Origin of the sequence: Massilia sp. UYP32, from assembly GCF_050434365.1 — a bacterium.
In the GTDB taxonomy this organism is placed as follows: domain Bacteria; phylum Pseudomonadota; class Gammaproteobacteria; order Burkholderiales; family Burkholderiaceae_D; genus Telluria; species Telluria timonae.
The window spans coordinates 1-57,196 of sequence record NZ_JBNDIK010000010.1; the positions used below are offsets into that span (position 1 = coordinate 1).

Genomic DNA, 57,196 nt, shown 5'->3' on the forward strand with positions numbered 1-57,196 from the left:
GTTCTGCTGAATACTGCTTCACACGATCTCTCTTGCCCGTCCCCGGTTGGTATTTACTTCATCAGGTGACGCGACAACTATTCTGACACCGGGGGGTCTGGCAAGTGTTCTGGTCGGGGGGGGGGGGCTCGCCTGCACTGGTGACGGTGCCTCACCGCGACTATCGCTTCCTGGCTGCCTGCGGCATAGCCGTCCTAGGTGCCCCGACCATAGGTTCTAAAGTATCCTATTAGGACAGTTTGACAGCCAAGTCGTTGTTGCTGCATGGAAAAAGTTTTTAGTAGGAGAGTTTTCAGGAGCGTCCTAGGTGGACAGCTATTGCTGTGAAGAAAATAGTGTCCTAGTAGGACAGTTTTGAGAGCGTACCTTAGTAAGGGGGTTGGTGCTGCATGGGAAACTCTTCTTGTAAGACAGTTATTGGTATAAAAAAAGTGACCTAGTCGCCGGAGTTGGCGGACATGGTGTCGATGCCTATGGTGCCGCCGCCTTTGACTTTGAGCCGGGACTTAAGCACCTCGTCAACCTCCAGCCATACATCGTCCTTCGCCGGAGCCCCTGTAGTGCTGCGAGTAGGCACGAACCAGGATTCTTCCCGCTCCCCAAAGCCTTTCACCTTCAGCTCCAGACGGTCGTCCTGCACTCGACTGCGCCTTCAGAATGCGCACGCCTGCCGGCACTTCAGCTCCGACACCCAAGCCTCGGACCAAGCCGACAAGACGGCAGCGGCTCTGGACGTTAGCGTGCCAGCGGTGAGCTTACCCGTGGGCATCGGTGTCCTCCTCGGTTAACGGCTTGTCGAGCGGGTCCGCGCTCAGCTCGTCGCAGACCGGCGCACTATCGCCGTGATAGGTTCATGACCAATCGACCGATTTGTCAGCCCAGCCACAATGGGCGCTAGGCAGTCGGACATGGCCAAGAGCATGTCGCGAACCGCGCGCGCCGTGGCGAAAGCAGCTCGACGGGCTTCTTCAGCTTGGATGAGCTGCCCCGACTCCAGCTGGTAGTCGTGCTTTGAGGACAGGGTCAGGTGCGTCTCCGTCATGGCGCGCGCCTTGGCGAGCGTAGCGGCCTCTGCCGGCTCTGGCTTCTCTTGCTTGGTGTTCATGATGCCTAGGCCATCCAGCTCGATGGGTGCCAGTGACTCGTTGTTGGCGGGGTGACTTGCGTGGGGCTGACTCCACGGGCGTGACTGCTGACTCGTCGGCACGCTGCATCATACCGTTCGTGTTTGCGACCACTCGGCATCCGCAATCTTCGGGTCGAGCAGCAGCGTGTCACCCTCACCGTGCTAGATGGCGCGCACAAGGCGACCGGATTTGATGGCTTTCGCTACCGCGGCGCGTGTGGCGCCCGGCAGGCCGAGCTGCTTTCGGTTGTTGGTGTACACAAGTTGCGAGAGAAATTTCGAGTTATGAGTCATGTCGTCCGGGTATCAGTCGAGCGGCGCGTTGAAACCACCAGGTATGGTGGGCAGCCAGGCATGGGCACTAGCATGTAGGAGGGGAAGGGCCATGATTACGTTTTCTGTTCAGCTCAAAACCGGCTGAAGCGGCTGGGTATATTTACGATAGTGCTCGTACCAACGGGACAATGTCACTTCGCTGGGTAATTGGAAGCTCCAGGGCAGGCGGTCTGCCTCCAGCTCAAGGGTGCAGAATCGACATAGGGTCCCAACGTAGTCCTCGTAGTCAGCAAAGAGTGGGGCGCCTTCCTCGCGTACCAGCCACGCGTGGAAGTCCTTGCGAATAGAGATGAAATTGATTTTCTTGCAGGGTTCCAAGGATACGATTGTGATGAGAATATGGGGTGTTTCGCTTGGTTCGGCGTATCGCTTCTCGATAGCCAGAGTCCGAATCTGCTTGTCGTCCCTCCAGATTCCGGCGGCGGAGACGGCGTCCAGAGCCGCCTTGGCATAGTTGTCTACGAGGCCGGTAGGCGTATCAGCGATGAGCGTCTGCGGACGCTTGCAGACTACGTCGATGAGCACCTTGCAGAGCCCAAGGACCGGAGCAGCCGGCGGTGGTAGGTAGGCCACCGCGGCAGCGCGCCAGGAAGCATAAGTCTTCGGGCAGTAAGGCCTGCCACGGAGAGGAACCCGGCGGCCGGATGCTGGCACAGGGGCCAAGGGGATAGTGTAAGTCAGCGTGGTCATACTAGGTATAGAGAAACCACCCAAGCATGACAGGGCACTTCGGACAGCATATTTGTGCAGAGGTACGCAGCTTGGGTAGAGGCGGGGAACCGCTGACCTGAAGCCCGTTCTAGGCCACTTCCAGGGGGCATCGAAGCCCCTTAGAAGCATATAAATATAGAGATATAAGGATGAATCCCTTGAGGTGTGTTGAGCATCTGTGTCCGTCTGCTTCCTCACTGTTGAGCGTGATGCGTGCACCTGAAGCCGGCAGGCCGGCGGGCAGCCAGGGAGCGATGTTTGCAGATTGCGCCGTCACCATGCCTGCGCGCGGCGATGCTCCATGCCATCCCAAAGGTATGGTATGGCTGCGGCTTGCGTAGCGGGCCTGCAGGCGCTCTGCCGGCCTGGATTCGTAGGCTCGTTCTTCTCGGGGGCGTTCGCCTCGCCTACCGCATTAATACATCTCGGGTCGGAGGGCGGGAGCGCTTGGGTATCGGGCCTGTCTAAGCGGCGCCAGCAAGCGTTTGTGGTCGGCTGGAAGGTCGGTCATTTTTGGAGCGCGTTCGCCTCGCCTGTGCGTTTCTAATTCGTCTGGCGTGTGTTCTGGTCGGGGGCTCGCCTGCACTGGTCACTGCGCCTCACCGCGACCATCGCTTCCTGGCTGCCGCGAGAAAGTGTCCTACTAGGACAGTTTTCTAGGAAAGGGTCCTAAAGGACAGTTATTGCTGTGAGGGAAAAAGTGTCCTAGTAGGACAGTTTTCATGACAGTGTCCTGCTGTAAGCGGAAAAGTGTCCTAGTAGGACAGCTATTGCTTTGAGGAAAATAATGTCCTAGTAGGACAGTTTTGACAGCGCACCTTAGTAGGATAGTTATTGCTTTATGGAAAATTTTCCTAGTCGCTGAAATCGACCAACGTGGTGTCGATGCCCATGGTGCCGCTGCCCTGGACTTTGAACCGAGACTTGAGCACCTCGTCAACCTCCAGCTATACATTGTTCTACGCCAGGTACCCGTAGTGCTGCGAGTACGCCACGAGCCAGGATTCTTTCGCCCCCTATAGCCTTTCACCTTCAGCTCCAGACGGTCGTCCTGCACGTCGACCGCGGCCGTCAGGAAGCGCACTCCTGCCGGCACTTCTAGCTTCGGCGCCCAACCCTCGGACCAGGCGGCCAGGACGGCAGCGGCTCCGGAGGTTAGCGTGCCGACGGCGAGCTTACTCGTGGGCATCGGCGTCCTCCTCGCTCAACGGCTTGTCGAGCGCAGCCGCGCTCAGCTCGTCGCAGACCGGCGCACTTCCGCCGTGATAGCCTCATGACAATCGAACCGATTTGTCAGCCCAGCCACGATGGGCGCTAGGCGGTCGGACATGGTCAAGAGCATGTCGCGAGCCTTGCGCGCCGTGGCGAACGCAGCTCGACGGGCGTCTTTAGCTTGGATGAGCTGCCCCGACTCCAGCTCGTAGTCGAGCTTTGCGGACAGGGCCAGGTGCTTCTTCATGGCGCACGCCTCAGCGAGCGTGGCGGTGTCTGCCGGCTCTGGCTTCTCACGCTTGGTCTTCATGATGTTCAGGCCATCCAGCTCGATAGGCGCCAGTGACTCTTGGTTGGCGGGGTGACTTGCGTGGGGCTAACTCTGCGGGCGTGACTGCTGCCTCGTCGCCACGCTGCATCACGCCGTTCGTATTTGCAGAGACTCGGCATCCGCAGTCTTCGGGGCGAGCAGCAGCTTGCCGCCCTCATCGCGCGCACAAGGCGACCGGATTTGATGGCTTTCGCTACCGCGGCGTGTGTGGCGCCCGGCAGGTCGAGCTGCTTTCGGTGGTTGGCGTACGCAAGTTGCGAGAGAAATTTCGAGGTATCAGTCATGTCGTCCGGGTATCAGTCGAGCAGCGTGTTGAAACCACCCGGGTGTGGTGGGCAACCAGGCAACGGAGCTAGCTTTTGGCAGGCGCTGTTTTTCAGATAGCGTCGGGAACGTGCATAGATTCCGGTTCGGCCGAAGCGAACTGAGCGGCTCCGGCTGCTACCTGCTGATTAAGACTGATACCCAATTGAAACTGCTGCCTCTAGTGATGGAGCGGGCTCGCCTTGCGCCCCTGGGGAGAAGACCCTGGAAGGACCCGCGATGGCGAAGGGGATTATGGCGCCATGTCCTGCTCGGCGTAGGGAAATGATTTGTTGCCATAAGGCAACCAATGTGCTGCTGTGGGGTGCTATGCTTCCGGTCCCGCCGGAACAGCAAGCTACGTATATGTTGAAGTATTACCATCACACCGCCGTATCGCAAATCAATCTCGACGATGACGCAGGGCTAAGCTACTTCCAGCTCCGCCAAGTGCTGCACGCTCTCAATGAGCTGTCACTGCATGCAGCTGTCATCCGTGCGAGTAACACCAGTATTGGGCGCTATGTACGCGTTGCCAAAGAAGCGACTCCCGGCCTCTTCGACGTGCAAATATGGATAGTCGACCCCTCTCTGGATGTGCTTGCACCGTTCTATTACGGTAATACCGGACCGGATGAAGTGAGACGTGCGCGGAGCTGCCTGGCTGCGCTGAAGGCCTCAGGCTTAAGCGAAATGCTCGTAGCATCAATAGATGAATACCTCGCGACGACGGACCCAAAGCTGCACGGAAAAATATTCAACAGCGCGCCTGCGTCATCTCGGAGGCCAAAGAATGTGGACACTGTAACTGCGCCATCGCCGAAACCCAGAAAGGTGGGCCATCTAACTGTCGTGAAGTAGTCGCTGAACGCGGAACATTGCCAGGTCAGCGGCGTTATCCCGCATTATCCTGCGGCGGTATACTGCCCAATAAACAGGCAATTCCCTTCCCCAATAGTCAGCATCTAGCTGCTCTGTTGTAGCATAATGGAAACTTTCCGGCGAGCTGCGTACAGCTATCAGAAAGGGGGAGCATGAGTGCACAAATGGCAGACCCAAATGTGGGTATGGTTTCATTCCAGCAGGCGCTGCGCCAAGGAATACTGCAGCTCGCGCCGGTAAAAGGGCACAGCGACCTGTACTCGCACTTCGATGTGCCGGCCCCTGGCGTTGGACGCCTGACCTATGTCCGGCTGGACAAGGCCCGGAACGTGAAGGCATTCGTGGCGTGCATCATGAACGGCACCGTGGACGGCTACCCGTGCGTCTCGCTGGGCTACGCAGTCCCGGAAGATATGCGGGCTCAGGGCCTGGCAAAGCAAATCGTCGAGGACGTTATCCACGACACGCTACTGCAAGTAGGTAAGACAGGCGCCAGGGTGGTGTACATCGAAGCGATAACCGACGTAGAGAACGTGGCGTCGCAGCGAGTAGCCGAAGCGACGCTGGAGGCAGAGCGGGAGAGCATTACCGATGGTGAATCCGGGCGGCCGGCTTACCGGTACACACAGAGGTACGATATTCCTGGCAGGTGCTAAGCACTCAGCCCGTACCATCAATCTTCATAACCGGCTTGGCGAGGCGTCATCTCAGCGACGCGGCCCTGATGTATCAGTTTGAGAGTGTCCTCCGGGGTTTGCGGTGGAGTGGGGTTCAGCTGGGATACCGAGAGCACACGTCTTTCAAGAGCAGTGCATGGTGGCTCATGTGTTTCGTGGCTTCGGGTTGGTACGGGGGCATCGTCTTGAGGTTTCATCCGGGCTCCTTTTGCAGTGCCTTCAGTTTCGGCTCTTCGTGCCGGCACGTCAACGTCCACCTCCTAGCGCGCGTAGGGCAGCTAGGGTCGATGCCTTACGCTGCTTCAGCCCAGTCACCCCACCGTTGATGGGTTGAGTCAGCGCCGTCATGTTGCCCTTGTCGGCGAGCTTATTGCAGCCATTCGACGACCAGAATCATCCGGCGGAATCGGTGGCGTGCTGCGGCTGCAGGAGAAGGTTTGGGTCGCTCAGGCAGTCGACTTCTGAAGCCATAGGTACGCTGCATAGTTCGTCTTATCCGTGAGTTGCTTGAGCGACGACCCCTGTAGAGCCATCCATCGCCAGGCTGCGTGTTGCCCATGCGGCCGGCATATACGTTGTTCGCCAAAGCTTGAGGGTTGCGCGCGTATCGCTGTGCTGCCGCGAGCGTTGGAAAACCGGGATGACCACACCACCATGAGGCGCTCAGCGCTGTAGCTGAGGCCTTCCTCGAGCCGCGTAAGGCCACCACTCTCGACCGCAATCTGAACCAGGAAGTAAGTCGCGCGGACAGGCGTGTCGATGCTCCATCGACCTATTACGGTATTGAGGTGAGGAGCCCAGGTCGAAGCGCAGGAAAGGGTGCAACCGATGGCGGCTATAGCGTTTGGCATAATATTCATGCCTCCGTATAGCGTTTGAGCTAAAAGAAAAACCTCCAGGCGAGAGTGCCAAGGAGGATGAGGGGGGCAGAGAGTCTGCTTTACGATATTACCTCTGCGTTTTTGGCGCAGCTTGTACGACACACACCGGAAAACCTCTACAACCGCTAGGCGAAAGTCAACTTACGGACGCACAAGTTGCAGGACATTGCACTCACAAAGCGAAACTAGAACTGCGCCCCTGCGCGCAGAGGCTTTTACCACTCTGCCAAATCTTCGGGCGCTGCAATGTAGCGCTCTTCTAGCCTCAGCTGCAGTTCGAGCACGGAACACCAGCTGAGCAGTTGCTTGAAGCTGATTTCCTCGGGGTGCCTCTCCAGGTGAGAGAGGCGGTTTTGGCTTAACCCGACTCGGCTGGCCACTGCAGCCTGAGTGAGCTTATGCCTCTTGCGGATTGCAGTTAGCAGCTGGCCTAGATGTGGGGCGGTGATGATGACTAGGCTGGGAGGTGAAGTAGCCATAACAATATCCGGTATTCAGATAAATCATTTTAGCCGAATATCGGATAATTGGCTTATATTAGTAGCACTTTTCCTCTTGAGCTTCAACGGGCACAGGCCAGTCAAGAATGCTGGCTACCCGGCGGATAATCCAGCGAGCTTCCTCTTCTGACGCCCACCGAATGGTGGCAACTATGCGCGGTAGGTACTGGGCCAGAATCTCGGTTTCGGACATGTGAGCCCGCTTTCCCGCTTTCGACTCAGTGGACTTGTCGGCGAGCTGAGTAGCGAGGTGCTCGCATGCGTCCCACCGCGTGAATATTTCCGGGGGTGTTTCTCCCGCAGGGTATAGCTGGCCGTTGTAGGTTTTCATCAGCAGCTTGTCGTGCGCACCTGCCACGGCACCGCGGTGCGAGGGTCTGGGAAAGTCTGCGGGGACGTTGCTGTAGCTCTCTTCGTTCATAGCTCTTCTCCTTGCCTGACCTGTTAGGGTGCTTTCGTTTCGGCGGCACCCCAAAAGCCGACAGTGGCCTTGTTGAGGCTGTGGTCTAACGCATCCCAGGCGAAACTGGCACCGCGGATTAGCATGCCAATTATTTCGACCAAGCGCTGCATCGATTGGATGGTAGAGCCCACATCCCGCCACTTAATACCCAAGGCACCAATGTCAATGAGCTGGTACTTATCCACCACGTGACGTACTTCCGTATGTGCCGATACTTTGTCTCGGATTGTATGGAAAGCTTTCGTCGAAGCAGCAACGGAGAGCGTAGCCCAAGTATCAACCAACTCTTGGTGGAGTGCCAGAAACTGGGTTCGCAACTCAGCCTGCTCCTTGCGCTCCCATACACGTAGCGCCTCCACAATCTCGGGGTCAGTTTCATCTTCGGTTGATGGCGAAACGAACGCCGCGTACCGGTCTTCGAGAGTCTTTCGGAGAGGCGTATCCTCAAGCGCCTCGACGATTTTATGGATGCTGGGAGTCCGCTCGTCCCTGTCGTAGCAGAGCTTTGCTATATCTTGTGCGCATGACAGAAACAGGGAGTGACGCAGGATGAGGAAGCCGCGGTGCTGCGCTCCGGAACCTTTCGCACGTACTACGGTCTCGTCGAACAGCATCGGCCCGAGCATGGCGAACTTCTCTCGCAGCCCGATGAAAATGTCGAGCAGGTGGCTCGAATGTGCTTCAAGTTTTTCAATTCTTGTTGGCATTATTGCAACGTCAGGTAAGCTTGTGGGGATTACTCTACACGGCAGCCTGCCGTAGTTCCAGAACCGCACGCTATAGCGGACAGGGAAGGTCGGCGAGCGTCAGCAGGCTGCATGACTCTACTCTAACGTCGGAGAGGTTTCCTACCCTACACATTTTCCCACCCCGCAGTGCCCTCCAAAGCGAGCAGCTTACCCGAGCGTTCCGACCTTACGCGGCGTTGCGTTGCGAAACCGGACAGGCCGGGCCAATCGCTGGCGGACGTTTGCTCAAACATCTTTGGCAAGTATCATTGTTCACATTCCGTAGGGCCATCCCGGCTGGGAATATAGGAACCGAAATGCGCAAAGGACCTTCCGCCCACATCTACCGCCACGCTATGGAGTTTTACAACTTGGCAGCTCCTGCCTTTGAAAACAATGCGGCGCTCGCAGCGAGTCCAATGGCGGTTACTTGCAACCTGGCGCTGTGCGTTGAACTGCTGCTGAAGTGTGCCGACGCCGGCGTGGATGTGCCTCCGCATAAGGAGGGCGAATTGCTCGCAAACGCCAACGTTTATTCAAATCTGAAGGGTGGAGGCCACGACCTGAAGAAGATGTTCGAGCGCATGGACGCCGACATTGCTGACAAGCTGACCGCTCTGTACCTGGACGTGACTGGAGAAGACCTGCTTAGTGCGCTGACAAAGTGCAAGGACTACTTCATTCACGCACGATATGCCTACGAACGCGAGAGCGCACACAGGTACAGTCCATCTGAAATCAAAAACCTTGCCGACGGTCTCAGCGCAGCGCTTCTGAAAGGCTGGGGCCCTGCTACTTAGGAAGCACCTCCCTGGAGGCGTGCCAGGCATCCCGCATGGCACCTGGGCATTCTCCGGCCGAGCATCTCGCCTGGTCCTTGCGCGCACACATTAACCGCTTGCCGCCTGCGCAGCGCCGGACTCCCTCGCGATGGAGTCCGGCTTGCTCGACTCGGCGCTTGGAAGGGGAGGGATGGCGTCCCGCGGATTCGGCCCGACCGGAATAGCGTGGGTTCGCTTAAGGGAAGTGACATGGTTTACGTCTGTGTAGCCAGCTCCTTTCGTTCGGAGATGCCCAAGCAGCACAGGCTGGCCCGGCTCAAGAGATGCTCACGGGGAGGCGCGGTGGCGTCGTGCTCGGTGCACGACTACACGACTGCGCGTCGAGATGGCGAAGCGAAAGCAGCCTGCGGGTTAGCGCCCCGTCATCGTTCCTGGCTGCCCGCCGCCCCGCGGCTCTAGGTGCATGGTCGAGAAGTGATGTTTAACTGCTGAGTTGAAATCCGACTAAGAAAACTGTCCTAGTAGGACACTTATTGCCATAATGAAATTATGGTGACTTATTTTTGATTTTATAACTTATAAAATGAAAAATAGGTTGTTTTAGGCGAAGGCTCCCGCAGGGCACATGGCTCCCGGCTGCGATGGCTCCTGCTCGGGCGCGAAGATGCTTATGCAGCACAGGCTGGCTAGGCTAGGGAGGCGCCCAAGGGTATTGAGATGGCGTACCCCGAACTGTTCACACCAAAAGTGTCCTACTAGGACACTTTTGGACGGGAGTGTGAGTCGCCAGTCGTATGGCCCGTTGACACTTCAGGGACAACATTTAACGATGACATTGGGACTGTACGCTTGCCGGTGATGTAGCTGTTGCTCCAATGCTTCTGCAATTAGATACTCCGCTTCCTCCTGAACAAGTGACCAGTCTTCCAGGAGAAAGCGCCAAGCCTGCTCGACTTCTTCGGAATTCAGTTCGAAGTCGGCAATATTTGTGATTCCCATGGATTTTAGGTCGGAAGCTGATACCTCGCCGCAAGCAATTTTGATGTCAAGAGCCCCAGCTACGAAATCAGGGTCTGTCTCGCCGCGCAGAATTTCTTCTGCCACTAGGCCAGCCATCCCATACAGTGTCCGCCAGTTGTCTGGGAGGTCTGCAGCGGGCATCCCGTGTCTTGTAGCGGTGTTATGCATTACCTGTGGACAAGTGCGAGGACGAAACTGTCCACGCCAAGCTATCTCATCTGGACTGCGGTTCAGGTTTTCCCAGACTACAGCGTCGCCGGCGCCGCCGAAGCGGTGATACATGGCTTTGTGTCCGGCTTCATGGTATGCGGCTAAACGCAGGTCACGCATTGCTAATTGGTCTTCTGTCAGTTCGAACATGTTTCTGAATCTCGTTATGGGACAGAAGTATAGTGTCGGCCACAAGGCATAAATCAGCGTCGCTGCTCTTGATTGCGTTATTTCCCTAGCTGTTCGCGAACTATTTTTACGCGGTGTCGTTTTTTACAGTAGCCATCGCGGAACGAAGATTGATGTCTTGTAGCTTTCTGCTCAAAACGGCGTCTTGAGCGAGCTCGTCGATGTCCTGGTCTAACCCCGGCACTCGCAGCGTCCGCAAGTACCTACTGAGGCTGGACAGTGGCTTCTTCAAATGCGAACTGCACCTGATAGGTCACCAGCTTCAGACCAGGAATCGCTTTCGCCGCCCAACGCTGCGGTTCTCCGAACCCGCTGGCAACGAGAATAGCCCGCGGCGGCTTTCCTTCTTTCTCTGCGTACCAGCCGATGTACCGAGCAATCTGGCCAATCGAAGAGTCTTTTGCCTCACCGGCCTTCAACTCAATGATGACGGTCCGTCCCTCTCTGTCCCGCGCGAGCAGGTCCAGGCGGCCAATGTCGCTGGATTCCTGACGTGACACCAGAGTTAGGCCAGGCTCTAGCACATCGAGGTGGCTCACTATTTGGTCTTCAAGGTCGCGCTCAAGGCTCAGACTGCTTTCTACGTATTCAGTTAGGTCCTGAGGCGTTGACTCACCGACCACGGCAGCGGCCAGCTCGCTGGTGTCGACTGACGAATCGAGTGTGAATACCGCCTTTTTGCCCTTGAAGTCCGGAGCAGCTCGCCGACCCGCATCCAGCCAGAACTTTGCGTGAGACTGACTGGATGCGTTATTTGCCCACCAGGCGTGATACTGCTTCGCGGAATTGGGCAGGCCTCCGACTACGACCCTGTCTAATTCGTCGAACGACAGGACGATTCGTGGCTCTTGGCTGGCAAGCAGCAGGGGCGTCAACTGGGCGTATCGGGACATTCGGGCCTCAGCGGGTACATGAATTGCACCAGCTTACAGGTGTCGTTCACTTGCTGGCAATCACTGAGTAGCATCTGGGTGCGGCCGGCTTCGCGGTCCAACTACCACAGGAGACGTCCATAGCATTCATCGTGGATTGGGCGTCCAAGTCTTTAGCCGCACGCCGGCGCTCTTTCAACAGCACACCGAGCAATACCATCAGTGCATCATGAAAGGTCACAAAAATTGTGAAAAGCGCAGCCGACGAAAGGTCACCTTCAATTGTGCAAAAGTCGGCGCCTTTACTTACCCAGCGCTCTCGTCTCGGTTCTAACCGATTCATTTATTGAGAAGTTTCGTCGATATGCGCTTGGCAGCGGCTCGTTTTTGCACAAACTAGGTGACTTTGCCTCTCATCAGGAATGGTTTGCACAATTTCTGTGACCTTGCACGCTGTAGTAGCACCCATAAGCTGAGATTTCCATCCCCTAGAAGTCATTGATTTACCGAGCCGTGGGAAGCAGCCTTTGAGATTTTGTCTCCGCAGTAGCAGCGGCTCTTCTGTACTGCGCCGCTGCCAATGGCATCCACCGGGCGTCGTCGGCCCCTGGATGCTGACTTCTACCCTTAAGCGCCGAACAAGCCTAGCAAACCAATACTTGCATTAATAGCGAACTTGAGCTAGTATTAGCGTACTTTCTAGTGCAAAAGGACGAACTAAAGATGATGGCCAAGCAACTACCCAAGGTTACAGACCCAAACTTCCGCGCGGCGCTGAAGGAAGCGCGCCTGGCCGCCAAGCTGAGCTTCCGCGAGTTGGCAAAGCGCGCCGAAATTCACGAAGTGATGCCGTCGCGTTACGAAAACGCGGAGCACAGCAACGCAACGCTGCCCAGTTTAAAAACATGGGAAAAGCTCAACGAAGTTCTGTTTGCAGACAGCATCAGTACCGCTGGTATCGAGGCGCTAACCACTTCCCCGAGCGCGGCACTGCCCGATGCACGGTTGCTTCGGGATGCCCCTATCGACGAAATCGTCGCCGAATTGAAGCGGCGCGGCGCCGCGTCAGTTTCGATTAACTGGTAACTCCCTCAGAACAATCCGGAGGACATAGACATGGCGCAATCGACCGCACTGAGCTTCGAAGATGCGAATCGCATTACTCGACTGAAAACCCGTGTGGAGTGCATCCAGTTTGTAAAAAACGTTGAGGTGACTCGGCCGGACCTCGCCACAGCCGCGCGCCGCCATTGCATTGAGGCGCTACTCAATGAGCAAGGTTTAACCGACGCGTTGCTTCGCGACATCTGGGGCGGAGTCTGCGCCTATGAAGAAGTGCTGTACCTAAAGCACAAAAAGTATTTGAAAGCGGGTAACACCCGTGCAGCAATTCGGCATAACGGCGCAATTGGGGGCGTAGAGGTCATGGTCCTCAAGCCTAGGACAGAGGGGTTCGCGCGCATGCAAAGCGCTGGCTTGCTTGATAGGACTTTCGAGTTTGTTGTACTTCGACACGCCGAGGATTTCAGGCCATTGGTCGTGGCTACTGCAAGACGGAAGCTCAAGCTGTGGGTCGACGAAGAAGGCGGCTTTGCCACCCCCGACTTGAGGTGCATCCATCAATAAATGTCTCAATGGATGCGTTTCAAAATCTCAAGTTGTGGGTCTTGTTACACACGCTATTCATAGAGGTACCTTGGCAGACCTACTACCCCACTCTAGGATAACGCGGGATAAGGTAGTGATGCTGGCAACTGTCGGAGCACGAGCTGCCCGTGTATTTCGCTCCAGGCGTAATTCGAGGAATAGGCAACGGTCGTGCTCACGCTAGTTCGCAGGCCTAGTTCCTCCATCCATCGATTTGTTTCGCAGAGCTTCATACAGCTGCGCTGGCCCAAGCAGGATGTCGCGCAGGCCTTCTCGGACCCGTTCAGACCCCAACGCCTGCGTGCTCATGGTCTGGTGAGCGTCGAGCGCGTCCATAATCGCATGCATGACCGCATCCTTCAGGTCGGGCGAGTTGGCGAATTGTTCCTTGCTGTTGCTGGCGGCCTGGCGTATCAAAGTCTCATTCTCCAGCAACTTGCCTTTAAGGACGCCGTTGACGTAGACGAGCTGGTCGTCGTCGGTGAGTTCTCCTTCGAACAAACCGTTCACCTTCTCGATGATTTCGTTTAGGTAAGCCTGCTGTTTCTCCTGCACGCTGCCGCTGCCGACCGCGTCAATTGGTGGCAGCCTGTAGCTACCGTCTGCGTTCAGCCCCATCGACTGCTTACCCTGGCTTTTCAGCGTGTGGTGGGTCAGGACCACTTTGCTGAGGTCCACCGTATCGCGCTCGCGGCCGAAGTCCAGCAGGGGAATAAGGCGCTTGTAGAACAGGAAGCGCTTCTCGATGTCAGTATTGCCGTAGTCGAAAATCTGGCTAAGGAAGGCATAGAGCCGTACGTACGCTCCCATGTCGTTCTTAAACAGAAGCAGAGCTTCCAACTGGTCCTTGGCGGCGCGCGCGGCCTTGTCGTCACCCTTCTCATCGGCTACCAGCTTCTCCTGCTGCGCGGCCTTGTAGCGCTTGAGCAGGCGGTCAGCCACGGGGGCAATGGCGGCGTCGAGCTGCTTCTGTGTGCCGTTCGGGTCCAGGTCCACTTTGGCGACTCGGTCTACCTCGTAGTCGTCATAGAAACCGGTGGCGTCGAGTTTTGCGCGCAGGTCGTAGACCAAGTGCGGGTCAGTTACCGCTTCCATCTCTGCGGTTTCGTAATACGTCTTAAAAGCTTTGAGAATTTCCGCCGGCTCGTTGACGAAATCGAGCACATAGGTGGCGTCTTTTCCTGGGTGAGCACGGTTCAAACGAGAAAGCGTTTGCACGGCTTGAATACCACCGAGCATCTTGTCCACATACATCCCGCACAGCAGCGGCTGGTCGAAGCCCGTCTGGAACTTGTTAGCGACCAGCAGCAGGTGGAAGTCTGGCCCTTTAAACACCTCGCGAATTTCCCTGCCACGAAGGCCGGGGTTCAAGGCATCGCTGGTCTCGGTAACTGGCTCAGGAAAGCTTTCGGTGTCGTCCACCTCGCCAGAGAAGGCCACAAGTACGCCCAGTGGATAGTTCTGCTTGGCGATATAGGCCCGAATGGCCTTCTGCCAGCGTACGGCTTCCTTGCGGCTACCGACCACCACCATTGCCTTGGCCTTGCCCTCCAGTAGGGGCTGCACATTCTCGCGGTAATGCTCGACAACGATTTGCACTTTGCTCGCGATGTTGTACGGGTGGAGTCGTACCCATTGCATGAGGCCTTTCATCGCCGTGCTGCGCTCGACCGCCTTATCGTCCCACTCCTGCCCGTCGTGAGCCAGCTTGAAGGCGAGCTTGTAACTGGTATAGTTTTTCAGCACGTCGAGGATGAAGCCTTCTTCGATGGCCTGGCGCATCGAGTAGACGTGAAAGGGTTGCGGCAGTCCGTCAGGGCCTTTGCGGCCGAACAGTTCCAGCGTCTTCGTTTTTGGGGTCGCGGTGAAGGCCACGTAGGTCAGACCCTTCACACCCGAGCGGGCCTCCATCTGCGCAGCGAGCAGCGCTTCGGTGTCCACTTCGCCCCCGTCCTGCAAATCTGCCCATTCCTGAGCCGACAGGAGTTGCTTGAGCTTGGCTGCCGCCTCGCCCGTCTGCGAGCTATGCGCCTCGTCGGCAATCACGGCGAAGCGCTTCCCCTCCGTGGCAGCCAGTTCCTGTACGGCCTGCAGTGCATGAGGAAAGGTCTGGATGGTGCACACGATGATTTTCTTGCCGCCCTTCAGCGCTTGGCCGAGTTGGGCGCTCTTGCTGCCGTGCTCGTTGGTGATGGTGGCCACCACGCCGGTCGTGCGTTCGAAGTCGAAGATTGCCTCTTGCAGCTGGGCGTCCAGTACAGTGCGGTCGCTGACCACGAGCACGCTGTCGAACAGCTTGTTGTGCTGGGCATCATGCAGGTCCGCCAGGAAGTGCGCGGCCCAGGCAATCGAGTTAGTCTTGCCCGAACCGGCCGAATGCTGAATCATGTAGCGCTCGCCGGGACCCTGGTCCAGCACATCGGCCACCAGCTTGCGCGTGGCGTCTAGCTGGTGGTAGCGTGGGAAGATGACGGCTTGCGGCTGCTTCTTGTCGTTGCGCTTGCAGATGAGGTAGCGGTGCAGGATGTCCAGCCAGCTGTTACGTGCCCATACTTCCTCCCACAAGTATGCTGTCGCAAAGCCGTCCGGGTTTGGGGCATTTCCGGCACCACCGGCGTTGCCTCGGTTGAAAGGCAGGAAGGTCGTCGCCGGGCCTGCCAGCTTGGTTGCCATCATCACCTCGGTCTGACTCACCGCGAAGTGCACCAGTGCGCCACCTGGGAAGCCTAGTATCGGCTCCAGCATGCCGCCCTTGGGCTGCGGGAGACGGTCGAACCGATACTGGTCCACGGCATCCTGTACGTTCTGGGTGAAGTTGCTCTTCAACTCCACCGTGGCCACCGCAACGCCATTGAGGAACAGCACCAGGTCAAGTTCGTCTTTCGGGTTGTTTGGCGAGTGGCAGACTTGCCGCACCACGCGCAACCGGTTGGCCGCGTACTTTTCCTGAATGGCCGGGTTGATGGCCAACGCCGGCTTGAACTGCGCCAGGTCCAGGGGCTCCTTCAGACCCAGCATCTCCACACCTCTACGCAGTACGTCCAGCGTGCCGCGCTCGTTCAAATTCTTGCGCACGCGCTCGGCTAGTACCTGTGGCAACGCTGCACCGTGAGTCTTGTTCAAACGCAGCCAGCTTTCAGGCTGCGTGGCATCTACCCATGCCAAAAGGTCCGGAAGGAAGAGCCCGCTGGGGCGGTCGAAATGCGCGGCGTCGCCTTCTGCGTACAGCCAGCCGCTGACGGCAAGATGGGTGCAGATTTCGGTTTCGAAGTGGTGCTCCTGGTGCAAGTTATTGCTCATGCTTCTCCCCAATTCATTCTTTCGTACGCATGCTGGGTCAGTTTTCGGCGTAGTTGCGCTCCAGGAGTGCCTGAGCCTGCGTCAAGTCGGCAGGGGCGTGCACGCACAGCCCTTCGTCACCGGTGCCCAATGGCTCAGCTGTGGCCTCCTCCAACGCGTCACGGACGTCGATTTGGCCGGTGACAGCCGCGGAGATGAGGGCACAGCGCCGCTCTTGAAGCAGCGCGATACCCTGCTCAGCAGTAGTCGCCAGCGTCTCAATCTTTGCTAGTTCAGCATTAAGAAATTCGTATATTTTTTTCTGCTCTGGGATTGGTGGGCATACAGCATAAAGCGAAGTGATTTGGTCCACGTTTAAATTCATCTGCGTGCTGACCGTGGCCGTCTGCAACATTGGCGGCTTCATCGCGATTAGCATGTAGTATAAGAATTGAAGCTCGATGTCGGATTTCGGCACCATGCCCACGATGCTGTCAGGAAAATAGGCCGGGAAGTCCAATATTGCAACGTCACCGATGTTTGCGGCGATGGCCATTACGAGTGTGCCTGCAGGAAATTCCTTGCTTACGGCTGCCCCGCGCTCATTGAGGGTCTGCTTGAAATTTTGGATATAACGGCCGGCGCTAGTAATGTCGCCGGTCTGCACGAAGGGAAAGTCACCGTCATAGAATGCGGGGTCATTCCGCGGCCGGTGGCTGAATCTGCCGCGTAGGACGTCCGCAAGGTGTCGAAGCTGCATTATTTTCCAATGCGCCGGCACTTCGCCCAGCCAGGTCACGCCGGCATTGTTCATCGGGGTATTAGGGTTCAGACCTCTTGTCACGACGTGCGAGATTGTAGTCAGACGTTTTTCATCCAGCAGGACAATGAGCTTTTTTTGCTCGGCAATCAGCGTGTCGATTTTGGCGGTTTCGCGGTCAAGGAACGCGGCAATGGCGGTTTGTTCAATCTTCGAAGGCAGCACTACCGGCATGCGCTTCAAGTCGGCATATTTCATTGATTGTCGAAGGCCGCCGCCCATAGAATAGAAGACCTTCGTCAGGTCATAGGCTCGCAGTAGATACGCGAGAAATCTAGGCTCGATTCCTCGTGGCTGTAGCGCCAAGTAGGCGGAAGTGATAATGCCTTGCTCTTGAACGATGGCGCTCCGAAGGCTGCGCTTGTCGTTTTGGAGGTCGGTCAGCCGCAGAACAATATCGCCGGGCCGGACGATTTGATAGGTCTCGAAAGATTCGGGAAGCAAGCCATTGTTGGAGTCGATGTCTTTTCGGACGATTCGCCCATAGCTTAGCGAAAGAAGATTGTTTTCTAGCATCCCAATATTGGACTCGGTGCGCTCGTTTGCGACGCTCAGCAATGGGGAAACATTCCACTGCTCAGGTACACGTGGGAGCCAGGGACTGCCGCTTTCTTTATACTTTTGATACTTCCGTACGGTCATTCGGCCAACTCCTCTAACATCTTCATGATGTTGGCTGTGACGGTTTTCAGCTCATCGTCGATGACATGCAAACTGCGGGGCTGTTCGAATACGTAGAAGTGGCGATTGAATGGAATCTCGTAACCGACTTTGTTCTTCTCCTTGTCAATCCAGGCATCGGCCGCATGAGGCAGCACCTCACGCTCAAAATAGGCCTGTATGTTTTCGGTTAGTGGCACGTTCTCGGTGTCACGCAGTGCTGCGTCGGGCTGGGGCTTGCCCTTTTGCTTGCCCTTAACCCCCACGACCGTATTCCCTGCCTCGTCTTTCATCGGGCGCTCGACCGTTATGGTGGTATAGCCAAACTCCTCGTTGCGGAAAATTCGCGAAATAGGTAAACGGTTAAGCCTGCCGCCTTCTGGTGCGACCGGCATGTTGTCAGTGCCGGTAACGAGCTGCGGCTCTAGAAGTGCGGTGCCTTCGGCATCAAAAACGGTGACGAGTTCAGCTTCAATGAAATCACCGAAGAGACGCGTGACCGTGACGATGTGCGCATCGCTCATCTGCTTGCGCTTGCTGCCTAAGCTCTTACGCATCTTCTGCCAGTAACCACTCGCGTCGATGAGCTGCACTTGGCCCTTGCGGTCGTTCGGCTTCTTGTTGGATAAAATCCAGACATATGTTGCGATGCCTGTGTTGTAGAACATATCAGTGGGCAGACCGACAATGGCTTCCACTAAGTCATTTTCGAGCACATATCGGCGGATTTCGCTCTCGCCGCTGCCGGCGCCACCCGTAAACAGCGGTGAACCATTTAGCACGATGCCGAAGCGGCTTCCCCCCTCGCCGTTCACGACAGGCGCCATCTTCGAAAGCAGGTGCATCAGAAACAGCATGGAACCGTCGGTGACGCGCGGCAGGCCTGGACCGAACCGGCCGTCGAAGCCCTTGCTCTCATGCTCTTGGCGCACCACCTTTTCGACCTTCTTCCATTCCACGCCGAAGGGCGGGTTGGACAGCATGTAGTCGAACTTTCGTCCGGCGTGACCGTCGTCACTAAGTGTGTTGCCGGCGATGATGTTCTCTACTGGCTGACCCTTGATGAGCATGTCAGCCTTGCAGATGGCATAGGATTCGTCGTTAAGCTCCTGGCCAAACATAGTCAGACGCGCCTGCGGGTTGTGCTCCAGCAGGTATTCGCCAGCAATCGACAGCATGCCGCCAGTGCCAGCCGTGGGGTCGTAAATAGTGCGCACTACAGCGCTGCCTGGGGTGAGCACGTCGTCATCTTCAATGAAGAGCAGGTTCACCATCAGGCGGATGACTTCACGCGGAGTGAAGTGCTCACCGGCTGTTTCGTTGGAGATTTCGGCGAACTTACGAATCAGCTCCTCGAACACGAGGCCCATACTGTTGTTGTCCACAACCTCGGGATGGAGGTCGATGTTGGCGAACTTCTCAGTAACGAGGTACAGCAGGTTGGCCTTGGCCAGGCGCTCTACCTGCGTGTAAAAGTCGAAGCGCTCGAAAATGTCGCGCGCCGCCGGAGAGAACCCCTGGACGTACGCGTAGAGGTTTTGACGGATGTGGTCCTGGTCACCTAGCAGCGTTACTAAATCTAGGGGGGAGGTGTTATAGAAGCTCAGTCCTGCCTTCCGCAACAGGAATGGTTCTGGATTCAGCCCAGCCTTGGTTTTGGTATCGAACTCTGCTAGTACAGCTGTCTTGGTCGCCTCCAGCACGCAGTCAAGGCGACGCAGCACGGTGAAGGGTAGGATGACGCGGCCGTATTCGGACTGCTTGTAATCGCCGCGAAGAAGGTCAGCGACAGACCAGATGAAGGACGAAAGGGCCTGATGGTTCATTTGCTACCTGTTCAATGTTGTGCAGCGAAAACAATCATCGTAACACTTGAGAAAGGCCCACGGTGGGCCTAGAAGCAATTCCGACGAAGGGCAATGTATTCGGAGTTGCTACGCCATTCCCGGGTCTCGCCGTGACGTCCACCTGTCTGCCACCCAAGAGACCGCAGAGGCTGTGGGCGGTCCCAGAGGCGCTCCGGTCATCATAACCATCGAGACCCGTCCTCTGGTCCGCGACGGGTTTGAGTTTCACCAGGTAGGGAACGGGGTTTGGCTATCGCGCACGTGCCGGCCAAGTATTTACGTTTCGCAATGTGAACAGTCACATAAGTGCCGATTGAAGCCAAACGTGCAACGGCAGGTCAACCCGATGCAAAAGTGTCCTAATAGGACACTTTTGCGGTTGGCGAGCCTTTCGGCTCCTTAACCCTGGTGAAAAGTGTCCTACTAGGACACTTTCAACCAGTGAGTCACCACAACCAGGGTTGGCCCCATTAGTACGCTTCCGCTGTAAACGACGAGCGGCATGCTGGAAGCTGCAGTCCGAAGCGGCTCGCACAACGCTACTGCGGGGTGCTTCCTCCGGCAAGTAGACTTTATTAAAAGGCTAACCAAACCGTGTCCCTAGTACCCAGCGGTGGTTCCGGGCCGGGGTAAGTAACGTCATCGTCGCGGGAAAAATTTTGGGAAAAATCGTCGGAATTTCTTCCCAATCCTTCCCCGACTTGCCCGATACTGCCCAGATGGAATATGATGTGATTCAAGGAGTTACGGTAAACCAAGCCACTTTTTCCAAATGCACCCAAGGCCTCCGAAGCCAAGGGTCGCTGGTTCGATCCCAGCCAGCCGCGCCATTCCGGCATCATTGCCATCGTTTTCCTTTCTCCTTCCGAACGTCCCGCATGCGCCAGCATGTCGCGGTCTCGCGTCCGTGCTCGCCGCTCATACCGCGCATTCGACACTTTTGTGTAATGACGCACGCGCACAATTGACATTGATCAGTGTTGACTTTAAGGTAAGTGGGAGTTGGCAGGCCCTTCATTGCCGGCAGGCTCGATTCGGCAGTTTCTCGTGCCATGCGCGACGACTTTCCCGCGCATGTTCCGCACTCTTGAAAAGGACCTTCCATGACCCTCGACCATGGCCTTCGCGACCGTATCGCACTTCTGCGGTTCGTCATGATCTTCGGCGTCATCATGCTGCATACACCGCAGTACGTGCCCATGGCCGAGATCGGCAATGGCTGGTTCGATGCCACCAAGGCCTTTTTCCAGCTCGCCGTGTTCCGCGCCACCGTCCCGGTGCTGACCGTCATTTCGGGATTCCTGCTGTTCGGCGCCGCCCTCGATCGTGCGCCGGCCCGCCTGTTCAGCAAGAAGGCGCGCACCATCCTGCTGCCCTTCCTGTGCTTCAACCTGCCGCTGCTGCCCCTGGCGCTCGGAGCGCAACTGTTTGCCGGTGTCGAGATGTCCGCGCAACTGTGGCCTTTTGAACCGATGGCCTGGCTCAACGCCGCCTTCGGCCTGACGGCGTCGCCCGTGAATTACCCATTGAACTTCCTGCGCGACCTGCTGGTGCTCATCCTGCTCGCGCCGGCATTCGGCTGGTTACTGCGCAATTACGCCTGGCCGGGCCTGGTGCTGGTGTCGGTGGTGTTCTTCAAAAACTACGATGGCGTGCTGGTGCTGCGCGACGTGATGGCGGTGCTGTTCTATGTGGGCGGCATGGCCGCCGTGCGCGGCTGGAACCTGCGCCTGCTCGACCGATACGCAGTGCCGTGCTTCCTGTTGTTTTTGCTCGCCTGCGCCGCCATCGTGCATTTCCGTGTCGCGAACACGACCTATCTGCGCCTGGTCGCTCCGTTCCTGATCTGGCCGGCTACCGCCTGGCTGGCGGCGAGCCGGCTCGGGCCCTGGCTGGTCGGCATGAGCAAGTACAGCTTCTTCATGTTCCTGGCGCACGCCCCGGTGCTGTTGCTGACCTGGCTCCTGTACAGCCGCTATGGCAGCGCCTTGCCCTATCCCTTGTACTGGGTCATGGCGCCGGTGCTGGTGACGGCCATCCTGGTCGCCGTCTACCGTATCGCCAACGTCCTGATGCCGCGGCTGTTCCCTCTGCTCATAGGCGCAGGACGACGCGCGCGGCAGCCGGCACCGGCGGCCGGCGCCATGCCGGTGGTGGATGCGCCCCAGGCCGCCGGGGCGAAACTCTGAGGCGCACACTTGCTATAAATCAATATTAGCTTTAAAACAATAGCGCACGATATCCATCGTTGCGCTGCATACTGTTGAGTCAATGCTAAAATTTCTTTCCCTAAGCGCAGGTGAGCTTTGCAACAGTCTGTCTTACCCGTGTTGCATTGACCTGACGCGGCAGTGAACCATCGTTGAGTCTGCTTGTGTTTCCATGCTATATTTACTGTTAAAAATATAGCAAAAAACTACCATGCTTGTGATATATAAAATGCATGGTTAAGCAATGGTTGTCTGGATTTGCTTGTACAGGCGACAAGTCATCGACATTACACAGCGCTGACCTACTATGGCGAGCACATGATCAGCGACAAGCGGCGTGGGGAAACATGATGACAGGGCTGTTGCCCTGTGGGAAATTTTTTCTACCCCGCGCACGGCAGATCTAGCGATAAAGAAACAAATCTCAATCTTTGCTATATTGATAATGTCGCGTAGGAAAATTTATTAACCAGGAGGCGGACGAGGTCGGCGATTGTCGTCAATACAACACGTCCTGGCGAGCGCGACACGTTATAGCTATTGTATGAGACCATGCGCGCGCTGCTGTCGATGCAGCCGATGCCTTGTGGTCGTTTTGCCAACTCAGCAAGCAGTGAAGCAATAATAAATTCTGGGGAATAAAATGTTTCGGATCTCTAATCACTATGTGTCGAAGATCGTATTCGTCCTGCTGTTCGTAGAGATATTGATCCTGCTTGGGGCCGCCTATGCGGGCGCCGCCATGCGTTTTCTTGATGTCGGCGCGCCGGCGACGGCCTTGCAGCTCGATCACTTCATGGCCTCGGCAATCGCCTTCGCGGTGGCAGTGAGCTTCAGCATGAGCGCCATGGGGATGTACCAGCTCGATTTCGACGAAGGCCTGCGCCATCCCTTCCTGATGAAGCTGATGCCCGCCTTCCTGATGGGCTTCCTGATCCTGACCCTGGTGTTCTATATCGCCCCCGACCTGTATTTCGGCCGCGGCATCCTGCTGCTGGTGTTCGGCCTGGCGGCGGTCGGCATCTTTACGGCGCGCATCATCTTCTTCAAGACGTCCGAGCTGCGCCTGATGCAGTCGCGCATCATGTTCCTGGGCAGCGGTCCGCTGGCCAAGGAGTGCAGCGAACTGGCGCAGAAGAAGACCAGCTACCACCGCTACAATATCGCCGGCTTCATTCCGGTCGCCAGCGAAGAGGTCTGCGTGCCTGCCGGCGACCTGCTCAAGGTGCGCGACGGCGATTCGCTGGTCAAGGTCGCCAAGCAGTACGGCGTGCAGGAAATCGTGGTCTCGGTACAGAACCGGCGCGGCAGCTTCCCCATCAAGGAACTGCTGGACTGCAAACTGCAGGGCCTCAAGGTCACCGACGCCGCCACCTTCTTCGAACGCGAAACCTGCCAGATCCGGGTCGATTCGCTTCAGCCGAGCTGGCTGGTGTTCGGCGGCGGCTTCGACCAGAGCTTCATCCGCACTTTCATGAAGCGCGGTTTCGATCTGGTGTGCAGCACCCTGATCATGGTCATGACCCTGCCGATCATGCTGGCCGCGGCGATCGCCGTGTGGCTGGAAGACCGCGGCCCCGTGTTCTATTCGCAGGAACGGGTCGGCAAGGACGGCAAGATCTTCCGGGTGCACAAATTCCGCAGCATGCGCACCGATGCCGAAAAAGGCGGCAAGCCGCAGTGGGCGGCCCAGAACGATCCGCGCGTCACCCGCGTCGGCAATTTCATGCGCAAGACCCGCATCGACGAACTGCCCCAGGTGTTCAATGTGCTCAAGGGCGAGATGTCCTTCGTCGGTCCGCGGCCCGAGCGTGCTTATTTCGTGGAGCAGCTGATCGAGGTGGTGCCGTATTACAATGTACGTCATAGCATCAAGCCGGGCATCACCGGCTGGGCCCAGGTGCGTTACGGCTACGGTTCCTCGGCCGAGGATGCGCTGCAAAAGCTGCAGTACGACCTGTATTACGTCAAGAACAACAGCCTGTTCCTCGACGTGCTGGTCCTGATCAATACGCTCAAGGTCGTGCTGTTCCGCAGCGGGCGCTGACGGCCGTGCCCCGGGTGGTCCCGGGGCCAGGCATCGGTGTGGCCTCCTTACCCGGATTTTTTCAATGCACGTTCTCATGGATGGCGCACGTTGACCAGCATTGCCGTCTACAGCTATAGCGTCGCCGCCGTCGGTTTCTTCCTGCTGATCGGTCTCCTGCTGACGATCTGGCGCGGCCGCAGCCACGTCGCGCCGGTCGCGATCGCCTGCGCGCTCACCGCGCTCTGGTCCGGCGCCCTGGCCCTGGAAGCCGCGTCCGGCCTCGGGCTGTGGTCGGTCTGGACCGACAAGCTCGAGATCCTGCGCAGCGGCGCCTGGTGCGTCGTGCTGCTCCTCTTGCTGGGCAACTACCGCGATCCGGGCAGCCGCTGGCCGTTCGGCCTGCGCACCCCGGTATTCGTGGGCGGCATGGTCTACCTGGGCCTGCTGCTGGCGACGGCGTTGCTGCGCACCGACCTGATGCTCAACTTCGACGGCCTGCTGCCGAACGTGACGGCGCGCGTGTGCCAGGCGGTGCTGGGCATGCTGCTGGTCGAGCAGGTGTACCGCAACAAGACGGTGCAGGAGCGCTGGGCCATCAAGTTCGCCTGCCTCGGCATCGGCGCCATGTTCGCCTACGACTTCTACATGTACAGCCAGGCGATGCTGTTCCACGAGATGCACCAGGACACCTGGGCCGCGCGCGGCATCGTCAACGCCCTGGCCATGCCGCTGATCGGCACCGCGATCAAGCGCGGCGCCTCACGCGCCAATGCGCTGGCGCTGTCGCGGCGCGTGATGTTCCATTCGACCGCGCTGTTCGGCTCCGCGCTGTACCTGATGGCGATGGGCTTCGCCGGCTATTACCTGCGCTACTTCGGCGGCAGCTGGGGCGGCGTGATGCAGGTGGTGTTCCTGTGCGGCGCGCTGCTGGTGCTGGCCGGGACCCTGTTCTCGGGCACCTTCCGCGCCTGGCTCAAGGTTTTCATCAGCAAGCATTTCTACAGCTACGGCTACGACTACCGCGAGGAATGGATGCGCTTCACGCGCACCCTGTCCGAGCACAGCGCCAATATCGGCGAACGCGCGATCGAGGCGGTCGGCGCCCTGGTCGAAAGCCCGGGCGGGGTGCTGTGGCAGCGCCGCGACGGGGAACCCGACAGCGGCGGCGCCGGCGCCTATCGCCCGGCGGCCGGCTGGCAGGCTTCCAGCAGCGCCGTCGAGCCGGCCGATTCGAAGTTCTGCCGCTTCCTGGAAACCACCCAGTGGGTGATCGACCTGCACGAATACAAGGCCCTGCCCGAGAAGTACGGCGACCTCGAACTGCCGGAATGGCTCAAGGCATTCCCGCGCGGCTGGCTGGTGGTGCCCCTGATCATGCACTCGAAACTGTTCGGCTTCGTGGTGCTGCAGGACGCGCGCAGCACGGTGGCCCTGAACTGGGAAGTGTTCGACCTGCTCGAGATCGCGGGCAGCCAGGCCGCCAGCTACCTGGCGCAGCAGGACGCCGCCAACGAGTTGATGGTGGCGCGCCAGTTCGATTCGTTCAACCGCATGTCGACCTTCGTGGTGCACGACCTCAAGAACCTGGTGTCCCAGCTGTCCCTGATGAACGCCAACGCCGAAAAGCACCGCGACAATCCGGAGTTCCAGCGCGACATGCTCGATACGGTCGACCATTCGATCCAGAAGATGACGTCGATGCTGCAGAAACTGAGCCGCAACGACGCCCCGGCGCGGCCGCGCGCCCTGTCGGTCGAGGCCGTGGTGCGCCAGGCGATCGCGCTCAAGAGCGCCCTCGAGCCGCATCCGTCGCTGCAGGTCGAGCAGCAGGGCCTGATGGTGCTGGCCGACCGCGAACGGCTCGAGCGCGTGCTGGGCCACCTGATCCAGAACGCGATCGAGGCCACGCCCAAGAGCGGCCAAGTGAACGTCAGCATCCGCCGCCAGGGCAACCGGGTCGCGATCACGGTGGCCGACACCGGCGCCGGCATGACCGAGAAATTCATTCGCGAGCGCCTGTTCAAGCCGTTCGAGTCGACCAAGCCGGCCGGCATGGGCATCGGCGTGTTCGAGAGCCGCGAATACATCACTGAACTGGGCGGCGCGCTGGACTTGACCAGCACGCCCTCGGTCGGAACCACTTTTACCGTCACCCTGCCGTTGTACCATGAGGCCGGCGCCGGCATTGCCGCCGGCGCCATCGATCGCGCAGCGTGAACTGAGGAATAGCCGTGACCCAAAACAAACCGAAACTGTTGATCATCGAAGACGACCCCGGCCTGCAGAAGCAGCTGCGCTGGAGCTTCGATGCGTATGACGTGGTCGTCGCCGGCGACCGCGAAAGCGCGCTGGCGCAGATCCGCCGCCACGAGCCGGCGGTGGTCACCATGGACCTCGGGCTGCCGCCCGATCCGGACGGTTCGACCGAAGGCCTGGCCACGCTGGAGCAGATCCTGGCGCTGGCGCCGGACACCCGCGTGATCGTCCTGACCGGCAACCAGGAGCGCGCCAACGCGGTCAAGGCGATCGCCATGGGCGCCTACGACTTCCACCAGAAGCCGTGCGAGCCCGAGGTGCTGAACCTGGTGATCCAGCGCGCGTTCTTTTTGCACAACCTGCAGATGGAAAACCGCCGCATGCAGTCGAACCAGGCCGATTCGCCGATGGCGGGCGTGATCAGCCGCGACGCCGGCATGCTCAAGGTGTGCCGCAACATCGAGAAGGTGGCCCCGACCTCGGCCTCGGTGATGATCCTGGGCGAATCGGGCACCGGCAAGGAAGTGCTGGCGCGCGCGCTGCACGCGCTGTCGCCGCGCGCCAAGGAGCGCTTCGTGGCGATCAACTGCGCCGCGATTCCCGAGAACCTGCTCGAGAGCGAACTGTTCGGCTACGAGAAGGGCGCCTTCACCGGCGCCGCCAAGCAGACCAAGGGCAAGGTCGAACTGGCCAACGGCGGCACGTTCTTCCTCGACGAAGTGGGCGACCTGCCGATGGCGCTGCAGGCCAAGCTGCTGCGCTTCCTGCAGGAGCGCGTGATCGAGCGCATCGGCGGCCACGAGGAAATCCCGGTCGACGTGCGCATCGTGTGCGCGACCCACCAAAAGCTCAAGGAATTGTGCAGCACCGGGCGCTTCCGCGAAGACCTGTACTACCGCCTGTCGGAGATCGTGGTCACGATCCCGCCGCTGCGCGCGCGCCAGGGCGATGCGGCCCTGCTGGCCCACCATTTCAAGAACAAGTTCTGCGCCCAGGAATCGCGCCCGACCCTGCACTTCGCGCCCGACGCGATCGCCGCCATCGAGGGCTACCAGTGGCCGGGCAATGTGCGCGAGATGGAAAACTGCGTCAAGCGCGCCGTGATCATGGCCGACGGCCCGACCATCGTGGCCGACGACCTGGGCCTGCCCGGCGATGGCGCGCAGGTCGAGCAACCGCTGAATTTGCGCCAGGTGCGCGACGAGGCCGAACACGCGGCCATCGTGCGCGCGCTAGCGCGGGTGGACGGCAATATCGTCAAGGCTTCCGAGATGCTGGGCGTGAGCCGTCCGACCCTGTATGACCTGATGAACCGGCACGGCATCAAGAGCAGCGCATGAAGTGCTTCCTATGAAGTGCTTCCCATGAAGCGTGGCGCGCGTCTGGCGCTGGCGGCGACCCTGCTGGCCGGCTGCGGCGTGGCGGCGGGGCTGTTCGCGGCCGAGCGTGCCGGCGTGATGCCGCGCACCCTGGCGCCCTACATCGAAAAGCGCAGCAGCGGCCACAACGCCGTCATCGTCGGCGCCGGCCAGTTCGCCAGCCGCAGCCTGCTGGCGCTGGACCGCGGCGCAGCGGGCGGCGCTCCCGCGCCCGACCTGGCGGCCCTGACGCTGGGCGCCCAGCCGCAGCCGGCCGGAGCCGCCGGTTCCGATGATGCCGCGGTCGGCGACGTCGGCGCCCTGCGCGCCGCCATGGCCGCGGCCACGCCGGGCACGACGATCACGCTGGCGCCAGGCAGCTATCGCATCGAACACCGTGCGCTGGAAGCCAGCCGGCCCGGCAGCGCGCAGGCGCCGGTCGTGCTGCGCGCCGCGCGGCCGGGCACGGTGACCTTGCTGTCGAACGTGCCGGTCGCGATCCGGGTCAACGCCCCGCACTGGCGCTTCGAGAACCTCGCCATCGACGGCGCCTGCGCCGCCCACGACGACTGCGAGCACGCCTTCCAGGTGACCGGCGCGGCCAGCCACTTCGCGGCCGTCAACAACACCCTGCAAGGCTTCAACGCCCACTTCAAGATCAACGGCGCCGCCGGACGCTTTCCCGACCATGGCCTGATCGAGGCGAACACCCTGTCCAATCCGGCGCCGCGCGCGACGCGCAAACCGGTGACCCCGATCGACCTGGTCGCGGCCAGCGACTGGACCGTGCGCGGCAACATCATCCGCGACTTCGTCAAGGCGGGCGGCGACCGGATCAGCTACGGCGCCTTCGCCAAGGGCGGCGGCAGCGGCAATCTGTTCGAGCGCAACCTGGTGTGGTGCGAGCAGGCGCTGGCTGGCCAGCCGGGCCAGCGCGTCGGGCTGTCGCTGGGGGGAGGCGGCACCGGCAAGCCGTATTGCCGCGACGGCCGCTGCATTACGGAACAAGAGCGCGGTGTCGTGCGCGCCAACCTGGTCGTCGGCTGTTCCGACGTCGGTATTTATCTCAATAGCGCGGCCGATTCCCGGATCGAGGACAACACCCTGGTCGACACCGCCGGCATCGACGTGCGCTTCGCCACCAGCAGCGCACGGATCGACGGCAACCTGGTCGACGGTCCGATCCGCAGCCGCGACGGCGGCCTGCTGCGCCTGGGCGATAACCGCGACGCGGCCTTGTGGCGCTCGTACGCGGGACTGCATCCGGTGCGCGCCCTGTTCGCGGCGCCGGCCAGCGGCGATTTCCTTTGGCACGACAGGGCGCCGGCACGCGCCATGCCGCGCCAGGACGGCGTCGACTTGTGCGGCGCCGCGCGTGGCCAGGCGAAGGCTTACGGCGCCTTCGAGGATTTCGGCGCCTGCCTGCGCCGCTGAGGATTTACCAGGAGCGCAGCCACTCGGCGGTCCAGCGCGCGACCTGGTCGCGCCAGGCGCGGCGCGAGAAGGTATGGTCGGCGTCGTCGATCTGGCGCCGCGTCACGCGCGGCGGGGCCAGCACGCCTTTCCAGGCGCGGTCGGCGTCGGCCAGGTCGCAGAATTCGCGCGCGGTCAGGTCGGCGCCGGCGATCACCAGCAATACCTGCCCGCGAAAATCCTGCAGGCCGGCGCGCATCCGTTCCGGCAGCGAAGCGGTGGCGGCGGCGGTGGCAGGCGCGGGCCCGCCCCTGGCCTTGCGCAGCAGCGCCACCAATGACGCCAGCGAACGGCGCCAGTCGAGGCCCCCGCGCAGCAGCTGTTTCCAGAAGGCCGGGTCGCGCAGGCGCGCCCGGTAGTAATGGCGCAGGGTGGCGCGCGCCAGGCCGTCCTCGGTGCGCACCCAGGGATTGAGCAGCACCAGTCCGGTCACGCGCGGGTCGCGCGCCGCATACATGCCGATCGCCGAAGCGGCGTCGCACAGGCCCCACAGCACCACTTCGCGCAGGCCGGGCGAGGCCGCCATGAAGGCGTCGATCGCGGCGCGCAGGTCGTCCTCGACGTCGTCGAACGGGCGGATCGTGCCCTCGCTGTCGCCCATGCCGCGGTAGTCGAAACGCAGCACCGGCACGCCGTCCTGCGCCAGGTCGCGCGCCAGCAGGGTGAACTGGCGGTGGCTGCCGGCCCGGTACTGCGGGCCGCCGACGACCACCAGCACGCCGCGCGCGCCGGATGCGGCATGACCCGGCAGGCTCAGGATGCCGTACAGCCGCTCGCCGCCGCAGTCGAAGGCGAGCGCCCGTTCTTCCGGGGGCCGGTCCGGATCGGTAGCGGCTTCCATATGCCTGATCTCCACGCCTTCAATGCCCATGCAGTCTTGCCTCCAGCGCGGCCGTGCCGGTCTCCAGCCAGGCCGCATTCTCGGTGATCTCGGTGGTGGTCCAGAACGGCGCGCTGTGGACCGGGTGCAGGCGCAGGTCGACACCGGCGTCGCACCAGGCGGCGGCGGCGCGCGCGGCGCCGGGGGACGGCTCGGCGCCGGCCTGGGTGACCGCCTCGATCCAGTCGACCGGGCAGGCCGGGCGGAAGGCGTCCAGCGGGTCGAGCGCATCGAGCGCGCGCGCCAGGTGGGGATCGAGGTCGTAGCCGGCAATCTCGAGCGCTTCGCCGGCCAGCAGCGCCGCACGCAATTGCGCCGTGCCGCCGCCGGCGTCGCCATCGGCCAGCAGCGCGCCGGCCAGGCGCAGACGCAGGAACTGGGTCAGGTAGGTGGAGCCCTTGAGCACCGGCTGCCACAGCAGCATGCCGGCCACCGGGTGCGCCGCCGTGCGCGCGTAGTCGAGCGCCAGCAGGGCGCCCAGGCGCAGGCCCCACAGCCGCAGCGGCGCGTCGGTTCGCTCGCGCAGCCAGGCCGCGGCCTGGGCCAGGTCGGCCTTCCACAGTTCCCAGCGCGCGTCGCCGAAGTCGCCGCTGCTGTCGCCGCAGCCGGCCAGGTCGATCTGCAGCACGGCGTGGCCGGCCGCGGCGAAGGCGCGCGCCTGCAGCGCCGCCATGCGGCGCGCGCGGTTCAGCTCTTCGGCGAAGGGATGCACGTACAGCAGCGCCCCGCGCGCCGGGCCGGCCGGCGGGTGATATAGGCAGAAGCGCTGCCCGCCGTCCGCCTTCAGGAAGAAGGGTTCGGCCGGCGCGCCGGCGGCGGCCTTCATGCGCCGCGCTTGTCGTCCACGAAAGCGGCCAGGCTGCCCAGGGTGGAGAAGGTGCTGGCGCTGATGTCGTCGTCGTCGATCGCGATGTCGAAATGTTCCTCGAGGGCGGCGATCAGGCTGATCACCGCCATCGAGTCGAGTTCGGGCAGCGCGCCCAGCAGGGGCGAGTCGGCGCTCAGCTGGCGGCCGGCATCGCCCAGGCTGAGGACGTCGGTGAGGATGGTCTTGATTTGGTCGAGGATCATGCGAATTCCATTCACGGATTGGGGCGCAGCAGCGCCAGCCGGGTCTTGATCGGGGCCGCCAGGCGGTGCACCTCGCCCACCAGTTCATGGCGCGTCAGGCGCAGCAGCAGGTACCAGGCGACGGCGATGACCGGCGCCATGGCGAGCAGGCGCAGCAGCGGCGCCAGCGAGGACGGCAGCGCCATCGCCAGCAGCATGGCGGCGCCGCTGGTGCCCAGCGCCACCACCGCGCTCGGAAGCAGGGCGCGCAGCAGGCGGCCGATGCCGAGGTCGAAATAATGACGCTGGATGTAGGCGCGCAGCGGCATGGTCAGCACCGTTGCCAGGCACAGCGACCATGCGAAGCGCACCAGCGAACCATCGTACATCCATACCCCGAACCCGATGCGCGCGAACAGGATGGCGAGCACGAACACCGCGCTCATGTAAGGGCGCCCAATCGCGGTCAGCGCGAAGCTGACATACTGGAACGTCATTACCGAGGCGGCCGCAAGCGTCAGCGGCAGGATGGCGGGCACCGCCTCGAGCCAGGTCGGGCCGTACAGCGCCAGGACGATGTCGTGCCCGAGCACCGCCGTCAATCCCAGCGCGGTCCAGCCGACCCCGGTCAGCAGGACGGTGGCGCGGGTCAGCACCGGCGCCAGCGATTCGCCGCGGTGGAAGATCTGCGCCATGTAGGAAACGGCGCCGTAGGTCATGGTCGAGCCGGCGATGTGGATGAAAATCTGGACGGTGGAATTGGCGCGGCTGAGCAGGCCGACCTGGCTTGCCGAGCCGAGCTTGCCGAGCAGGATGTCGGGAATCGCATTATTGATCGCCACAGACGTATTCGAAATGAGAGAACCCGCGCCGAAATTGACGATGCCGCGCCAGTGGGTGAACGCGGGCAGCCATGGCATAGTGCGTGGCCGGAAGGGAGCCAGGGCCACGATACTCACGAGAATATTGATCAGGTTGGCCCACGCCAGGCTCATGCTGCCGAATCCGAGCTTGGCCAGCACCAGGCAACTGGCGCAATAACTCAGGGTGCCCGCTGCCGTTACGTAGGCCTGCTTCTGCGCTTCGAATTTGCGCGAGAGCATGGCATTGGTGATCGAGCCGAAAGGAATGAACACGAATCCGAGGGCCAGCACCTGCATGACCGGCACCATCTGAGGCTCGTCGAACGCGGCGCCGATCGGGCCACTGGCGAGATACAGGCACAGGGCGATCAGCCAGGACGAGGAAAACAGTACGCCAGCCGCCGATTGGAGTTTCTCGGGAGTGAGATCGTTCTCGCGCTGGATGTATTGGTTGACGCCGAAATCGCGGAACACATGGGCGAAATTGACGAACACCACGGTCATCGAAAAGACGCCGATCTCGCTCGGACTCAGGATGCGCGCGAGCAGGACGCTGACGATGAACTTGAGCACCGTCGCCCCGGTCGAGGAACAGAAGGTGATGAACAGCGATCGTCGCAGGTTTGCCATGGTTGTCAGGACTGTCGATGACGGCGATGGCGCTTCAGGCGCACGGCCCCGGCGCGACGATGGGCGCGCCAGGCCGGGCAAGGCACGGATGGCTGTCTGCAGTGCGAACTCGGATCGGATTCTTCATGGACGAATATCTGCGGCATGCACGCCTGGCGGCATGCGATCGATTGCTGTAATGCACAATATTATATGCTGCATCCCTATTTCCTCAGGGTCGCACGATACATTTCTTACATGAAAACTGAGTGTGCCTGCCAGTGATTGCCCACATGGCGACTCAGTCGTCCTGCGTTTTGTTTCGGGGAACGATGGCCCATACGGGCATCTTGCTGTAGTCCGGCTTGTCGGCCCGTGCGTCGAAGCGTTTCCAGGCCTCTGCGGCATGTGGAATGCCGGACGTCGCCGCTACCGCCAGCGCGGGCTGCATATTGGCCGGATAGCCCAGCGGCGAGTCCGAATAGCCCGACATCCGGCCGGGCGACCAGCGTCCCTTGCTGGCCGTGCGCAGCCAGTCGCTCTGCTCGCGGCTCGCGCAGGGCTGGTCGATATATTTCAGGCCCTGCGGATGCTTCAGCTTCTTGCTTTCGTTGAGAATGCTGTCGCCGCCAAAATTAAACTGGTACATGGTGGCCAGGTCGTCGAACAGCGGCTCCTTCGGCCCAGGGCGGAATTCGAGATGATAGGCCGAGGCCTGGATCCAGCAGAAACCGGGCGTCGTCATGCGCCCGACCGCATACTTCGCTTTCCAGCGCAAGATGGGCAGCGCCTTGTCGAAGCCGAGTTCTGCGAGATACCCGAAGCTCCAGGTAAGGAAGTCGTCCTGCCATGGCGCCGATGCCTTCACCTTGAACGAACTGGCGCCCGAACTGTCGTACACGCCCAGGCGATTCGGATTGCCCACCACATACGTCGCATGGTAGAAGGCCAGGTTATTGTCGAGCTGCTTGGCGAAATACCCTTTCAGCGGATGGGCGTCGGGGGTGATGTAGGCGGCGTGGCCGAGCGTGCGCAGCGACCATGCCTGGCCGCGTACCTGCTGCCAGCGCACCAGGCCCTGCCCGCGACCCGAATTGCCCGGATCGGTTTCGAGCGGATTGCTGGCGGCCCAGAAGTGCAGCTCTTCCAGGTAGTAATAGTCGCCGGTAAGCAGGTAGGGCAGGTAGGCGAGCGAAGGCTGATGCGAGGTGTCGTGCTTGTAGGGCGTGTCGCACAAGCCCTTGCCGGCGCAGCGCGGCACCGGCAGCGGCGGCCTGTTTGCCAGGTTCATGTGGGTGGAGACGAGGCGATTGGCCGGTGTGTCGGTGCGCAGCGGGTATCCGGTGCGTTCATCGCGCAGGTGGATCGACCAACTGCCCGAACCCTCGGCGGCCGCGATCATGCTGGCGCGCGCGCGCAAGTCCGCCGACAGCAGGTATTGCACCGACCAGCCCGGTAAAGGTCCGATATCGTCGCGCCCACCGGTCGCCGGCATGTAGCGGTTGACGGGTCCGATCGTCATCGGGCCGGTTTTTCCGGAGCCGAGCCGGGAAGCCTGGTCAGCCAGCGAACGTTCGCTCGGCTTGATGCCCTGGTCGTAGTTGGGCACGGCGCGCGAGGCGATCAGGTAGGCGCTGTCGGGGCGGATGTGCAGTTCCGGGGCGCGCGTCTCGTTCCACCAGGCCAGCTGGCGCCAGCGCGCGTGATGGTAATGGCGCAGTCCTTCCCTGGCATACACGGTGCGTCCGCCCACCTCGACCTCGACGTCGTAGTCGAGGTTGCGCGCGCCGGCCTGGAAGGTCCTGGTGTTCTCGACGACGACCTCGACCCGTGCCTGTCGTTCCAGGCCGGGATACCAGCGTACGGCAAAGCGCGCGTCCAGCAGCGGATGGGCGGCGCCGCCCTGCGCCTTGAATGGCGCCAGGCCGCGCCACTCGCGCGCCAGCGGGCCGTCGAGCCAGGCGCCGGTGTTCTTCTCGCCCCTGGCGCCGGCGGCCGCCTCGGCCAGGGTGGCGCGGTAGGTCACGCCATCGATCGTGAGCGTGACGCTGGCCGTCAGGCCGTCGGCGAGCAGGCGCTTGACGGTGACGTCGGCGGCGCGCGGCTGCGGCGCTTGCTCCTTCACCAGGTCGAGGTCGGCGTTTGCGCGCGCGCCGAGACGTGGCAGGACGCCGGAGAGGACCGCATGGCGCACCGAGCCGTCCGCATGAGTGGCCTTGACATCGACCTGTAGCGGCAGCAGGGCGCCGTCTTGCAGGCGCGCCGCCAGGCGCTCGTTCTTGCCCAGGTCGCCCGGCGCGAAGACCTGGCCGAAGGTGAAGGGGACGTCGGCCTGGTCGGAGCGCAGGTTCTGGAGGCGGACTTCAGCGAGAGGGGATGCCGCCAGCGCGGCGGTGCTGGTCAGCACGAGCGCCGCCGCCAGCAGACGGAACAGGCGCGGCGCGGAAAAAGAGGACGGGCCGGACATCGCAGCGGTGGGCGTCGGTGCGTCAGCCCGCCGTGGTCGACTGCGCGAGCGTGGCGCCGGCCCCTGGCGCGGCGTCGAGCGCGCGAATCACGTCGCGCGAGGTGGCTTCATACTTGCTGTTAATGAAGCGCATCGAACCGATGAAGTGCAGGAAAGCCGTTTCCGCGGTGGCGCAATCGGGGGTGCCATACTTGGGGAAGGGCAGCGTGCGGGTGCCGCGGGCATTGGCCACCAGGTAGTTCGAGGTCACCTGCTCGGTGCCCCAGCGCTTCCAGTCCTCGCCCAGCTTGGCGGTCATGCGGCGCGAAAAGTCCAGCATGGCGTCGCGCATGGTGTCCGAATGCGGGAAGCCGGTGAAGCCGGCGCAGCCGCGCACGTACAGGGCGTCCTGCGGCAGGCCGACATTGACCATCTCGCTCTCGGAAATGGTCTGGATGTGGGCGCCCGGCTTGAGCACGCGCAGCGCGTGCTCGCGCACCGCCGGCAGCTGGCGCAGCGGGGTGTCGGGCAGGTCGGCCAGCACGAAACCGGTGCCGTTGCGCACGCCTTCCACGATTTCGGGGATCGGCTGGACCGTGACGGTATCGGCGTCGAGCTGGACCACATAGGTTTCGCGCACGAAGCCCGAGATCGCGTACAGCCTTTCCCACACGCCGCCGCGCGGAATGTCGGGATGGACGAATTCGTCGGCGTGGTGCAGCTCGATGTGCGGCACGTGCTGGCGCAGCACGGCACGGTCCTCATCGGTGATCGAGGGATCGCACACCACGACCACCCGTTCCGCGTTCGCATAACGGACGAAGGACTTGAGCGCGACCAGGTAGGCGAGAACGTCGCGGGTATGGACCATCGACAGCAGCATGAACGGCAGGTTGCCGCGCTCGACCGGAGGGGTCGACAAGATTTGCCGGGTCGCCTTCGTGTGCCGGGAACGGAAATAATCCCGTTTCAGGCGCTGAACGATCCTCTGAATTAAAGACATCCTCACTGACTCCTGTATCCGCATGTCGGCAAGCGTCGCAGCTTTGCCGGACGCTGGCGTGATACTATTGCATTTCTTGCAATAGCGCGCGATTATTATATGCTGAATTGTGCAGCGCACGCGTTCCGTGCTGCATTTTTTGCCAGATGACATTATCTTCATGCCTGAAGACGGCATACCGCCATCCAAATCCCTGACGGAGCGCCATTGAGTAAGCAGCAGGTAACATTTTTCTTGCCGGATCCGCAACAAGTACGCTTGTTGCAGGATGCCGATCCGGACCGCGACTGGCGCCTTTTCAGCACCGGGGTGCAGGTATGGGTCGGGCAAACCTATCTGCGCCTGAAGCGGGCCGGGTATCCGGTGGCGCTCAGCGCGCTGGCGCCGGATGCGGGCCTGGTGGTGGTCCATGCCGACCATGTGCCGGTGCTGCTGTGCCGGCGGCGTTGGGGGGCGGCCCTGACCATCGTGGCGGCGCGCGCCGACCGTCCGCACCAGCCGCATGCCGATGTCGAGATCGTGCAGAACGCCGCGTCCGCGCACGGCGGCAGCGCCTTCCACGTCCAGCACTGGCCGCAGCCAGGCCTGGTGGCGCGCGATCCGCAGCGCGGCAACACCGTGCGCACGGTGTCCTTCAAGGGGACGGTGGGCGAGATGACGCCGGAATTCGCCGCACCCGAGTGGGCCGACGGCCTGCGGCGCCAGGGCATCGAATGGCGCTGCGACGCGGTGGCATGGGGCGGCAATGCCGCGTCTTACCAGACCAGCTGGAACGACTACCACGATACCGACGTGGTGCTGGCGATGCGCAAGGACGTGTCGCACCTGCACGTCAAGAAGCCGGCCAGCAAGTTGATCAATGCCTGGCTGGCCGGCGTGCCGGCCATTCTCGGTCCCGAGCAGGCCTACCGCGAGTTGCGCCGCTCGCCGCTGGATTACATCGAAGTGGCGTCGGCGCGCGAGGCCGGGGAGGCGCTGGCGCGCCTGGCGAGCGAGCCGGCGCTGTACCAGGCCATGGTCGAGAACGGATTGCGTCGCGGTGAAGAAGTGCGGGCCGAGGCATGTACCCGGGTCTGGGCCGAATTGCTGTTCTATACCATCCCGGCGCGCCGCCGCGCACCGGCGCCGCTGGCGCTGGCCGGCCTTGGCCTGCGCAGCCTGCGCTGCCGGCTGCGCGCCTGGCGAACGGCGTCCCCGGCGTAAAAAAAAGCGGCGCCACCGCCAGGTGGCGCCGCCCCGGATCGGCTCCCGGACGCTGGCTTCAGGCGAAGCCGGCCGGGATGCCGCCTGCGGTCAGCGTGGAACGATGTTCCATTGCGGGCCCTTGCTGTAGTCGGGCTTGTCTGCGCGGCCGCTGAAAACGGTCCAGGCCTGGGTCGCGTTGGCGATGCCCGAAGTCGCCGCAACCGCCAGCGCCGGCTGCATATTGGACGGGTAGCCCATGGTCGAATCGGAGTAGCCCGACATGCGGCCCGGAGACCAGCGCCCCTTCGACGCGACGCGCAGCCAATCGCTCTGCTGGACGCTTGCACAAGGCTGGTCGATATACTTCAGGCCCTGCGGATGCTTCAGGCGCTTGCTTTCGTTCAGAATGCTGTCGCCGGCAAAGTTATAGGTGTGCATGGCGGTCAGGTCGCTGAAGATCGGTTCCTTGGCGCTTGGGCGGAACTCCAGGTGATAAGCCGAGGCCTGGATCCAGCAGAAACCCGGCGTGGTCATGCGGCCGACAGCGTACTTCGCCTTCCATTGGAGGATCGGCAGGGCCTTCTCGAAGCCGAGTTCGGTCAGGTAGCCGAAGCTCCAGGTCAGGAAGTCGTCCTGCCATGGGGCCGAAGCGGCCACCTTGAACGAACTGGCGCCAGAGCCGTCGTACACCCCCAGCTGGTTTGGATTGCCGACCACATAAGTCGCGTGATAGAAGTTCAGGTTGTTGTCGACCTGTTTGACAAAATAGTCTTTCAGCGGGTGGCTGTCCGGGGTGACGTAGGCGGCATGGCCGAGCGTGCGCAGCGACCAGGCCTGGCCGCGTACCTGCTGCCAGCGCACCAGGCCCTGGCCATAGCCGGAATTGCCTGGATCGGTTTCCAGCGGATTCGCAGCCGCCCAGAACAGCAGTTCTTCGAGATAGTAGTAGTCGCCGGTCAGCAGATACGGGAGGTAGACCATCGACGGCTGGTGGGCGGTATCGTGCGAATACGGCGTACTGCACAGCTGCTTGTTGTTATTGGCGCAACGCGGCACCGGCAGCGGAGCCTTGTTTGCCAGATTCATGTGGGTCGAAATATTCTTGTTGGCCGCGCTGTCGGCGCGCACCGGGTTGCCGGTGTTCTCGTCGCGCATGTGGATCGACCAGCTGGCGGCGCCATCGGCGGCGGCCATCATCGAGTTCAGCGCGCGCTGGTCCTTCGACAGCAGATAAGCGACTGACCAGGAAGGCAGGGGGCCGATGTCGGCGCGACCGCCCGTGGTGCCCATGGCCGCCATGACGGGACCGATCTTCATCGGGCCGGTGTTGGCCGTGGTGATGCCCTTGCCCAGATCGGCCAGCATGCTTTCCGACGGCACGACGTTCTGGTCGTAGTTAGAAACCGCTTTTGATGCGATCAGGTAGGACGTATTGTGACGCACGTGCGCCTGTGGCGCGCGGGCAGCGTCCCACCAGGCGCTCTGGTGCCAGCGCGCGTGATGGTAATGGGTCAGGCCAGCCTTGGTGTAGATGCGGCGGCCGGCGACATCGACGCTCACGTCATATACGAGGTTGCGGGCGCCTGCCTTGAAGGTCTTCGTGTTTTCGACGACGACGTCGACCCGTGCCTGTTTCGACAAGCCCGGATACCAGCGTACGGCGAAACTGGCCGTCAGCAGGGGATGCACGACGCCGGCGCCGTTCTTCACCGGGGTGCTCACGATCCATTCGTTGGCAACCGAACCCGACAGCCAGCTGACAGGCTTCGGGGAAGCCAGCGCATCGGCCAGGGAGGCGTTGTACTGCACGCCGTCGGCGGTGATGACGACGTTCGCGCTCAGGCCGCTCGCGGCCAGGCCTTCGAGGGTCACCCTGCTTTTTTCGGACGCGGTCGATTTGACCAGCTGGATCTTCTCGATCTGGCCGACGGCCAGGGTCGGCAGGATGCCGGACACGATCACGTGACGCACCGAGCCGTCGGCGTGGGTCGCCTTGATATCGGTCTGCAGGCGTAGCAGGGTGCCGTTCGACAGGCGGGCCGCAAGGCCTTCGGTCGGCGCCATCTGGCCGGCCGCGACTACCTGGCCAAAGGTAAACGGCACATTCGTCTGGGCCAGGCCGGTATTCTGGATCTCGACATCGGTCAAGGTGGGGCCGGCGACGATCGCGGCCGGCGTGGTCACCGGCGTGAGGACGGTCGGGGTGGTCGGTTTCGGGGTGAAGCCGGTGGTGGTCTTGGCCAGCGACGTACCGGAGTCGGTGTACGACACCGCGTCGGGCGCGAGGTCGTCGCCACCGCCGCCGCCGCAGGCGCTCAGCATGGCGGCGCTCAGTGCGGTGGCGATGACGGAGGTGCAGCGTGCAGTCAGGCGGGCCGGCTTGGCGCTGTGATTGCTGCCACGTTCCGCGCGGCTCGGGGTGATCTGGTCAGGGGTCATGGGAGTTGGGGTGTCGTTTCGCAGTGGAATTAATTTCCGTGTGGAACTGAACTTTACCCTGACAAACATTTCCATGGGCCAATTTTGAACAGATTTTGCTGATTTTCTGCGCAAAAACAACGAAAATGTCGAACTTGAAAGTATTTACGCAAATAAAGTCAAGCGTATTTTTGCCGAAAGACGTAAAAAAGCTACAATATTCTTGGTTTTTTTACACTTGTGACGGGTCAAAATCAGAACTTGAGCCGAATAACGCGTTTTTGTGCACCGGCAATGTTTCGGATTTGCTGAATATGCCTTGGGCGCGCGCACGCATCCTTGCGAAGTTGACATTGAATAATTATTTAATGTGCTAGGATGACAACATCAATGGACTGGCGACATGGCTGGTCCCTTTATCCAAGGACACAGTGCCGGCCGTTGTGCTGCGCCGATGTGGCGCACTCGGGCTTCGCGGAAATGATGCAATGCTAAGCACAACCAACCATGTAGCGGCCCGGCTGGCGGCCGGACGGCCGCCGGTCCTGATCGTGATCGTCGATACCGAGGAAGAATTCGCCTGGGACCGGCCATTCGACCGCGCCAGCGTCGATACCGCCTCGGTCGCGGCCCAGCCGCTGATGCACGAGCGCGTGTTCGACCGCTTCGGCATCGTGCCGGCTTATATGGTCGACTGGCCGGTGGCCACCGCCCCGCAGGCCGTCGCCACCCTGCGCCGGCTGATGCAGGAAGGACGCTGCGATATCGGCACCCAACTGCACCCCTGGGTCTCGCCGCCTTATGAAGAACAGGTCACGCGCTTCAATTCCTATGCCGGCAACCTGCCGCGCGAGCTGGAGCTGGCCAAGCTGCGCATGCTCACCAACGCCATCGGCAACGCTTTCGGGCGTGCCCCGACCGCCTTCAAGTCGGGCCGCTACGGCCTGGGGCCGCACAGCGCCGAGGCGGTGGCCGCGCTGGGCTACGAGATCGACGCCAGCGTGGTGCCCTATACCCGCTTCGAGGACGACGGCGCCCCCGATTTCCGCGCCTTCGACGAGCATCCCTACTGGTTCGAGGCCGGCGGACGGCGCCTGCTCGAGCTGCCGGTGACCACCGGCTATGCCGGCTGGCTGCGCGGCATGGGGTCGCGCCTGTTCGACCTGGCGCGCAGCCCGGCGGGACGCGTGCTGCGCATGGGCGGTGTGCTGGCGCGCACCCGCGCGCTCGAGCGCATCCGCCTCAGTCCCGAAGTCGCCACAGGCGCCGAGATGCGGCGCCTGACGCGCGCGCTGCGCGCCGATGGCTGCGAAGTGTTCTCGCTGACCTACCACAGCCCCTCGCTGGTGCCTGGCCACACGCCCTATGTGCGCGACGCGGCCGACCGCGAGCGCCTGATTTCCACGATCCACGATTACTGCGCCTGGTTCCGCGACGAGATCGGCGGCCAGTTCCTGGCCCTGTCGCAGGTGGGGGCGGCGCTGGCGCCCCAGGCCGGGGTCGCGCCGCGCTCGCTCGAAGCGGTGCGCTGAAATCAGCGCCCGGCGGCGCGTGCGTGCAGCCGGCCCAGCCAGGGCCAGCGATAGGCGTTCAGGTGGTACATGGTGCGCACCTCGCCGGTCCAGCGCAAGTGCCATTCCATCACCCGCCCATAGAATTCGATGCGCTCGAAGCGGCGCGCTTCGATGATGTCGCGCGTGGCTTCCTCGCGCATCAGGAGCGCCGGCGACAGGCCGTTGCCGATACCCTCGTCGTAGGCCGTCTTGAGCACCACGATGCAGCCGCCGCCCTCTACGCACAAGTCCATCGCCGCCAGCCGTTCGCCGATGAAGTAGCGGTAGACGCAAGCCGCATCGATGGCGGCGAAGGCTTCCAGCATGGCGCGGTAGAAGCGGCCCTGCTCGTTGCCGGCGCTGACGGCGGTGCCGTCCTGCGCCTTCCAGCCCGCGCTTTCCAGGCGGCCGTAGTCCTCGACCGCGGCCGCCATCTCGTGTGCCGCGCGGCTGGCCTGGAGCCGGGTCGGCACGCCGTCGTCCTGCAGGCGCTTGCGCTGCTTGCGCAGATTGCTGCGCAGGTTCTTGCCGCGCGTATTCCAGTAGTCCTCGAAACTGGCCGGCAGGGTGACGCGGGCGGTCTCGATATAGTCCATGCTGCGCAAGCCGCCGTCACCGTGCGCGGGACGCGCCATCAGCATCGGATCGCACTGGGTCAGGCCGAGCGTGAGGGCGGCGCCGGGCAGGGCGCGCAACAGGCCGGGCAGGCCGGCGCCGGGCGCCCCGGCGTCGCGCTGCAGCCACAGGCCGACCGGGGCCTGGGCCGGCTGGAAGGTATTCCAGGCGCCCAGGCGCGACGGCGCCAGGATCGCCATCGCGTCGGTTTCTCCATCGCGCTCGCGCCAGGCCAGCACTTCCCGTCCGGTGCCGAACACGGCCAGCAGGGGGAGCACGAATTCCGGCGCCAGCAGCGGCGAGCCGGCGCTCTCGCGGTGCAGGCGGCGCCAGCGTTCCAGGTGCTCGGGACGGGCCGCCAGTTCGGTTGCCGGGACCACGCGCCAGTTCATGACGCCGCTCCCGCCGTCTCTTCCAGCGCGCGGCGCACGGTGGCGGCCAGCCAGGCGCGCTCCGGCGCGCGCAATGCCTGGTGCACGGGCAGGCCGAACAGGCGCCGGCCGAGCGCCACGCTGTTGGGGCAGACCGTGGCGTCGACCCCGGGCCACAGGCTGGCGCCGAAGCGCACCATCGGCACGCCGGCAGCGCGCAGGCGTTCGAACAGCGCGTCCGGCCGGTCGGCCAGCAGCGGGAACACCCAGGGGCAGGCGCCGGCGGGCAGCGCCGCGAACAGCGGCTGCCAGCCGGGCGCACCGGCCAGCGCGCGTTCGAGTTCCAGGTAATTGCGGCGCCGCGCCCCGACCAGGCGCGCGCGGCCGGCGCGCCGCAGGACGGCGCGCGAGAACCACGACGAGCGGCGGTCGACCCAGCGCGGATCGAAGTCGAAGCTGCTGTCAGACGAGGCCGGGGCCAGCGCCGGGATCGCGCCGGCGCCGGGGTTGGCGCTGCGTGCCTTGAGCCGGTTCCACAGCGCCGTCTTCAGGCCCAGCGGCAGGGCCAGCGCGGCGCGCACGAGCGGCAGGCGGCCCTGGGCGAAACTGGCTTCGAGCGCGCCCAGCGCGGCCTTGGCTTCGAAGCCGGCGCCGGCGCCATGCAGGGCCGCGGGCAGCCGGTGGCGGTGCGACACCAGGCAACCGCCCTCGAAGATGGGGAAGAATTTCATGCTGCTGCCGATCGCGTAGTCGCCGCTGGCGCCGACCGCGACGCCATCGCGCTCGCCGAAGAAGCAGTGGGCGCAATCCTCGACCAGGCCGGCGGCGTGAGAGTCGCACAGCGCGCGCAGGGCGCGCAGGTCTTGCGGAAAGCCGAAGAAATGGGTGACCATGACGGCCTTCACGCCGGGGCCCAGCTTGCTTGCCACGTCGTCCAGGTCGGCCGTGGTGTCGGGATGGACCCGGTAGAACACCACCTCGGCCCCGCGCCAGTGCACCGGCGGGATCATCGAGGGGCTGTGGTAGGCCGGCACCAGCACCTTGTCGCCGGGGCCGACGCCGAGCGCGCGCAACGCCATGCCGATCGCGATCCGGCCGCTCGTGACGGGCTGCACCGCGGGCGCGTCGTCCAGCGCCGGCAGGGTCGCGCCGTGGCCGGCAAAGGCGCCGAGCGAGAGGATCGGGACGGAGGGAATGGCGCGGATGTCGCTCATGCTGGCGCTGCGGATGTGTTTATTCTAGGCATGATTTAAATATAACATGCGGTATCGCCGTTCCCGCGCACCGAAAAGATGTCGAAAAAGCATCCGCTTTCTTGCGGCGCGGCCCGAACTGGTAAGATTGCAGATGCGTGGCGGATGCGCCGCGCCATTTCGCGCCATGCGGCGACCGTACCCACTATGCGATGAACCACCTGATCCACGACAGCATCTTCGACAGCGCGGCGCGCACCCCCGAGGCCGAGGCCCTCGCCTATGGCGCGGCGCGCTGCACCTACCGCGAACTGGCCGACCAGGTCAACGCGGCGGCGGCCCTGTTCCTGGCCCAGGGCATGCAGCCGGGCGAGCGGGTCGCGGTGTACATGGAAAAGCGCATCGAGAACGTGGTGGCCATGTTCGGCGCGGCCGCCGCCGGCTGCGTGTTCGTGCCGGTCAATCCGCTGCTCAAGGCCGAGCAGGTGGCCTACATCCTGGCCGACTGCAATGTGCGCCTGCTGGTGACGACCCCCGAACGCCAGGCCCAGCTGGCCGCCAGCCTGGGCGGCTGCCCTGACCTGCGCGCGCTGCTGCTGACCGACGGCGCCCAGCCGGCGCCGTCCCCTTCGGGCCTGGCGCTGCTGCGCTGGTCGCAGCTCGAGACCGGCGTATCGTTCACCCCGCACCGCCGCATCGACACCGATATGGCGGCCATCCTGTATACCTCGGGCAGCACCGGCGCCCCCAAGGGTGTGGTGCTGTCGCACCGGAACATGGTGGCCGGCGCCGCCAGCGTGGCCGGCTACCTTGGCATGCGTGCCGACGACCGCCTGCTGGCGGTGCTGCCGCTGAGCTTTGACTATGGCCTGAGCCAGCTGACCACCGCCTTCCTGCGCGGGGCCTGCGTGGTGCTGATGAACTACCTGTTCCCGAAGGACATCGTGGCCGCCGTGCGCGCCGAGCGCATCACCGGCCTGGCGGCGGTGCCGCCGCTGTGGATCGCCCTGTCGCGCCTGGAGTGGCCGGCCGATTGCACGCTGCGCTTCATCACCAATTCCGGCGGCGCGATGCCGGTGGTGACGGTCGAGGCGCTGCGGGCGGCGCTGCCGCGCGCCGAGGTCTACCTGATGTACGGCCTCACCGAAGCCTTCCGCTCCACTTACCTGCCGCCGGCCGAACTGGCGCGCCGCCCCGATTCGATCGGACGCGCGATCCCGAATGCCGAGGTGCTGGTGGTGCGTCCCGACGGCACCCTGTGCGAGGCCGACGAGCCGGGCGAACTGGTGCACCGCGGCGCCCTGGTGGCGCTGGGCTACTGGAACGACCCGGCGCGCACCGCCCAGCGCTTCCGTCCTGCCCCCGGCCAGGATCCGGCCCTGCCGCTGCCCGAGCTGGCCGTGTGGTCGGGCGACACCGTGCGGCGCGATGCCGACGGTTACCTGTACTTCGTCGGCCGCAGCGACGAGATGATCAAGGTCTCGGGCTACCGCATCAGCCCGACCGAGGTCGAGAGCGTGCTGCATGCCAGCGGCCTGGTGAGCGAGGTGGCGGTGTTCGGCATCGCCGACGAGACGCTGGGCCAGGCGATCGTGGCGGTGGCGGTGGCCGACCTTGGCGCGGTCGACCGCGCCGCGCTGCTGGCCGAATGCCGGCGCCGGCTGCCGGCCTACATGATCCCGGCCCACATCGTCGTGCGCGCCGAGGCGCTGCCGCGCAACCCGAACGGCAAGATCGACCGCAACCTGCTGCGCACGACCTTCCAGCCCGGCCAGTAAAAAACGTCCGGACCTTACCGCACCTGTTCCAGCCTATTCCCATGACCGGCACCAAGCCCCAGCACGCTCCCCAGATTCATTTCCCCGTGGTCGACGACGTCCTGCAAGTCGGCGGCATCCCGCTCACCCGGCTGGCCGAGCGCGTCGGCCGCACGCCGTTCTTCGCCGTCGACCGCGCCGTCTGCAGCGGCAAGGTGGCGGGCCTGCGCGCGATCCTGCCGCCGCAGGTGGCATTGCACTATTCGATCAAGGCCAATCCGATGCCGGCCCTGGTGCAGCACATGGCGGGCCTGGTCGACGGCCTCGACGTCGCCTCCAGCGGCGAACTCAAGACCGCGCTGGATACCGGCATTGACCCGGCCCACATCAGCTTCGCCGGCCCGGCGAAGACGGATGCGGAGCTGCGCCAGGCGGTCGCCGCCGGCGTGTGCCTGAACATCGAGTCCGAACACGAGCTGGCGCGCACCGCGCGCATCGGCGAAGCGCTCGGCATCACGCCGCGCGTGGCGCTGCGCATCAACCCGGCTTTCGAACTGAAATCGTCGGGCATGAAGATGGGCGGCGGCGCCAAGCCCTTCGGCATCGACGAGGAACAGGCGCCTGCCGTGCTGCGGCAGGTGGCGGCGCTGGGCCTGGATTTCCAGGGCTTCCACATCTTCAGCGGTTCACAGAGCCTGCGCCTGGACGCCATCGTCGAGGCGCAGTCGCGCAGCATCGAGCTGGCCATGCGGCTGGCCGGCGACAGCCCGCTGGCGCTGCGCCAGCTGAACATCGGCGGCGGCCTGGGCATCCCGTATTTCCCGGGCGAGGCGCGCATCGATCCGGCGCCGATGGGCGAACACCTGGCCGCCTGGCTGCCGCGCCTGGCCGCGGCGCTGCCGCAGGCGCGGCTGGCGCTGGAACTGGGACGCTACCTGGTCGGCGAAGCCGGCGTGTACGTGGCGCGCGTAATCGACCGCAAGGTCTCGCGCGGCGAGGTGTTCCTGGTGCTGGACGGCGGCATGCACCACCACCTGGCCGCCTCGGGCAACCTGGGCCAGGTGATTCGCAAGAATTATCCGGTGGCGGTCGGCAGCCGCATGAATGCCGCGGGCGACGCGCCGGACAGCGGCCCGGCCTCGGCCACCGGCCCGCTGTGCACCCCGCTCGACATCCTGGCCGACCGCATGCCGCTGGCCCATGCCCGCGTCGGCGACCTGGTGGTGGTGTTCCAGTCCGGCGCCTACGGCGCCAGCGCCAGCCCGGCCATGTTCCTCGGCCATCCGCCGGCGCTCGAAGTGCTGGTCTAGCCGGTCTGGCGCGGCGCCGCCGCGCCGCCCTGCGCCTTGGCGTCAGGCGCCTTGCCCAGCCAGCGATCGATGCGGTCCTGCATGAACGGGATGCGCATCGGCGGAATGTCTTCCTGGATCGGCATGCGGATCAGCACCTTGTCGAGCACGATCAGGATCGCGAATACGTAGTAGATCAGGTCGTAATAGGCCAGGGTCAGGAAGGCGCCGGCGGTCATGTAGCCGATGATGCTGACGTGGCACATGCGCGCCAGCATCAGGGCCCAGCCGAGGTCCGGCTTGTCGCGGCAGAAGCGGATCACCCGCGAACCGAGGCGCCAGGCCACCAGGAACATGGTCAGGAAGATCGCCAGGCCGATATAGCCCTGCTCTCCCAGCACCTGGAAATAGATGCTGTGGGCATCGTAGTAGCGTTCGGGTTCCGGCGCATACAGCATGAACATATGGGGCGCGAACACGTTCGGCCCGCCGCCCAGCACGAACTCGTTGGCGATATTGATCGCGAACAGCCAGGAGTTGATGCGCCCGGTCGCGGAGGCGTCCTCGTCGTACGTCTGGATGCTGTGCATCCTTCCCATCCATTCCTCGGGCATGGCCAGCAGGACGACCGGCACCAGGAGCAGGAAGGCGATGCCGGTCTTGAGCTTGTGGTGCGACTTGAGCCACAGGAAAAATCCCATCATGAAGACAGCGAGGAAGGCGCCGCGCGAGTACGAGCCGATCGCGCCCAGCGCGGTCAGGGCGGCCATGGCCAGCACTCCTCGCTTGAGCCATTTTCCATGCACCTGGGTTACCAGGTAGACCAGCAGTGGCGTGATCGTCACCAGCGCCAGCGCCAGCGTGTTGTTGTCGCTGATGAAACTGGCGCGCGGACCGAGCATGCCTTCGCCGCCGCCGCTGAAGATGACGAAGATGCCGCTCTTGACGCCCCAGAAGCCGATCGACAGCGCCACCACGATGGCCAGCATCTGGGCATCCTTGCGGGTACGTACGGTCATGATGGTGAGGAAGACCATCAGGATAATCTTGCTGAAACGGTCCCAGTCCTGCCAGGCCGCGGCGGGCACCTGGGCGAAGATGGTGGTGACGGTCATCCAGCCAAAGAAGATCATCAGCATTACCACCAGCGGGGACATCGGAATCTTCTTGGGCTCGCGCGAGACCATGACCGCCACCAGGGTAATGATCGACAGGTACATCGCGAACGCGAAGTTCTGCGTGAAGCCATAGCTCAGGCGGTGGGGATTCATCAGGCTGACCACGGCGTAGGCCATGGCGCCGACCACCGGGCGTTTGAAGATATAGGGAATGATCGCCACGAAGGCGAACAGTAGAATGATGTCACGCATGGCCGGGCCGCCTCGGAATGCTTGGAATGGATGGTGTCATGTGGATGGGAGGTCCCAAAGCGCGCCGGGAAGCGCTGGCGCCGGATCGGTATTTGTTAAAAAGCAATGCCGCCATTATGCGAAAAAATTTTCCGGAGGGCAGCACGATTGACGCCAGACGCATAAATTTTTGACAAGCATGATACTATAATTCAAGTTCTGATCAGCACTGTTACACCTTATCGTTAGCAGCTGAAGCAACACCCGGCACAGGAAAAACGGCGCGCACGACGTGCGCTTTCACCGGTTTCTTTCGTTCAGTTAATTCACCTCCCAGAGAAATCATGAAGATCACTATCATTGGCACCGGTTATGTGGGCTTAGTTTCGGGCGCATGCTTCGCCGACGTCGGCAACACGGTATTGTGCCTGGATGTCAACGACGAAAAAATCGCCATGCTCAAGAATGGCGTCATCCCGATCCACGAACCCGGCCTGGACACCATGGTCGAGCGCAACGCTGCCGCCGGCCGCCTGCTGTTCTCGACCAGCTACGACGAAGCCATGGCGCACGCCGAATGCGTGTTCCTGGCGGTCGGCACCCCGCCGGACGAGGACGGCAGCGCCGACCTGACCCACATCCTGGCCGCAGCCCGTTCGATCGGCCAGCGCATCGAAAAGCCGGTGGTGGTGGTCGACAAGTCGACCGTGCCGGTCGGCACCGCCGACAAGGTGCGCGCCGCCATCCAGGGCGAACTCGACAAGCGCGGCAGCACTGTCGCGTTCTCGGTAGTGAGCAATCCCGAATTCCTGAAGGAAGGCGCGGCGATCGACGACTTCATGCGCCCGGACCGCATCGTGGTGGGCAGCGACGACGCCACCGCCACCCGCCTGATGCGCCAGCTGTACGCACCGTTCAGCCGCAACCATGAAAAACTGGTCGAGATGGACGTGCGCAGCGCCGAGCTGACCAAGTACGCCGCCAACGCCATGCTGGCCACCCGTATCAGCTTCATGAACGAGCTGGCCAACCTGGCCGAAGTGCTGGGCGCCGACATCGAGGCTGTGCGCCACGGCATGGGCCTGGATCCGCGCATCGGTTCGCAATTCCTGTATGCCGGCATGGGCTATGGCGGCTCCTGCTTCCCGAAGGACGTGAAAGCGCTGGTCAAGACCGGCGCCGACCACGAGCAGACCCTGCACATCCTGGAAGCGACCGAGCGCGTCAACGACAACCAGAAGAACGTCCTGTTCAAGAAGCTGTCGCGCTTCTACGGCGGCGTGGAAAACCTGAACGGCAAGACGGTCGCGCTGTGGGGCCTGTCGTTCAAGCCGAACACCGACGACATGCGTGAGGCGCCAAGCCTGATCCTGCTGAAGGAACTGTTCGCCGCCGGCTGCCGCGTGCGCGCCTACGATCCGGTGGCCAGCAGCGAAGCGCTGCGCGTGCTGGAACGCGACCACGGCGCCGCCCGCGTCGAGGAGATGCTCACCATCGCCAGCTCGGCCACCGCCGCGGTCGACAATGCCGACGTGCTGGTGCTGGTGACCGAATGGAAGGAATTCCGCGCGCCGGACTTCCGCCACCTGGCCCAGACCCTGCGCGGCAAGGCGATCTTCGACGGCCGTAACATCTACGACCCGGCGGAAGTCGCCGAAGCCGGCCTGGCCTACGAAGGCATCGGCCGCGTCAGCCGGAAGGCCGCCTGATGATCACGGGCGCCCACCGCATCCTGGTCACGGGCGCTGCCGGCTTCGTCGGCAGCTTCGTGGCGGCGCGCCTGGCGGCAATGGGCCACCAGGTGGTCGGCTGCGACAACTTCAACGACTACTACGATCCGCGCCTGAAGCACGACCGCGTGGCGGCCCTGCTGGCGCCGGCCGGCGTGCCCTGCCACACGGTGGAGCTGGCCGACACGGCCCAGGTCGCGGCGCTGTTCGAACGCGAGCGGCCGACGCTGGTGGTGCACCTGGCGGCCCAGGCCGGGGTGCGCTACTCGCTCGAGAACCCGGCAGCCTACGTGCAGTCGAACCTGGTCGCCTTCGGCAACATCCTCGAAGCCTGCCGTCACGGCAAGATCGAGCACCTGCTGTACGCCAGCAGCAGCAGCGTCTACGGCGCCAACGCCAAGGTGCCGTTCAGCGAGGAAGACCAGGTCGACGCGCCTGTGTCGCTGTACGCCGCCACCAAGAAGTCCAACGAGCTGATGGCGCACTCGTACAGCCACCTGTTCAAGCTGCCGGCCACCGGCCTGCGCTTCTTCACGGTGTACGGGCCCTGGGGCCGTCCCGACATGGCTTATTTCAGCTTCGCCGAGAAGATGGCGCGCGGCGCCACGATTCCGGTGTTCGCCGAAGGCCTGCTCACGCGCGACTTCACCTATATCGACGACATCGTCGAAGGCGTGGTGCGGCTGCTGTTCAAGCCGACCCCGGCCACGGAAACGCGCGCCGCGCACACCGTGTTCAACATCGGCAACCACAATCCGGTGCGGGTGCTGGACTTCATCCAGACGCTGGAAGGCGCGATCGGCATCGAGGCGCGCAAGGAATTCCTGCCGATGCAGCCGGGCGACGTGCCGGCCACCCATGCCTCGATCGACAAGCTCAAGGCCTGGGTCGATTTCGCGCCGACCACGCCGCTGGCCACCGGCCTGGCCAACTTCTGGGCCTGGTACCGCGACTGGGCGCCGGCACGCACATGAGGCGGGAGCGAGCATGAACGACCAGCCGCAGATCCTGCTGTTCCAGACCACCGACCCGGCCGCCGTGAAGAAGCGCCTGCTGCGTTTTCGCGCCGCTTTCCTGCGCCTGGGCCCGCAGTGCCGCTTCGCCGCCATCTCGTACACGCCGAATGCGAAGTCCGGCGTGCGCAAGGTGGTGCTCGACGGCGTCGAGATCGAGCACCACGTGTACGGTCCGGACGCCATCGACACCCTCGGCTATCCGGCCAAGGGCGCCGCGCGTCCGTTCAAGCTCATCCCCGGCAACTGCGACCTGCCGCCGCTGCTGTTCCGGCGCGCGCAGCCGCAGTACACCCAGTACTGGGTGGTGGAGGACGACGTCGAGTACTCGGGCGAGCTGCATGAACTGTTCGCCGGACTGGCCGACCGCGAGGGCGACCTGCTGGCGGCCCACCTGGCGCGCGGCGAGGCCGAATGGACGTATGCGTCGATGCTGCGCGCGCCCGGCCTGGACCTCAAGCCGGCCGACAGCTGGCTGGTGTTCCTGACGTTCTTTCGCATCAGCGGCGCGGCGCTCGACCTCATCGACCGCTACTACCGCGCCGGCTGGACCGCCCACAGCGAGAATGCCTGGGCCACGATCCTCAAGCATGGCGGCATGAGCGTGGTCGACTTCGGCGGCGCCGGCGAATTCGTGGCCGAGGAAGACCGCAACAAGCGCTACCACGGAGTGCCCAACGACGGCTTCGCCAAGAACGGCACCTTCGGCACGCTGAACATCCGCCTGCGCCCCGGGCGCCAGAAGGACGTGCTGTGGCATCCGATCAAGCCGCCGAAGGCCTGGCTGCGCCAGTGGCGCAAGCGCTATGTCTCGATGGCCCAGTGGTATCTCGGCCGCTTGACGCGTTCGCGCTGAGCGGCGCTCCAGACTCGCTGAAAAGCCCGCGGTTCTCGCGAACTGCGGGCTTTTCACATTGCTTCAGGCGTCGGCGCTGACCCGCAGGAAGGTCTCGAACATCAGCACCGACCACAGCGGGGTGCTGTAGTCCTTGCTGCCGGCGATGTGTTGTTCGACCATCTCGCGCAGGAAGCGCTCGTTGAACATGCCGGTGTCGAGCAGCAGCGGCGACAGCGCCGCCGCGCGCAGCTTCTCGCGCAGCGGGCCGCGCAGCCAGGCCGCCAGCGGAATCGAAAAACCCTTCTTGGCGCGGTACAGCACGTCGTGCGACAGGAACGGCTCGAGCGACTTCTTGAAGATGTACTTGCCTTCGCCGCCGCCCAGCTTGATGTCGGGCGGCAGGGTCGAGGCCCATTCGACGAAGGTATGGTCCAGGAGCGGCACCCGCACCTCGAGCGAGTGCGCCATGCTGGCGCGGTCGACCTTGGTCAGGATGTCGCCCGGCAGCCAGGTCTTGAAGTCGAGGTACTGGATCAGCGACAGCGGATCGTCGGTCGGCGAATTGGCCGCATGTGCGTGGAACACCTGGATCGCCTCGTAGCCTTGCAGCTCGCGCTTGAAGCTATCCGAGAACAACTGGGCCCGGATCCGGTCCGGCATGCGCGACACGCCGTGGAAGTAACCCTCGACCGTGTCGCGCGCCAGCGCCTCGAAGGTGGTCTTGGCGCGAAACATGCGCGGCGCCCAGTCGGCCTTCGGATACAGCCGGCCCAGCGTGCCGAACACGGGCTTGCGCAGGCCGGCGGGCACCTTGTCGCGCACGCGCTGCTCGGCCATCGCGAAGCGGTAGCGGCGGTAGCCGGCGAAGCTCTCGTCGCCGCCGTCGCCCGACAGCGACACGGTGACGTGCTTGCGCGCCAGCTGGCACACGCGGTAGGTCGGGATCGCCGAGCTGTCGGCGAAGGGTTCGTCGTACAGCCGGCCCAGGGTGTCGATCAGGCCGTAGTCGTCCTTGTCCACGACCTGGGCGTGGTGGGTGGTGCGGTAGCGCGTGGCGACCTCGTTGGCATACTTCGATTCGTCGTACTCGGGGTCGTCGAAGCCGATCGAGCAGGTGACCACCGAATCGGGATTCTGCTGCGCCATCATGGCCACCACCGCGCTCGAATCGACGCCGCCGGACAGGAAGGCGCCCAGCGGCACGTCGGCCACCATCTGGCTCTGCACGCATTCCTGCAGGCGCGCCGTCAGTTCCTGCTCGATTTCCTGCATCGGGCGCTGCGGGGCGCGCTGGAACGGGATGTCCCAGTACTGCTGCGGCTTGACTACCGTATCACCCACGCGCAGGGTGATGCGGTGGCCCGGCGCCAGTTTGTAGGCGCCGTGGAAGATGGTGTGCGGTTCCGGCACGTAGCCGAAGGCGAAGTAATCCTCGACCGCGCGCGGGTTGAGCTTGCGCGACAGTTCGGGGTGGGTCATGATCGATTTCAGCTCGGAGCCGAACACGAACAGGCCGTTCGGCAGCAGCGCGTAGAACATCGGCTTGACGCCCAGGTGGTCGCGCGCCAGGAACAGCGTCTGTTTTTTCCTGTCCCAGATGGCGAAGGCGAACATGCCGCGCAGGCGGTGCAGGCAGTCCTGGCCCCAGGCCTGGTAGGCGTGCAGCAGCACCTCGGTGTCGGATTTCGTGCGGAAGGCGAAGCCGAGCGCGACCAGCTCGTCGCGCAACTCGCGGTAGTTGTAGATCTCACCGTTGAACACCATCACCACGTCGCCCTGGGCGTTGCGGATCGGCTGCTGGCCGCTGGCCAGGTCGATCACCGACAGCCGGCGGTGGCCCATGCCGAGCGCCGTTTCCAGATACAGCTCGCCTTCGTCCGGGCCGCGGTGGTGCTGGCTCTCGTTCATGCGGCCCAGCGCCGCGCGGTCGATCTCGCGAGTTCCCTGGGTATCAAAAATGCCGACGATTCCGCACATGCTCGTTCACTTCCTGCGTTGTTAGGTATTCAAGGGTTGATGCAGCCGGGCCGGCGCCTTGCGCGCGAGCAGGCCGTCGTACAGCGCCATATAGGCGCGCAGCATGGCGTCCATGCTGTATTTCTCTTCGATGCGCGCGCGCGCGGCGGCGCCGTGGCGCGCCTTCAATGCCGGGTCTTGCACGTAGCGCGCCAGCGCCTCGGCCAGGGCATCTACTTCGACCGGCACCAGCAGGCCGTGCACGCCGTCGGCGACCACTTCCGGGATGCCGCCGACGTTGGAACACACCGATGGCAGGCCGCACGCCATCGCCTCCAGCAGCGAGACCGGCGTGCCCTCGGCCAGCGAGGGCAGGGCGAACACGTCGAAACCATGCAGCAGCTCGGCCACGTCGGCGCGCGCGCCGGGCAGCCAGACGGCGTCCTGCAGGCCGGCCTGGGCCACCTGCTCGCGGATCGCGCCCAGCAGCGGGCCGTCGCCGACGATGGTGAGTTTCAGGCGTGCGCGCAGGGCGGGCAGGCGTTCGCGCAGCAGGGCGAAGGCAGCCACCAGGCTGCGGTGATTCTTGACGTCCTGCACCCGCGCCACGGCGCCGATCACGATATCGTCAGGCCCCCAGGGCGCGGCGGTGGCCGCATCCGCGCGCGGCGCGTAGCGTTCGGTGTCGACGCCGTTCTTGATCGGGTGGTTCTTCGCTCGCGGGATGCGGACCACGTCGTCCAGCCAGCGCTGCAGATCATCGGACACCGGGATATAGCGGTCGATGAAAGGCGCCAGGCGACGGCGCAGGAAATTGTGTTTCTTGTTCAGGCCCTGCGGGTCGGATGCGTCGCGGCCATGTTCGGCGTGGATCCGCACCGGCACCCCGGCCAGGGCCGCGGTGAAGCAGAATTCCATCGCCGCCAGGTTGTAGGTGTGCAGGATGGCCGGACGCAGGCGCCGCATCAGCTTCCAGAAGTCGACGTGCACTTGCGCGCCGTTCCCGGGCGGCTTGTTCAGGGCGAACAGCTCGACCCCGGGTTGGGTGATGCGCTGGGCGAACTCCGAGTAACGCGTCAGGCAGACCACCGCATGCCGGTATTTCTCCGGCGGCAGGCGGTTGATGCAGTCGACCAGCAGCGTTTCCAGTCCGCCCACGTCGAGCGAGTAGACCAGGTGCACGACCAGGGGCCGCTGCGCGTTCAGGACCGACAGCTCGCTATGCATGGTCGTGACCGTCAATGGGTGCGCGCATGGTCCAGCGCGCGTTCGACCGCCTGGCCCTGGCCCGCCAGGAAGGCGCGCAGGGCGGCGCGCGCGGCTTCCGGATTGTCGCGCACCGGCGCCGACAGCAGCACCACGGCGCCGTCGTCGCCGCGGAAGCGCAGCTTGGCCTGGGCTTGCAGCAGCTTGCCGACGTAGTTGTTGGCCGTCAGGTGGCCGTCGATCGACATCCACTGCCACACCAGGATCTGGCCGGTCGGGCCGTTCAGGCGCGTCTCGCGCAGGGTCAGCGGCTGGCCATCCAGGGTTTCGCTGCGCAGCGCGCCGCCGACGGCATGCCAGGCGTCGTCCGAGGTGGCCAGGGTGTTGACGGAGCTGATCAGGGCCTTGCCGTTGCGCTGGTTGCGGTAGTACATGATGTCGAGCGCGACCGGCGGCATGCTTTCGCTGTTGCGGAAGGTGGCGCGGTAGGTCGCGTCCGGGTTGACCCAGCGCGGGGTCCAGTCGGCGAACGGCGCCACCTGCGGCCAGCCCACCGCCACCGTGGACAGCTGGACCGGCTGCGGATTGAGGTTGGCGGCGTCGTTGTAGCGCGCGAAGCCCGGCCACAGCGCGGTGAGCGCCACCACGGCGGCGCACATCGCCGCCATGCGGACCGTCGAGGCCGGCGCCGGGTCGCCCGCCATGGTGGCGGCCGCCGCCGGTGTGGATGCATTGGCGACTGCCGGTTCGTCGTCGTCGCGCCAGAAGCTGCCGACCCAGAACATCAGCAGCATCACCAGGCCGAAGAACACCCAGCCATAGATCAGGTGGTCGACGCCGGTGGCCAGCTCCATGCCGGACAGGTGGCCGATCATCACGATCATGTAGGCGCGCAGGCCGTTGGCGACGATCGGCACCACGATCGACACCGCCACGAACAGCAGGCGCTTGGGCAGCGAGCGGTAGGTCAGGTAGGCGTACAGGCAGCCCAGGGTGAACGAGGAAATCAGGTAGCGCACGCCGCTGCAGGCTTCCACCACCGACCAGGAGCCGGTCGGCAGCTCGAAGCGGGTGCCGTTGCGCAGCACCGGGATGCCGGTGGCCTGGACCGCCCACACGGTGAAGTCGGCGGTGAGGTTGATCAGGGGGCCGACGAAGACTTCGCCGAACGGCACCGCCAGCAGCAGGAAAAGAAGGGGAAAAGCAAGCGCCCCCGCCAGGCGCGGGCCCAGCATGGCCAGCGCGATGACCGGGAACATCGACACGAAGGCGTACTGCATCACCACCTGCACCTCGCCCATGCGCGCCAGCAGCCAGCCGGCGCCCAGCATGGCCACCAGCAGCAGGGCCGGGGCCCAGGGCCGCGCCGGCACCGCGCTGAACACCGCGCGCCGGCGCCAGATCAGCCACAGGCTGATCGGCAGGATCGCATAGCCGTGGGCGAAGGTCTCGGAACTGTTCCAGATCGCGACCAGCGACCCGGCGGTGCCGAGGTAGAGGAAGAAGGGCGCCAGCAGCGCGAGCGCGATCAGCATCGCGCTCGAGGGCGCCAGCGGGGTGGCGGCGGCGTGCGGCGCGGCGCCGGCCAGGTCCTTGGGTGGGTTCACGAGCATTCCAGTCGCTCCTCGATGCAGGCCAGGTTGCTCGGCCAGCTGTAATGATGTTCGACCCGCGCCCGAGCGGCGCGGCCCATCTCCCGGTTGTCGCGCACCAGCAGCGCCCCCAGGGTTTCGATCCAGGCCGGGGCGCCGTCGGCCACGGCCAGCTCCTGGTCCGGCACCGCATCGATGCCTTCCAGCGCCTGCGGCGAGACCACGGTCGGTGTGCCCATGGCCATCGCTTCGAGCACCTTGTTCTGGATGCCGCGCGCGATGCGCAGCGGCGCCACCGCCAGCGTGGCGTGGCGGATATAGGGCCGCACGTCGGGCACGGTGCCGGTGACGGTCACGCCGGGCAGCTGGGCCAGCGCCTGGACCTGCGGATTCGGGCGCGAGCCGACGATGTAGAAGCGCAGCGCCGGGTCTTGCGCGGAAAGGGCCGGGAACACGTCGTCGCAGAACCACTGCACGGCGTCGACGTTGGGCCAGTAATCCATGGCGCCGGTGAACACCAGCGCCTTTTCGCCCGCTGCGTAGGGGCTGGCCAGCGCGTGCTCGGGCGAGAAGTAGTCGGTGTCGACCCCGTTGCTGAAGTGGCCGATGCGCGCCACGCTCTCGGGCGCCAGCTGGCGGAACAGGTCGGCCTCGGGCTTGGAGACGAACAGCGAGGCGTCGTACTGGCTGGCCACCTGGCGCTCGTAGCGCAGCAGCTGGCGCGCCTCGTGGCGGTACAGCCAGCTCATGGGCCACGATTTCTTGTCGGCGTACTGGCGCCATTTGTCCGAGTCGACGTCGCAGAAGTCGATCACGCGGCGCGCGTCGCGGATGCCATCGACGTATTGCGCCATCGGCGACGAGAACACCATGACCCGCTTGATGCCGTGCGCGGCCACGGTCTGCTCGACCCAGCGCGCCATGCCAGCATCCTGGTAATAGTCCAGCGACAGCGAGCGGTTCTTGACCAGCGCGCCCAGGCTGCGCACGCGCGCCAGCAGGGGATTCAGGGCCGCGAAATGGCTGCTGGCGCACATCGCCTCGACGGTGGGCACGTGCTGCCAGTCGTCGGCGTCGTCGACGAAGGTCGCCAGGTGCACCCGGTAGTCGCGCGCCAGGTGCTTGAGCAGGTTGTACGAGCGGATCTTGTCGCCCTTGTTGGGCGGGTAGGGGATGCGGTGGATCAGCAGCAGCAGGTCTTGCACGGCATTACCCCAGGTTGCGCACGATGTAGGGACCCAGGAAGTTCGCCACCGGCAGCGGCAGCTTCTTCCACATCTTGATGAACAGCTGGTACTTCGGGTTCAGCGGATTGTTGTCCGGCAGCTGGGTCGATGCGTAGAGTTTGTATTCATACGGCAGCGGCTCGGCCGTGAAGCCCCAGTTCTTCTTGAAGTCGTAGGCGCCGGTGCCCAGCTTGCTGCGGCCGAAGTCGAACAGGCGGCAGCCGCGGGCGCTAGCGGCCTGCATCAGGTTCC

General features: G+C 63.3%; 47 protein-coding genes (1 of these 47 cut by a window edge). 18 read left to right on the forward strand and 29 right to left on the reverse strand.

Annotation, left to right across the window (positions count from 1 at the left end; all coding sequences use genetic code 11):
• Window positions 1–436: 436 nt before the first annotated feature.
• The 5 genes from ABIB42_RS09400 to ABIB42_RS09420 all read right to left on the reverse strand — a co-directional run bounded on the left by ABIB42_RS09400 (window position 437) and on the right by ABIB42_RS09420 (window position 3,695).
• Entirely contained in the window at window positions 437–640 is a 204-nt protein-coding gene (locus tag ABIB42_RS09400; RefSeq protein WP_429248249.1) for a terminase gpA endonuclease subunit, read from the reverse strand.
• Window positions 641–811: 171 nt separating this feature from the next.
• Complete coding sequence (locus ABIB42_RS09405) at window positions 812–1,105, reverse strand: hypothetical protein (RefSeq protein ID WP_429248250.1); 294 nt, start codon at window positions 1,103–1,105, stop codon at window positions 812–814.
• A gap of 423 nt (window positions 1,106–1,528) precedes the next feature.
• Entirely contained in the window at window positions 1,529–2,302 is a 774-nt protein-coding gene (locus ABIB42_RS09410) for a RusA family crossover junction endodeoxyribonuclease (protein ID WP_429248282.1), read from the reverse strand.
• A gap of 514 nt (window positions 2,303–2,816) precedes the next feature.
• Window positions 2,817–3,362 carry a terminase gpA endonuclease subunit gene (locus tag ABIB42_RS09415; RefSeq protein WP_429248251.1) on the reverse strand — a complete coding sequence of 182 codons (546 nt, stop codon included), beginning with the start codon at window positions 3,360–3,362 and terminating at the stop codon, window positions 2,817–2,819.
• Window positions 3,363–3,404: 42 nt separating this feature from the next.
• A complete protein-coding gene (locus ABIB42_RS09420; protein WP_429248252.1) occupies window positions 3,405–3,695 on the reverse strand; it encodes a hypothetical protein in 291 nt (96 codons plus the stop codon).
• A gap of 564 nt (window positions 3,696–4,259) precedes the next feature.
• Between ABIB42_RS09420 and ABIB42_RS09425 the strand changes: the two genes are divergently transcribed.
• Both ABIB42_RS09425 and ABIB42_RS09430 read left to right on the forward strand, forming a co-directional pair.
• A complete protein-coding gene (locus ABIB42_RS09425) occupies window positions 4,260–4,880 on the forward strand; it encodes a hypothetical protein (protein WP_429248253.1) in 621 nt (206 codons plus the stop codon).
• A 185-nt stretch (window positions 4,881–5,065) separates the two neighbouring features.
• Window positions 5,066–5,557 (forward strand): GNAT family N-acetyltransferase, encoded by a 492-nt coding sequence (locus ABIB42_RS09430; protein ID WP_429248254.1) that lies wholly within the window; start codon window positions 5,066–5,068, stop codon window positions 5,555–5,557.
• Window positions 5,558–6,674: 1,117 nt separating this feature from the next.
• Here ABIB42_RS09430 and ABIB42_RS09435 read toward each other — a convergent pair.
• Genes ABIB42_RS09435 through ABIB42_RS09445 form a run of 3 tightly spaced genes read right to left on the reverse strand, consistent with a single transcriptional unit; the run spans window position 6,675 to window position 8,129 of the window.
• Complete coding sequence (locus ABIB42_RS09435; RefSeq protein ID WP_429248255.1) at window positions 6,675–6,938, reverse strand: helix-turn-helix domain-containing protein; 264 nt, start codon at window positions 6,936–6,938, stop codon at window positions 6,675–6,677.
• A gap of 58 nt (window positions 6,939–6,996) precedes the next feature.
• The gene (locus tag ABIB42_RS09440; RefSeq protein WP_429248256.1) at window positions 6,997–7,380 is read right to left on the reverse strand and encodes a hypothetical protein; all 384 of its coding nucleotides are present in this window, start codon (window positions 7,378–7,380) and stop codon (window positions 6,997–6,999) included.
• Between the two features lie 23 nt (window positions 7,381–7,403).
• Complete coding sequence (locus ABIB42_RS09445; RefSeq protein WP_429248257.1) at window positions 7,404–8,129, reverse strand: hypothetical protein; 726 nt, start codon at window positions 8,127–8,129, stop codon at window positions 7,404–7,406.
• A 338-nt stretch (window positions 8,130–8,467) separates the two neighbouring features.
• Here ABIB42_RS09445 and ABIB42_RS09450 point away from each other — a divergent pair, with 338 nt between their 5' ends.
• Window positions 8,468–8,950 (forward strand): hypothetical protein, encoded by a 483-nt coding sequence (locus tag ABIB42_RS09450; protein WP_429248258.1) that lies wholly within the window; start codon window positions 8,468–8,470, stop codon window positions 8,948–8,950.
• A 792-nt stretch (window positions 8,951–9,742) separates the two neighbouring features.
• Here the strand turns inward: ABIB42_RS09450 and ABIB42_RS09455 are convergent.
• Window positions 9,743–10,312: a hypothetical protein gene (locus tag ABIB42_RS09455; protein WP_429248259.1), complete on the reverse strand. Its 570-nt coding sequence runs from the start codon at window positions 10,310–10,312 to the stop codon at window positions 9,743–9,745.
• A gap of 242 nt (window positions 10,313–10,554) precedes the next feature.
• The gene (locus ABIB42_RS09460; protein ID WP_429248260.1) at window positions 10,555–11,244 is read right to left on the reverse strand and encodes an endonuclease NucS domain-containing protein; all 690 of its coding nucleotides are present in this window, start codon (window positions 11,242–11,244) and stop codon (window positions 10,555–10,557) included.
• Window positions 11,245–11,946: 702 nt separating this feature from the next.
• Between ABIB42_RS09460 and ABIB42_RS09465 the strand changes: the two genes are divergently transcribed.
• Together ABIB42_RS09465 and ABIB42_RS09470 are read left to right on the forward strand one after the other, a co-directional pair.
• On the forward strand, window positions 11,947–12,309 hold the full coding sequence (locus ABIB42_RS09465; RefSeq protein WP_429248261.1) for a helix-turn-helix domain-containing protein: 363 nt from the start codon (window positions 11,947–11,949) through the stop codon (window positions 12,307–12,309).
• Between the two features lie 30 nt (window positions 12,310–12,339).
• Complete coding sequence (locus ABIB42_RS09470; protein WP_429248262.1) at window positions 12,340–12,849, forward strand: hypothetical protein; 510 nt, start codon at window positions 12,340–12,342, stop codon at window positions 12,847–12,849.
• Window positions 12,850–13,050: 201 nt separating this feature from the next.
• Here the strand turns inward: ABIB42_RS09470 and ABIB42_RS09475 are convergent, their stop codons facing one another.
• From ABIB42_RS09475 to ABIB42_RS09485, 3 genes are read right to left on the reverse strand one after another with little or no spacing between them, the layout of a single operon-like run.
• Entirely contained in the window at window positions 13,051–16,170 is a 3,120-nt protein-coding gene (locus ABIB42_RS09475; RefSeq protein WP_429248263.1) for a type I restriction endonuclease subunit R, read from the reverse strand.
• Between the two features lie 37 nt (window positions 16,171–16,207).
• Window positions 16,208–17,611, reverse strand: a complete 1,404-nt coding sequence (locus tag ABIB42_RS09480) for a restriction endonuclease subunit S (protein ID WP_429248264.1) — start codon at window positions 17,609–17,611, stop codon at window positions 16,208–16,210.
• Window positions 17,608–19,455, reverse strand: a complete 1,848-nt coding sequence (locus ABIB42_RS09485; protein WP_429248265.1) for a type I restriction-modification system subunit M — start codon at window positions 19,453–19,455, stop codon at window positions 17,608–17,610. The genes ABIB42_RS09480 and ABIB42_RS09485 overlap by 4 nt, the downstream gene beginning before the upstream one ends.
• 46 nt (window positions 19,456–19,501) lie before the next feature.
• Between ABIB42_RS09485 and ABIB42_RS09490 the strand changes: the two genes are divergently transcribed.
• The gene (locus ABIB42_RS09490; protein WP_429248266.1) at window positions 19,502–19,879 is read left to right on the forward strand and encodes an RNA 2'-phosphotransferase; all 378 of its coding nucleotides are present in this window, start codon (window positions 19,502–19,504) and stop codon (window positions 19,877–19,879) included.
• Between the two features lie 172 nt (window positions 19,880–20,051).
• Here ABIB42_RS09490 and ABIB42_RS09495 read toward each other — a convergent pair whose 3' ends face one another.
• On the reverse strand, window positions 20,052–20,366 hold the full coding sequence (locus ABIB42_RS09495) for a hypothetical protein (RefSeq protein ID WP_429248267.1): 315 nt from the start codon (window positions 20,364–20,366) through the stop codon (window positions 20,052–20,054).
• A 213-nt stretch (window positions 20,367–20,579) separates the two neighbouring features.
• On the opposite strand from ABIB42_RS09495, the gene ABIB42_RS09500 reads away from it, so the two are divergent.
• The 5 genes from ABIB42_RS09500 (at window position 20,580) to ABIB42_RS09520 (ending at window position 28,763) form a co-directional block, all read left to right on the forward strand.
• Window positions 20,580–21,665, forward strand: a complete 1,086-nt coding sequence (locus ABIB42_RS09500) for an acyltransferase family protein (protein ID WP_005663913.1) — start codon at window positions 20,580–20,582, stop codon at window positions 21,663–21,665.
• 664 nt (window positions 21,666–22,329) lie between these two features.
• Window positions 22,330–23,733 carry a TIGR03013 family XrtA/PEP-CTERM system glycosyltransferase gene (locus ABIB42_RS09505; protein WP_005663912.1) on the forward strand — a complete coding sequence of 468 codons (1,404 nt, stop codon included), beginning with the start codon at window positions 22,330–22,332 and terminating at the stop codon, window positions 23,731–23,733.
• 90 nt (window positions 23,734–23,823) lie between these two features.
• The gene (prsK, locus tag ABIB42_RS09510; protein WP_005663911.1) at window positions 23,824–25,932 is read left to right on the forward strand and encodes an XrtA/PEP-CTERM system histidine kinase PrsK; all 2,109 of its coding nucleotides are present in this window, start codon (window positions 23,824–23,826) and stop codon (window positions 25,930–25,932) included.
• A gap of 14 nt (window positions 25,933–25,946) precedes the next feature.
• Window positions 25,947–27,311 (forward strand): PEP-CTERM-box response regulator transcription factor, encoded by a 1,365-nt coding sequence (prsR, locus tag ABIB42_RS09515; protein WP_219861975.1) that lies wholly within the window; start codon window positions 25,947–25,949, stop codon window positions 27,309–27,311.
• Between the two features lie 24 nt (window positions 27,312–27,335).
• On the forward strand, window positions 27,336–28,763 hold the full coding sequence (locus ABIB42_RS09520) for a NosD domain-containing protein (protein WP_219861976.1): 1,428 nt from the start codon (window positions 27,336–27,338) through the stop codon (window positions 28,761–28,763).
• 4 nt (window positions 28,764–28,767) lie between these two features.
• Here ABIB42_RS09520 and ABIB42_RS09525 read toward each other — a convergent pair whose 3' ends face one another.
• The 6 genes from ABIB42_RS09525 to ABIB42_RS09550 form a co-directional block, all read right to left on the reverse strand.
• Complete coding sequence (locus ABIB42_RS09525; protein ID WP_040775560.1) at window positions 28,768–29,643, reverse strand: hydrolase 1, exosortase A system-associated; 876 nt, start codon at window positions 29,641–29,643, stop codon at window positions 28,768–28,770.
• Window positions 29,644–29,662: 19 nt separating this feature from the next.
• Entirely contained in the window at window positions 29,663–30,508 is an 846-nt protein-coding gene (locus ABIB42_RS09530) for a hydrolase 2, exosortase A system-associated (protein ID WP_005663902.1), read from the reverse strand.
• On the reverse strand, window positions 30,505–30,753 hold the full coding sequence (locus ABIB42_RS09535) for an acyl carrier protein (protein ID WP_005663900.1): 249 nt from the start codon (window positions 30,751–30,753) through the stop codon (window positions 30,505–30,507). Before ABIB42_RS09535 ends, ABIB42_RS09530 begins: the two co-directional genes overlap by 4 nt.
• A gap of 11 nt (window positions 30,754–30,764) precedes the next feature.
• Window positions 30,765–32,225 (reverse strand): oligosaccharide flippase family protein, encoded by a 1,461-nt coding sequence (locus tag ABIB42_RS09540; RefSeq protein ID WP_005663898.1) that lies wholly within the window; start codon window positions 32,223–32,225, stop codon window positions 30,765–30,767.
• 280 nt (window positions 32,226–32,505) lie between these two features.
• Window positions 32,506–34,671, reverse strand: coding sequence for a glycosyl hydrolase family 79 C-terminal domain-containing protein (locus ABIB42_RS09545; protein WP_005663896.1), 2,166 nt, complete (start codon window positions 34,669–34,671; stop codon window positions 32,506–32,508).
• A 22-nt stretch (window positions 34,672–34,693) separates the two neighbouring features.
• Entirely contained in the window at window positions 34,694–35,572 is an 879-nt protein-coding gene (locus tag ABIB42_RS09550; RefSeq protein WP_040774951.1) for a glycosyltransferase family A protein, read from the reverse strand.
• Window positions 35,573–35,911: 339 nt separating this feature from the next.
• Here ABIB42_RS09550 and ABIB42_RS09555 point away from each other — a divergent pair, with 339 nt between their 5' ends.
• Window positions 35,912–36,856, forward strand: coding sequence for a hypothetical protein (locus ABIB42_RS09555; protein WP_157225420.1), 945 nt, complete (start codon window positions 35,912–35,914; stop codon window positions 36,854–36,856).
• 90 nt (window positions 36,857–36,946) lie between these two features.
• On the opposite strand, the gene ABIB42_RS09560 is transcribed toward ABIB42_RS09555, so the two are convergent.
• Window positions 36,947–39,277 (reverse strand): hypothetical protein, encoded by a 2,331-nt coding sequence (locus ABIB42_RS09560; protein WP_219861979.1) that lies wholly within the window; start codon window positions 39,275–39,277, stop codon window positions 36,947–36,949.
• A gap of 467 nt (window positions 39,278–39,744) precedes the next feature.
• On the opposite strand from ABIB42_RS09560, the gene ABIB42_RS09565 reads away from it, so the two are divergent.
• On the forward strand, window positions 39,745–40,788 hold the full coding sequence (locus tag ABIB42_RS09565; RefSeq protein ID WP_005663888.1) for a polysaccharide deacetylase family protein: 1,044 nt from the start codon (window positions 39,745–39,747) through the stop codon (window positions 40,786–40,788).
• Between the two features lie 2 nt (window positions 40,789–40,790).
• Here the strand turns inward: ABIB42_RS09565 and ABIB42_RS09570 are convergent, their stop codons facing one another.
• Entirely contained in the window at window positions 40,791–41,816 is a 1,026-nt protein-coding gene (locus ABIB42_RS09570; protein ID WP_005663886.1) for a GNAT family N-acetyltransferase, read from the reverse strand.
• Window positions 41,813–43,009, reverse strand: a complete 1,197-nt coding sequence (locus ABIB42_RS09575; RefSeq protein ID WP_005663883.1) for an aminotransferase class I/II-fold pyridoxal phosphate-dependent enzyme — start codon at window positions 43,007–43,009, stop codon at window positions 41,813–41,815. Before ABIB42_RS09575 ends, ABIB42_RS09570 begins: the two co-directional genes overlap by 4 nt.
• Before the next feature lie 191 nt (window positions 43,010–43,200).
• On the opposite strand from ABIB42_RS09575, the gene ABIB42_RS09580 reads away from it, so the two are divergent.
• Together ABIB42_RS09580 and ABIB42_RS09585 are read left to right on the forward strand one after the other, a co-directional pair.
• Window positions 43,201–44,766 (forward strand): acyl-CoA ligase (AMP-forming), exosortase A system-associated, encoded by a 1,566-nt coding sequence (locus ABIB42_RS09580; protein ID WP_005663881.1) that lies wholly within the window; start codon window positions 43,201–43,203, stop codon window positions 44,764–44,766.
• A gap of 41 nt (window positions 44,767–44,807) precedes the next feature.
• On the forward strand, window positions 44,808–46,055 hold the full coding sequence (locus tag ABIB42_RS09585) for a pyridoxal-dependent decarboxylase, exosortase A system-associated (RefSeq protein WP_005663879.1): 1,248 nt from the start codon (window positions 44,808–44,810) through the stop codon (window positions 46,053–46,055).
• Here the strand turns inward: ABIB42_RS09585 and ABIB42_RS09590 are convergent.
• Window positions 46,052–47,404: a putative O-glycosylation ligase, exosortase A system-associated gene (locus ABIB42_RS09590; RefSeq protein WP_005663878.1), complete on the reverse strand. Its 1,353-nt coding sequence runs from the start codon at window positions 47,402–47,404 to the stop codon at window positions 46,052–46,054. The two genes, ABIB42_RS09585 and ABIB42_RS09590, sit on opposite strands and share 4 nt — an antisense overlap.
• Window positions 47,405–47,727: 323 nt before the next feature.
• Between ABIB42_RS09590 and ABIB42_RS09595 the strand changes: the two genes are divergently transcribed.
• Genes ABIB42_RS09595 through ABIB42_RS09605 form a run of 3 tightly spaced genes read left to right on the forward strand, consistent with a single transcriptional unit; the run spans window position 47,728 to window position 50,982 of the window.
• The gene (locus ABIB42_RS09595) at window positions 47,728–49,092 is read left to right on the forward strand and encodes a UDP-glucose dehydrogenase family protein (protein ID WP_005663876.1); all 1,365 of its coding nucleotides are present in this window, start codon (window positions 47,728–47,730) and stop codon (window positions 49,090–49,092) included.
• Window positions 49,092–50,087 (forward strand): NAD-dependent epimerase/dehydratase family protein, encoded by a 996-nt coding sequence (locus tag ABIB42_RS09600; RefSeq protein WP_005663874.1) that lies wholly within the window; start codon window positions 49,092–49,094, stop codon window positions 50,085–50,087. The genes ABIB42_RS09595 and ABIB42_RS09600 overlap by 1 nt, the downstream gene beginning before the upstream one ends.
• A gap of 13 nt (window positions 50,088–50,100) precedes the next feature.
• Entirely contained in the window at window positions 50,101–50,982 is an 882-nt protein-coding gene (locus ABIB42_RS09605; protein ID WP_005663872.1) for a hypothetical protein, read from the forward strand.
• 63 nt (window positions 50,983–51,045) lie between these two features.
• Here ABIB42_RS09605 and ABIB42_RS09610 read toward each other — a convergent pair whose 3' ends face one another.
• The 5 genes in view from ABIB42_RS09610 to ABIB42_RS09630 are tightly spaced (at most 21 nt apart) and all read right to left on the reverse strand, a layout consistent with a single transcriptional unit that may run on beyond the window.
• A complete protein-coding gene (locus ABIB42_RS09610; RefSeq protein ID WP_429248268.1) occupies window positions 51,046–52,941 on the reverse strand; it encodes an XrtA/PEP-CTERM system amidotransferase in 1,896 nt (631 codons plus the stop codon).
• 21 nt (window positions 52,942–52,962) lie between these two features.
• Window positions 52,963–54,147 carry a TIGR03088 family PEP-CTERM/XrtA system glycosyltransferase gene (locus tag ABIB42_RS09615; protein WP_429248269.1) on the reverse strand — a complete coding sequence of 395 codons (1,185 nt, stop codon included), beginning with the start codon at window positions 54,145–54,147 and terminating at the stop codon, window positions 52,963–52,965.
• Window positions 54,148–54,158: 11 nt separating this feature from the next.
• Window positions 54,159–55,739: an exosortase A gene (gene xrtA, locus ABIB42_RS09620; protein WP_429248270.1), complete on the reverse strand. Its 1,581-nt coding sequence runs from the start codon at window positions 55,737–55,739 to the stop codon at window positions 54,159–54,161.
• Complete coding sequence (locus ABIB42_RS09625) at window positions 55,730–56,923, reverse strand: TIGR03087 family PEP-CTERM/XrtA system glycosyltransferase (protein WP_005663864.1); 1,194 nt, start codon at window positions 56,921–56,923, stop codon at window positions 55,730–55,732. Before ABIB42_RS09625 ends, xrtA begins: the two co-directional genes overlap by 10 nt.
• A gap of 4 nt (window positions 56,924–56,927) precedes the next feature.
• Window positions 56,928–57,196 carry the end of a FemAB family XrtA/PEP-CTERM system-associated protein gene (locus tag ABIB42_RS09630; protein WP_005663862.1) on the reverse strand. It continues 829 nt past the right edge of the window, so the window shows 269 of its 1,098 coding nt (coding positions 830–1,098); its start codon lies off the right edge, out of view — the gene reads right to left on this strand; the stop codon is at window positions 56,928–56,930.

Excerpts from the sequence above, each read along its gene's own strand:
- ABIB42_RS09405 (WP_429248250.1), bottom strand. The coding sequence starts at position 1,105 with ATGAACACCAAGCAAGAGAAGCCAGAGCCGGCAGAGGCCGCTACGCTC.
- ABIB42_RS09410 (WP_429248282.1), bottom strand. The coding sequence starts at position 2,302 with ATGCTTCTAAGGGGCTTCGATGCCCCCTGGAAGTGGCCTAGAACGGGC.
- ABIB42_RS09415 (WP_429248251.1), bottom strand. The coding sequence starts at position 3,362 with ATGCCCACGAGTAAGCTCGCCGTCGGCACGCTAACCTCCGGAGCCGCT.
- ABIB42_RS09420 (WP_429248252.1), bottom strand. The coding sequence starts at position 3,695 with ATGAAGACCAAGCGTGAGAAGCCAGAGCCGGCAGACACCGCCACGCTC.
- ABIB42_RS09425 (WP_429248253.1), top strand. The coding sequence starts at position 4,260 with ATGGCGAAGGGGATTATGGCGCCATGTCCTGCTCGGCGTAGGGAAATG.
- ABIB42_RS09430 (WP_429248254.1), top strand. The coding sequence starts at position 5,066 with ATGGCAGACCCAAATGTGGGTATGGTTTCATTCCAGCAGGCGCTGCGC.
- ABIB42_RS09435 (WP_429248255.1), bottom strand. The coding sequence starts at position 6,938 with ATGGCTACTTCACCTCCCAGCCTAGTCATCATCACCGCCCCACATCTA.
- ABIB42_RS09440 (WP_429248256.1), bottom strand. The coding sequence starts at position 7,380 with ATGAACGAAGAGAGCTACAGCAACGTCCCCGCAGACTTTCCCAGACCC.
- ABIB42_RS09445 (WP_429248257.1), bottom strand. The coding sequence starts at position 8,129 with ATGCCAACAAGAATTGAAAAACTTGAAGCACATTCGAGCCACCTGCTC.
- ABIB42_RS09450 (WP_429248258.1), top strand. The coding sequence starts at position 8,468 with ATGCGCAAAGGACCTTCCGCCCACATCTACCGCCACGCTATGGAGTTT.
- ABIB42_RS09455 (WP_429248259.1), bottom strand. The coding sequence starts at position 10,312 with ATGTTCGAACTGACAGAAGACCAATTAGCAATGCGTGACCTGCGTTTA.
- ABIB42_RS09460 (WP_429248260.1), bottom strand. The coding sequence starts at position 11,244 with ATGTCCCGATACGCCCAGTTGACGCCCCTGCTGCTTGCCAGCCAAGAG.
- ABIB42_RS09465 (WP_429248261.1), top strand. The coding sequence starts at position 11,947 with ATGATGGCCAAGCAACTACCCAAGGTTACAGACCCAAACTTCCGCGCG.
- ABIB42_RS09470 (WP_429248262.1), top strand. The coding sequence starts at position 12,340 with ATGGCGCAATCGACCGCACTGAGCTTCGAAGATGCGAATCGCATTACT.
- ABIB42_RS09475 (WP_429248263.1), bottom strand. The coding sequence starts at position 16,170 with ATGAGCAATAACTTGCACCAGGAGCACCACTTCGAAACCGAAATCTGC.
- ABIB42_RS09480 (WP_429248264.1), bottom strand. The coding sequence starts at position 17,611 with ATGACCGTACGGAAGTATCAAAAGTATAAAGAAAGCGGCAGTCCCTGG.
- ABIB42_RS09485 (WP_429248265.1), bottom strand. The coding sequence starts at position 19,455 with ATGAACCATCAGGCCCTTTCGTCCTTCATCTGGTCTGTCGCTGACCTT.
- ABIB42_RS09495 (WP_429248267.1), bottom strand. The coding sequence starts at position 20,366 with ATGCTGGCGCATGCGGGACGTTCGGAAGGAGAAAGGAAAACGATGGCA.
- ABIB42_RS09500 (WP_005663913.1), top strand. The coding sequence starts at position 20,580 with ATGACCCTCGACCATGGCCTTCGCGACCGTATCGCACTTCTGCGGTTC.
- ABIB42_RS09505 (WP_005663912.1), top strand. The coding sequence starts at position 22,330 with ATGTTTCGGATCTCTAATCACTATGTGTCGAAGATCGTATTCGTCCTG.
- ABIB42_RS09520 (WP_219861976.1), top strand. The coding sequence starts at position 27,336 with ATGAAGCGTGGCGCGCGTCTGGCGCTGGCGGCGACCCTGCTGGCCGGC.
- ABIB42_RS09525 (WP_040775560.1), bottom strand. The coding sequence starts at position 29,643 with ATGGAAGCCGCTACCGATCCGGACCGGCCCCCGGAAGAACGGGCGCTC.
- ABIB42_RS09530 (WP_005663902.1), bottom strand. The coding sequence starts at position 30,508 with ATGAAGGCCGCCGCCGGCGCGCCGGCCGAACCCTTCTTCCTGAAGGCG.
- ABIB42_RS09535 (WP_005663900.1), bottom strand. The coding sequence starts at position 30,753 with ATGATCCTCGACCAAATCAAGACCATCCTCACCGACGTCCTCAGCCTG.
- ABIB42_RS09540 (WP_005663898.1), bottom strand. The coding sequence starts at position 32,225 with ATGGCAAACCTGCGACGATCGCTGTTCATCACCTTCTGTTCCTCGACC.
- ABIB42_RS09545 (WP_005663896.1), bottom strand. The coding sequence starts at position 34,671 with ATGTCCGGCCCGTCCTCTTTTTCCGCGCCGCGCCTGTTCCGTCTGCTG.
- ABIB42_RS09560 (WP_219861979.1), bottom strand. The coding sequence starts at position 39,277 with ATGACCCCTGACCAGATCACCCCGAGCCGCGCGGAACGTGGCAGCAAT.
- ABIB42_RS09565 (WP_005663888.1), top strand. The coding sequence starts at position 39,745 with ATGCTAAGCACAACCAACCATGTAGCGGCCCGGCTGGCGGCCGGACGG.
- ABIB42_RS09570 (WP_005663886.1), bottom strand. The coding sequence starts at position 41,816 with ATGAACTGGCGCGTGGTCCCGGCAACCGAACTGGCGGCCCGTCCCGAG.
- ABIB42_RS09575 (WP_005663883.1), bottom strand. The coding sequence starts at position 43,009 with ATGAGCGACATCCGCGCCATTCCCTCCGTCCCGATCCTCTCGCTCGGC.
- ABIB42_RS09580 (WP_005663881.1), top strand. The coding sequence starts at position 43,201 with ATGAACCACCTGATCCACGACAGCATCTTCGACAGCGCGGCGCGCACC.
- ABIB42_RS09585 (WP_005663879.1), top strand. The coding sequence starts at position 44,808 with ATGACCGGCACCAAGCCCCAGCACGCTCCCCAGATTCATTTCCCCGTG.
- ABIB42_RS09590 (WP_005663878.1), bottom strand. The coding sequence starts at position 47,404 with ATGCGTGACATCATTCTACTGTTCGCCTTCGTGGCGATCATTCCCTAT.
- ABIB42_RS09595 (WP_005663876.1), top strand. The coding sequence starts at position 47,728 with ATGAAGATCACTATCATTGGCACCGGTTATGTGGGCTTAGTTTCGGGC.
- ABIB42_RS09600 (WP_005663874.1), top strand. The coding sequence starts at position 49,092 with ATGATCACGGGCGCCCACCGCATCCTGGTCACGGGCGCTGCCGGCTTC.
- ABIB42_RS09605 (WP_005663872.1), top strand. The coding sequence starts at position 50,101 with ATGAACGACCAGCCGCAGATCCTGCTGTTCCAGACCACCGACCCGGCC.
- ABIB42_RS09610 (WP_429248268.1), bottom strand. The coding sequence starts at position 52,941 with ATGTGCGGAATCGTCGGCATTTTTGATACCCAGGGAACTCGCGAGATC.
- ABIB42_RS09615 (WP_429248269.1), bottom strand. The coding sequence starts at position 54,147 with ATGCATAGCGAGCTGTCGGTCCTGAACGCGCAGCGGCCCCTGGTCGTG.
- xrtA (WP_429248270.1), bottom strand. The coding sequence starts at position 55,739 with ATGCTCGTGAACCCACCCAAGGACCTGGCCGGCGCCGCGCCGCACGCC.